The sequence below is a fragment of the Paenibacillus sp. BGI2013 genome (genome assembly GCF_002843485.1).
Classification (GTDB): Bacteria; Bacillota; Bacilli; order Paenibacillales; family Paenibacillaceae; genus Paenibacillus; species Paenibacillus amylolyticus.
This window is the reverse complement of the sequence record NZ_PJFA01000006.1, coordinates 230685-288355: the sequence shown is the minus strand read 5'-3', so window position 1 is coordinate 288355 and position 57671 is coordinate 230685. Positions and strand designations below refer to the sequence as shown.

The 57671-nt window shown below is 46.5% G+C and carries 54 protein-coding genes (2 of these 54 cut by a window edge); 51 read left to right on the top strand and 3 right to left on the bottom strand.

Annotation, left to right across the window (positions count from 1 at the left end):
• The 32 genes from CXK86_RS17240 to CXK86_RS17085 all read left to right on the top strand — a co-directional run.
• Positions 1-561, top strand: the 3' portion of a protein-coding gene (locus tag CXK86_RS17240) for a LysM peptidoglycan-binding domain-containing protein (protein ID WP_101314200.1). 72 nt of this gene lie to the left of the window's left edge; the window shows 561 of its 633 coding nt (coding positions 73-633); the start codon falls outside the window, past its left edge; its stop codon occupies positions 559-561.
• Entirely contained in the window at positions 558-1544 is a 987-nt protein-coding gene (locus CXK86_RS17235) for an XkdQ/YqbQ family protein (RefSeq protein ID WP_101314146.1), read from the top strand. The genes CXK86_RS17240 and CXK86_RS17235 overlap by 4 nt, the downstream gene beginning before the upstream one ends.
• Positions 1537-1947: a hypothetical protein gene (locus CXK86_RS17230; protein WP_036668841.1), complete on the top strand. Its 411-nt coding sequence runs from the start codon at positions 1537-1539 to the stop codon at positions 1945-1947. Before CXK86_RS17235 ends, CXK86_RS17230 begins: the two co-directional genes overlap by 8 nt.
• Complete coding sequence (locus CXK86_RS17225; protein WP_101314145.1) at positions 1940-2395, top strand: DUF2634 domain-containing protein; 456 nt, start codon at positions 1940-1942, stop codon at positions 2393-2395. The genes CXK86_RS17230 and CXK86_RS17225 overlap by 8 nt, the downstream gene beginning before the upstream one ends.
• A gap of 4 nt (positions 2396-2399) precedes the next feature.
• Positions 2400-3539, top strand: coding sequence for a baseplate J/gp47 family protein (locus CXK86_RS17220; protein WP_101314144.1), 1140 nt, complete (start codon positions 2400-2402; stop codon positions 3537-3539).
• Positions 3532-3888 carry a hypothetical protein gene (locus CXK86_RS17215; RefSeq protein ID WP_101314143.1) on the top strand — a complete coding sequence of 119 codons (357 nt, stop codon included), beginning with the start codon at positions 3532-3534 and terminating at the stop codon, positions 3886-3888. The genes CXK86_RS17220 and CXK86_RS17215 overlap by 8 nt, the downstream gene beginning before the upstream one ends.
• A complete protein-coding gene (locus tag CXK86_RS17210) occupies positions 3851-4441 on the top strand; it encodes a YmfQ family protein (protein ID WP_101314142.1) in 591 nt (196 codons plus the stop codon). Before CXK86_RS17215 ends, CXK86_RS17210 begins: the two co-directional genes overlap by 38 nt.
• Positions 4441-5589: a tail fiber protein gene (locus CXK86_RS31865; protein WP_144029803.1), complete on the top strand. Its 1149-nt coding sequence runs from the start codon at positions 4441-4443 to the stop codon at positions 5587-5589. The genes CXK86_RS17210 and CXK86_RS31865 overlap by 1 nt, the downstream gene beginning before the upstream one ends.
• Before the next feature lie 12 nt (positions 5590-5601).
• On the top strand, positions 5602-5898 hold the full coding sequence (locus tag CXK86_RS17200; RefSeq protein ID WP_101314141.1) for a hypothetical protein: 297 nt from the start codon (positions 5602-5604) through the stop codon (positions 5896-5898).
• A 387-nt stretch (positions 5899-6285) separates the two neighbouring features.
• The gene (locus CXK86_RS33030) at positions 6286-6717 is read left to right on the top strand and encodes a phage tail terminator family protein (protein ID WP_101314140.1); all 432 of its coding nucleotides are present in this window, start codon (positions 6286-6288) and stop codon (positions 6715-6717) included.
• 127 nt (positions 6718-6844) lie between these two features.
• Positions 6845-7054, top strand: a complete 210-nt coding sequence (locus tag CXK86_RS17190; protein ID WP_076251396.1) for a YqzN/YkzM domain-containing protein — start codon at positions 6845-6847, stop codon at positions 7052-7054.
• Positions 7054-8370: a phage tail sheath family protein gene (locus CXK86_RS17185; protein ID WP_076251398.1), complete on the top strand. Its 1317-nt coding sequence runs from the start codon at positions 7054-7056 to the stop codon at positions 8368-8370. The genes CXK86_RS17190 and CXK86_RS17185 overlap by 1 nt, the downstream gene beginning before the upstream one ends.
• Position 8371: 1 nt before the next feature.
• Positions 8372-8830 carry a phage tail tube protein gene (locus CXK86_RS17180; protein WP_017690162.1) on the top strand — a complete coding sequence of 153 codons (459 nt, stop codon included), beginning with the start codon at positions 8372-8374 and terminating at the stop codon, positions 8828-8830.
• Positions 8831-9000: 170 nt separating this feature from the next.
• Positions 9001-9423, top strand: a complete 423-nt coding sequence (locus CXK86_RS17175) for a phage tail assembly chaperone (RefSeq protein WP_076251400.1) — start codon at positions 9001-9003, stop codon at positions 9421-9423.
• A gap of 201 nt (positions 9424-9624) precedes the next feature.
• The gene (locus tag CXK86_RS17170; RefSeq protein WP_076251402.1) at positions 9625-11598 is read left to right on the top strand and encodes a hypothetical protein; all 1974 of its coding nucleotides are present in this window, start codon (positions 9625-9627) and stop codon (positions 11596-11598) included.
• The gene (locus CXK86_RS17165) at positions 11599-12294 is read left to right on the top strand and encodes a LysM peptidoglycan-binding domain-containing protein (protein WP_036668863.1); all 696 of its coding nucleotides are present in this window, start codon (positions 11599-11601) and stop codon (positions 12292-12294) included. It begins immediately after the preceding gene.
• Positions 12295-12307: 13 nt separating this feature from the next.
• A complete protein-coding gene (locus tag CXK86_RS17160; RefSeq protein ID WP_076251404.1) occupies positions 12308-13318 on the top strand; it encodes an XkdQ/YqbQ family protein in 1011 nt (336 codons plus the stop codon).
• Positions 13319-13324: 6 nt separating this feature from the next.
• Entirely contained in the window at positions 13325-13582 is a 258-nt protein-coding gene (locus CXK86_RS17155) for a DUF2577 family protein (RefSeq protein ID WP_017690156.1), read from the top strand.
• Positions 13579-13992 (top strand): DUF2634 domain-containing protein, encoded by a 414-nt coding sequence (locus CXK86_RS17150; RefSeq protein ID WP_076251406.1) that lies wholly within the window; start codon positions 13579-13581, stop codon positions 13990-13992. Before CXK86_RS17155 ends, CXK86_RS17150 begins: the two co-directional genes overlap by 4 nt.
• The gene (locus tag CXK86_RS17145; RefSeq protein WP_076251408.1) at positions 13985-15043 is read left to right on the top strand and encodes a baseplate J/gp47 family protein; all 1059 of its coding nucleotides are present in this window, start codon (positions 13985-13987) and stop codon (positions 15041-15043) included. Before CXK86_RS17150 ends, CXK86_RS17145 begins: the two co-directional genes overlap by 8 nt.
• Entirely contained in the window at positions 15040-15585 is a 546-nt protein-coding gene (locus CXK86_RS17140) for a putative phage tail protein (RefSeq protein WP_076251410.1), read from the top strand. Before CXK86_RS17145 ends, CXK86_RS17140 begins: the two co-directional genes overlap by 4 nt.
• Positions 15586-16623 carry a phage tail protein gene (locus CXK86_RS17135; protein WP_076251412.1) on the top strand — a complete coding sequence of 346 codons (1038 nt, stop codon included), beginning with the start codon at positions 15586-15588 and terminating at the stop codon, positions 16621-16623. It begins immediately after the preceding gene.
• A gap of 268 nt (positions 16624-16891) precedes the next feature.
• Positions 16892-17389, top strand: coding sequence for a phage holin family protein (locus tag CXK86_RS17130; RefSeq protein ID WP_076251413.1), 498 nt, complete (start codon positions 16892-16894; stop codon positions 17387-17389).
• A 251-nt stretch (positions 17390-17640) separates the two neighbouring features.
• Positions 17641-18588, top strand: coding sequence for a glycoside hydrolase family 25 protein (locus CXK86_RS17125; protein WP_101314139.1), 948 nt, complete (start codon positions 17641-17643; stop codon positions 18586-18588).
• Between the two features lie 933 nt (positions 18589-19521).
• Complete coding sequence (locus tag CXK86_RS17120; protein ID WP_076251718.1) at positions 19522-21168, top strand: ABC transporter substrate-binding protein; 1647 nt, start codon at positions 19522-19524, stop codon at positions 21166-21168.
• Between the two features lie 208 nt (positions 21169-21376).
• Complete coding sequence (locus CXK86_RS17115; protein ID WP_017690144.1) at positions 21377-22381, top strand: ABC transporter permease; 1005 nt, start codon at positions 21377-21379, stop codon at positions 22379-22381.
• Between the two features lie 230 nt (positions 22382-22611).
• On the top strand, positions 22612-23511 hold the full coding sequence (nikC, locus tag CXK86_RS17110) for a nickel transporter permease (RefSeq protein WP_076251417.1): 900 nt from the start codon (positions 22612-22614) through the stop codon (positions 23509-23511).
• A gap of 1174 nt (positions 23512-24685) precedes the next feature.
• Positions 24686-26566, top strand: coding sequence for a molecular chaperone HtpG (gene htpG, locus CXK86_RS17105; RefSeq protein ID WP_074093900.1), 1881 nt, complete (start codon positions 24686-24688; stop codon positions 26564-26566).
• A 591-nt stretch (positions 26567-27157) separates the two neighbouring features.
• Complete coding sequence (locus CXK86_RS17100) at positions 27158-28573, top strand: deoxyguanosinetriphosphate triphosphohydrolase family protein (RefSeq protein WP_076209597.1); 1416 nt, start codon at positions 27158-27160, stop codon at positions 28571-28573.
• A gap of 21 nt (positions 28574-28594) precedes the next feature.
• Positions 28595-29620 (top strand): MsnO8 family LLM class oxidoreductase, encoded by a 1026-nt coding sequence (locus tag CXK86_RS17095; RefSeq protein WP_370511426.1) that lies wholly within the window; start codon positions 28595-28597, stop codon positions 29618-29620.
• A gap of 285 nt (positions 29621-29905) precedes the next feature.
• A complete protein-coding gene (locus tag CXK86_RS17090) occupies positions 29906-31618 on the top strand; it encodes a methyl-accepting chemotaxis protein (protein ID WP_051449613.1) in 1713 nt (570 codons plus the stop codon).
• A gap of 337 nt (positions 31619-31955) precedes the next feature.
• Positions 31956-32933 (top strand): TRM11 family SAM-dependent methyltransferase, encoded by a 978-nt coding sequence (locus CXK86_RS17085; RefSeq protein WP_256720030.1) that lies wholly within the window; start codon positions 31956-31958, stop codon positions 32931-32933.
• A 123-nt stretch (positions 32934-33056) separates the two neighbouring features.
• Here CXK86_RS17085 and CXK86_RS17080 read toward each other — a convergent pair whose 3' ends face one another.
• On the bottom strand, positions 33057-34013 hold the full coding sequence (locus CXK86_RS17080; RefSeq protein WP_076251421.1) for a D-2-hydroxyacid dehydrogenase: 957 nt from the start codon (positions 34011-34013) through the stop codon (positions 33057-33059).
• 207 nt (positions 34014-34220) lie between these two features.
• Between CXK86_RS17080 and thpR the strand changes: the two genes are divergently transcribed.
• Both thpR and CXK86_RS17070 read left to right on the top strand, forming a co-directional pair.
• Positions 34221-34823 carry an RNA 2',3'-cyclic phosphodiesterase gene (gene thpR / locus CXK86_RS17075; RefSeq protein ID WP_076251423.1) on the top strand — a complete coding sequence of 201 codons (603 nt, stop codon included), beginning with the start codon at positions 34221-34223 and terminating at the stop codon, positions 34821-34823.
• A gap of 130 nt (positions 34824-34953) precedes the next feature.
• Complete coding sequence (locus CXK86_RS17070; RefSeq protein WP_101314138.1) at positions 34954-35811, top strand: cell wall hydrolase; 858 nt, start codon at positions 34954-34956, stop codon at positions 35809-35811.
• A gap of 275 nt (positions 35812-36086) precedes the next feature.
• On the opposite strand, the gene CXK86_RS17065 is transcribed toward CXK86_RS17070, so the two are convergent.
• Positions 36087-37301, bottom strand: coding sequence for a UDP-N-acetylglucosamine--LPS N-acetylglucosamine transferase (locus tag CXK86_RS17065; protein WP_047841963.1), 1215 nt, complete (start codon positions 37299-37301; stop codon positions 36087-36089).
• 382 nt (positions 37302-37683) lie between these two features.
• Between CXK86_RS17065 and CXK86_RS17060 the strand changes: the two genes are divergently transcribed.
• From CXK86_RS17060 to CXK86_RS32095, 4 genes are all read left to right on the top strand, one after another.
• Positions 37684-38265, top strand: coding sequence for a TetR/AcrR family transcriptional regulator (locus CXK86_RS17060; protein ID WP_036611349.1), 582 nt, complete (start codon positions 37684-37686; stop codon positions 38263-38265).
• 206 nt (positions 38266-38471) lie between these two features.
• The gene (locus tag CXK86_RS17055; protein ID WP_101314198.1) at positions 38472-40754 is read left to right on the top strand and encodes a YhgE/Pip domain-containing protein; all 2283 of its coding nucleotides are present in this window, start codon (positions 38472-38474) and stop codon (positions 40752-40754) included.
• A gap of 672 nt (positions 40755-41426) precedes the next feature.
• Positions 41427-46025, top strand: coding sequence for a glutamate synthase large subunit (gene gltB / locus CXK86_RS17050; protein ID WP_101314137.1), 4599 nt, complete (start codon positions 41427-41429; stop codon positions 46023-46025).
• A gap of 230 nt (positions 46026-46255) precedes the next feature.
• The gene (locus CXK86_RS32095; RefSeq protein ID WP_017690128.1) at positions 46256-46411 is read left to right on the top strand and encodes a hypothetical protein; all 156 of its coding nucleotides are present in this window, start codon (positions 46256-46258) and stop codon (positions 46409-46411) included.
• A 97-nt stretch (positions 46412-46508) separates the two neighbouring features.
• Here the strand turns inward: CXK86_RS32095 and CXK86_RS17040 are convergent, their stop codons facing one another.
• Positions 46509-46877, bottom strand: coding sequence for a helix-turn-helix domain-containing protein (locus CXK86_RS17040; protein WP_076251429.1), 369 nt, complete (start codon positions 46875-46877; stop codon positions 46509-46511).
• A gap of 378 nt (positions 46878-47255) precedes the next feature.
• Between CXK86_RS17040 and CXK86_RS17035 the strand changes: the two genes are divergently transcribed.
• The 13 genes from CXK86_RS17035 to CXK86_RS16975 all read left to right on the top strand — a co-directional run.
• Entirely contained in the window at positions 47256-47660 is a 405-nt protein-coding gene (locus CXK86_RS17035; RefSeq protein WP_127551237.1) for a hypothetical protein, read from the top strand.
• Between the two features lie 155 nt (positions 47661-47815).
• The gene (locus CXK86_RS17030; RefSeq protein WP_036611338.1) at positions 47816-48574 is read left to right on the top strand and encodes a tyrosine-protein phosphatase; all 759 of its coding nucleotides are present in this window, start codon (positions 47816-47818) and stop codon (positions 48572-48574) included.
• Positions 48575-48612: 38 nt separating this feature from the next.
• The gene (locus CXK86_RS17025) at positions 48613-49362 is read left to right on the top strand and encodes a YveK family protein (RefSeq protein ID WP_036611336.1); all 750 of its coding nucleotides are present in this window, start codon (positions 48613-48615) and stop codon (positions 49360-49362) included.
• Positions 49343-50020: a CpsD/CapB family tyrosine-protein kinase gene (locus CXK86_RS17020; protein ID WP_076251431.1), complete on the top strand. Its 678-nt coding sequence runs from the start codon at positions 49343-49345 to the stop codon at positions 50018-50020. The genes CXK86_RS17025 and CXK86_RS17020 overlap by 20 nt, the downstream gene beginning before the upstream one ends.
• Before the next feature lie 187 nt (positions 50021-50207).
• Positions 50208-51110: a UTP--glucose-1-phosphate uridylyltransferase GalU gene (galU, locus tag CXK86_RS17015; RefSeq protein ID WP_036611572.1), complete on the top strand. Its 903-nt coding sequence runs from the start codon at positions 50208-50210 to the stop codon at positions 51108-51110.
• A complete protein-coding gene (locus CXK86_RS17010; protein WP_036611331.1) occupies positions 51107-51805 on the top strand; it encodes a sugar transferase in 699 nt (232 codons plus the stop codon). The genes galU and CXK86_RS17010 overlap by 4 nt, the downstream gene beginning before the upstream one ends.
• A gap of 34 nt (positions 51806-51839) precedes the next feature.
• A complete protein-coding gene (locus CXK86_RS17005) occupies positions 51840-53216 on the top strand; it encodes an O-antigen ligase family protein (protein ID WP_101314136.1) in 1377 nt (458 codons plus the stop codon).
• Positions 53213-53671: a PssD/Cps14F family polysaccharide biosynthesis glycosyltransferase gene (gene pssD / locus CXK86_RS17000; RefSeq protein WP_036668906.1), complete on the top strand. Its 459-nt coding sequence runs from the start codon at positions 53213-53215 to the stop codon at positions 53669-53671. Before CXK86_RS17005 ends, pssD begins: the two co-directional genes overlap by 4 nt.
• Positions 53668-54147, top strand: a complete 480-nt coding sequence (gene pssE, locus CXK86_RS16995) for a PssE/Cps14G family polysaccharide biosynthesis glycosyltransferase (protein ID WP_036611327.1) — start codon at positions 53668-53670, stop codon at positions 54145-54147. The genes pssD and pssE overlap by 4 nt, the downstream gene beginning before the upstream one ends.
• A 38-nt stretch (positions 54148-54185) precedes the next feature.
• The gene (locus CXK86_RS16990; RefSeq protein ID WP_076251433.1) at positions 54186-55253 is read left to right on the top strand and encodes a glycosyltransferase family 4 protein; all 1068 of its coding nucleotides are present in this window, start codon (positions 54186-54188) and stop codon (positions 55251-55253) included.
• 21 nt (positions 55254-55274) lie between these two features.
• Entirely contained in the window at positions 55275-56219 is a 945-nt protein-coding gene (locus tag CXK86_RS16985) for a glycosyltransferase family 2 protein (RefSeq protein WP_076251435.1), read from the top strand.
• A gap of 11 nt (positions 56220-56230) precedes the next feature.
• Positions 56231-57253 (top strand): glycosyltransferase, encoded by a 1023-nt coding sequence (locus CXK86_RS16980; protein ID WP_076251437.1) that lies wholly within the window; start codon positions 56231-56233, stop codon positions 57251-57253.
• Positions 57219-57671: the 5' end (the start) of a glycosyltransferase gene (locus tag CXK86_RS16975; protein ID WP_257467889.1), read on the top strand. 531 nt of this gene lie beyond the right edge of the window; the window shows 453 of its 984 coding nt (coding positions 1-453); it begins with the start codon at positions 57219-57221; the stop codon falls past the right edge of the window. Before CXK86_RS16980 ends, CXK86_RS16975 begins: the two co-directional genes overlap by 35 nt.

Here is a 57671-nt window from a genome sequence, read left to right as displayed (position 1 = left end):
AGGTCTAAGGGATATGAAACGGTCAATATGTTGGAGCATGGCGAGTTTGATTTTGCACAAGGGGAGAAGGTGAAGGAGATCACTTTCTCTTCTTTTTTTCCCAAAAGATTTGATCCGTCCTATTGCATGGATGAAAAATCTTTTCTAGATCCACGTGTGGCGATGAATGTGCTGAACACCTTTCTGATCTCCAAAAAGCCGCTGCGTTTCATCATTTCAGAGACGGGCGTGAACGTGCCTGTTTTTATTGTTTCGCTTAATTCGAGCTTTCGTGGGGGGGAGACAGGAGATATTTACTTCGACCTGACCCTGCGCACATGGCGGGATTCCAAGGTGGAGAAGGTCGGTTCTGCGGCATCCGGGGGCAAGTCAGGTTCTCGTACCGATTTGAAAAAGAGTAGCAAGACCTACACCGTCAAATCTGGCGACTCCCTGTCCAAAATAGCAAAGCTTGAGCTGGGTAGCAGTTCCAAATGGAACGAGATCTACAAGCTCAACGCAAAGATCATCGGGAGTGATCCGAACCGGATCAAGCCCGGACAAAAGCTGGTGATGCCATGACCTACAAGGTCATTGTCGACGACAAATACGACATCACCAAGTTGGTGGAGACGATTACGCTGAAGGACTCGCTGGACCAGATTGCCTATCAGGCCAACATCCGGCTGGCGGTGTCTGCATCTTCCGGTCTGCCTTCGATCTCACCGGGCATGATAGTGCGGATTAGCGGGGTTCCTTTTGGCGAAAAATATATGGTTCATCTGCTGCATCCTGCGGTCATCTGGGAGGTGGAAAGCTCGAACAGCGGCACCAAGCGGCTGTCTCTCACGGTGTACGACCGAATGATATATCTGGAAAAATCGGAGGACGAGTTCCTGCTGCCGAAGGATCAGACGGCTACGCAGCGACTTAAAACCTACGCCAAAGAGTGGAAGATTCCATACGCTACATTGCCAGAAACCAAGACAAAGCTGGGAAAAGCCGTGTATCGGTCACAGACGATCTTCTCGATGATGTTTGCCGATCTGAAAGAAACGGCGAAGTCCGGCGGGGAAATGTACCATCCACGGATGACACCTGGTGGGCTGCAGCTATTCAAGATCGGAAGTAATGCAAAGGTGTATGAACTTGATCGACTAATTGATCTGACCCAGATGCGTACGCTCGAAGGGGCGGTTACCAAAGTTAAAGTGATGGCAGCGTCGGAGTCACCGAGTGGCAAAGAAGTTCCTTCCAAAGTGCTTGCAATTGAGCAGAATGGTGTGGAAGAACTGGGCACATTGCAAAAGCTGGTAGAGGACGATCAGGTGAAATCGACAACTGCCGCGAAAAAACTGGCGAAAAGTCATCTGACGGGTATTCAGGAGACCTTTACGATATCGGCACCGGATATCAATACGATTCGCGCCGGGGACGCAGTGTTGTTGAAAGGACTGAAGCTAATCGTCATGTCGGTCAGCCGTGATCTGTCTGCCGGACCTGGAATGATGACGTTGGAACTGGGGACAGCCGAGCTGGTGAAAAGGAGGTATTACCTTGAATAAAGATGATCCGTATGGGCATTTTGCCGACGTCATGCGGGGTGCGATGAGTACACATTCTCGTCAGGCCGTGAGCGGGCTGGGCGCGGTACTGGGTACGATGACATCGTCCGGCGTGAAGCTGGATGATTTCAAGCACGAAGTGCAGGACTATCTCGTGGCCGAGTTGCCGGGCACGCTTGGACTGCCGGAGCGCGAGGCTGCTGGCGCGATTTCCGGTATACCTGACGTGGCAAACGGCGGAACGACGGGCACGGGACGGTTTCTTTTGCAAGAAGAGGAAGTGGAAGAAACGGTGTTGTCTCTTGGCAAAGGTCTGAAAGCGGGAGATCGCGTACTGGCGATGCGGGTGAATGGCGGTAACGACATTGTGGTGCTGTGTAAGGTGGTGAGCGCTCATGCCTAGTTTGTTCCCGGAAACGGGTGTGGTATGGGGAGATGAGGAAGATCTGTCGGGGGCGGATTCGGAAGAGGTACGCTTTGGACGGAGCTGGCGATTCGATTACGATGCAGGGGATTTTGTATTGACCCCGAGTGGCAAAGTAGCTGCGGCGGGTGCGCATGAAGCCTGGGTGCAGTGGTGTATTAAGGCAGTGAAAACGCCACGGTACAGACATGTGATTTACTCCCGGAACTATGGTTCGGAGCTGGAAGATCTGGTAGGGCAGGGTGATAGCCGGGGTGTGATGGAAAGTGAGATTACCCGGATGGTGACGGAGACGTTGCTGGCTGATCCACGCACGGATTCGGTAGACCAGTTCACGTTTGATTGGAATCGGGAGCAGTGCATGTTCTCGTGTCGGGTGGCGAGTGTGCAGGAAGAGATGTTTATTCTGGAAAGTGAGGTGATCTGACGGGATGGCTGAGATTCCGCGTTATTTGGAGGACCAGACGGAGGAACAGATTATGCAGCGTATGCTGGATCGTCTGCCCGCGGATCTGGATAAGTCGGAAGGATCGTTTCTGTGGGATGCGGAGGCTCCGGTTGCGTTTATGCTGTCTGAAGCGGCATTGTGGGCGCAGGAATTACTTCGGCGAGGGTTTGCTAGTACTGCGGCGAGCAGTGATCCGAATTTTCGTTCGGAAGAGCTGGATCTGCGGGCAGGAGAGCACGGCATCACGCGGCGGGCTGCTGTGGCGGCACAAGGTGCAGTGAGGTTCATGGGTACGCCGGGGAAAGTTGTGCCTGTGGGCACGGTCGTGGCTACGCTCGCGGATGAAGTATCTGCTGAAGCTTCGCTCGAATATGAGACGGTGGGGCGTGTGGAACTGGATGCAGAGGGCTCCGGGGTGGTAGGCGTACGAGCGCTTGTTGCCGGAAAAGAAAGCAATGTGCCTGCGGGCACGGTAACTGTGCTGTCTACACCTGTAAGTGGCGTGACTTCTGTCACGAACGTTGAGGTGATCAAAGGCGGTGCGGATATTGAGGCCGATACGGCGCTGTTGGAACGCTTTTATGCCAAAGTCCGCAACCAAGGGACAAGCGGTAATAAATCGCAATATGTGCAATGGGCCAGTGAAGTACCAGGTGTTGGTGCAACGCGGGTTATTCCGTTATGGCAGGGACCAGGCACGGTAGGACTATATTTGCTGGACACGGACAAACGTGCTGCGGGTACCGATCTGGTTGCGGCGGTACAGAAGTACGTTGACCCCACGCAAGATGGACAGGGTGAAGGCGTTGCTCCGGCGGGGCCAGTGGTGTCCGTGATGCCAGCCGAGGAAGTTCCGATGAACATTCAGGTGAAGCTGACGTTGGCAAGTGATGCGACACTCGCCGATGTGCGTGCATTGATCGAACGCGGGGTGACCGCGTATCTGAAACAGTTGGCTTTTGCCGATCCACTCGTTCGTTACACCCGCATTGCTGCGATTCTGCTGGACATCCCGCCGATTATCGACTATTCGGAGCTTACCGTGAACGGTGTAAGTGACCAGAATATCGAGATGACCGCGAGTCAGGTGGCCGTGCTGGGGACGGTGGATGTGCATGAGTAGTGTTGTGCAGATGGTGAGGTGTAATGGACGGAAGAAAGATGAGGAAGATTTCCGGGAATGTAGTGGAGAAGGCAGTTTAGGAAGCAAGGAAGCCGTTCAACGGGATGTGTCATGGAAATATTCTAGTCGGTCGGGATACGCTGCTTGTACTAATTTTCCTGCTGCGGTTGAGCCTGTTGTGCCAATTCTGGAAGATTCTCAAGGTAAGCAACGTGACGAGTCTAAGGTTCGCTTATGGCGAGAAGTAAGTCAGGAAGACCCATGGAGTGAGCGAGTTCACGCGAATGTGAAAGGAAAGGAGGATGCTGGTCATGAGTGCTCCTTCTATTGTAGATGTTGGACTGACTAGTGAGAAAGGGCGAGAATTATTCTCGTATTTGCCAAGGTACTATGAGACATCACGCGTGATGCAGGCTAATATGCAGGCCAAAGGCACCGAGATGGATCTGCTATATCAGGCGCTGGATGAGACGTTGGAGCAGTTTTTTGTCCGTACAGCGACGTGGGGGCTGGACTTCTGGGAACAGGAGCTTGGCATTGAGACAGATCGTCTCAAACCTCTGGAGCAGCGGCGTGCGGTGGTGGAGTCGAAGCTGCGCGGGGCCGGGAAGTTTTCGGGCAGGCAGGTTGCGAATGTGGCCGAGGCGTATGCCGGGGGCAAGGTGGATGTAACGTTTCAGCCGGAAGCGTGGAGTTTTACGGTGAGCTTTGTGGATACGATGGGTATCCCGCCTAATATCGATGATCTCAAACGGTCAATTGAAGAACTGAAACCGGCCCATATGACCGTGGAATATGAGTATCGTTATATGATTTGGGACGATCTGGACAGCAAACAGATGACCTGGGATGAACTAGACGCCGCGTCCCTGACGTGGAATGAACTGGAGGTGTGGGCATAATGCCACTGGAAACAGATCGACTGAAATTACCTCTTCCTTTGGGGAATGAGACTGTGACCCGGGAGAGTATTAACGGGATTTTTGAGAAGATTGATGCAGGTGTTGCGACGCAGGCGGATTTGGATACACTTCGTGAAGCGGTGAGTCAGATGGATATTCCCGATGCGTCTTTGACGCAGAAGGGGAAGGTGCAGTTGTCTGATGTTACTAATAGCACTGCAAAAGACAAAGCGGCAACGCCGAGCGCTGTTAAGATAGCATTTGATGAGGCTACCTCGGCAAAGCAGCTTGGAGTTGAGCAAAAAGCGAATGTGGTTGCCGCGCTTAACTCCATAGGTGTATCGGCATCCACATCAGAGTCATGGGCACAGCTTGTCTCAAAGCTAACTACTATCGTCCGGTCTACGGGCAATGCAACAGAAGCACAAGTGTTGACAAGTGTGACATTTAGTAATGAGGCTGGCAACGGCAGAATAGGAACGATGCCTAACCGTTCAGCAGAAAATCATCACATGCCTGCCATAGATTCAACATTATGGGTTGGTGATCGGGTGTTCTTAAGACCACCAACTGGATACTACAACGGTGAGTCATGGGTGACCACACCAACACCCACCCTAATTCCAGAAAACCTACGGCGTGGTGTCTCCACAATTGGGGGTGTTGTTGGTACGTTAGACCCTAGCAATTCGGGTATGGTTCTTGCTCAATATACATCCCATAGAGATAAACCCGTTGATTCTGATCGGCCGTTTGAGTTTACAGTCGTTGAAAAACCAGCAGGGACGAAGCAACTATTCTTATTCCCCAATATCCAATCGTCAACGCCACCCGTATCTTTTTGGGCGCAATATAACGGGACGACAATTTTTACGTATGTCGCCGTTGACAAAAACGGAACTATGTGGAATTTTATGACCTTCTTTGGTTATGGTAATCAAGCAAGAACTTATTTAAACTACCAGTATTTGATCAGCAGTATCGATCGAACGATCCGTACGTTTAGTGGTTCCTATCCCTTCACAGTAGCAAATGCCCCACCAAACTTTGATATGGAGGGTATTGTGAAAATAGTTGGCCGGGCTACGGGGAATACCCCAACAACCAATTTTAATTTCGAATCCAATTATAACTATATTTACGGTTAAGGAGGGACACTTTTGAAAATAGTTTATGAAAAAACAGGTCGAGTCGTTGGTATATACTACGGAGTTAACGACACCATAAAGGGTGATTATAAAGACAGCAAATCAGCAATACCAACCCCCGAAGCGATTCCCAATATGGAGCCAGTCCTGATGTTCAACCCAGAATCGGACAAGCTTTACTACGACTATATTGCCGTAGAGAGTTTAGAAACGAGGTTGTCCAGACTTACCGAAGAAAACAATGCCAATCAATTGGCGTTGATGGAATTACACATGATAATGCTTAAAGCACTTCCTAATGCCGAATAACCTGGCTCGGTTTTTGAACCGTGTGGGTTGAAAGGAGGTAACAATATGTTAGCTGTATACGTAATGATGATTCATAAAGGATTGATCAAGTTGGAGTCTGTACCATTACAAAGCCGTGATAAAGTGGCTGAAGCTCTTGCAGCGGTAGGGATGAACTAGAGCAGAAATATAATGTAACTCGCTTCCAATTATATAACACATAACCTCATGTTCTCGTAATTAGTTTTTGTATATTAATGAAAAGAGTGTAGAAGTTTGGAATACCGATTATGTCTTTTACACAACAGTCCTGAACAGATACTTATATAATTTCAGGATGGGGTGCTATTCAAAAAAATAATTAATCTTAGACATGAATTATTTCACCAGATAAAAAGGAGGTGAACTATGACTACAACAAACCAACTAACTACAGCCATTGCAAAAATACTCTCACAGCGCTTCACGAACATCTCGATCCACCCGTCACCGGGAAATAACAACTCTAATCCAGATACTAAAGGCATCACCTACCGTTTACTATCCGCCCAACTCACCAGGGAACGAAGCGATCGCTTCGTGCAATCTCACGCCTTTGAAATCCGGTGGCTTGATCCAAACGACATCCCGGCAACTCTACCGGACGAACTATTCGAAGCTTTGGAAACCATCGACGTGGAAGGCACGCCCTATCGTGCAACGGAGATGCGTTGGGAGACGGAGAACGATACGCCGCGAATGCTGGTGTACTACACCATGCGAACCACCAAAGTGTCGGAGTCCGCCACTACCATGCAACAACTGGAACAGCGACCTACCGCACTTAAGGCCACAAGATAATAACTATATTAGTTCAACATAACGATGGTTATCCTGTCCTTGTAGTGGTCAGTATAGCTATTTTTTTATTGAACTTAACTAACTGAATGAGGGGATCAGTATGAAAGGAATAGGAGGCGCATTGGCGATGTTTACGAAAAAGGAACAGGATCTTAAAAAAACAGAAACTCCACAGAAAAACAACCACAAATACAGCAAAGCACAGTTCTCCGAATCCCAGCAACTCAGCTTTATCGAGAAAGACATTTTGGCAGCAGTTCTGCTGGAACAACAAACATACACCTTACAAGAAGCACAGCAACACATCCAACAATTTATGAATGGGGAGGCACAATAATGGCTGGAGGAACATGGACGACACAAAACAAGGTACGCCCCGGCGTATATATGAATTTTGCATCAGAGGGCTCATTGCCGGGTACGGTAGGAGAGCGAGGAACGGTGGCTTTGGCCCTTCCATTGTCGTGGGGGCAAACAGGCTCAATCCTGACGGTACAAGCAGGTGAAGATGTACAAGCCAAATTGGGCTATGACTGGACAGCACCTCAATTACTGCTGATTCGTGAAGCTTTGAAACGTGCGCAGACCTTGCTTCTTTACCGACTCAATGCAGGGACCAAAGCCAAGGCAACCTTGGACAAACTGACAGTGACAGCCCAACACGGCGGCGTACGTGGTAATGATCTGGCTGTTGTAATCTCCACCAATATCAATGAACCGGAACAATTGGATGTCTCCACTTTGCTTGCGGGTAAAGAAGTGGACAAACAAACTTCGTCCACCATCGAAGCTCTGGAATCCAACGCATACGTTACATTTACTGGTGAAGGGGCACTCACAGCTACAGCATCACTTCCACTAACAGGTGGATTGGATGGCACAGCAACGAACCAAGAGCATTCCGATTTCCTGACCAAGCTGGAAGTACTGGATTTTAACACGGTCGGTCTGATTTCAGACGATGCCACACTCAAGTCAGTCTACACAGCCTACATCAAGCGCTTACGTGATACTGAGGGTAAGAAAGTGCAACTGGTTCTGTCCGATTATCCGGCTGCAGATCATGAAGGCATTATCAGTGTCAGTAATGGTGTTGTGCTCGCAGATGGTACGGTCCTGTCACCAAAACAAACCGTAGCATGGACTGCCGGTGCAACAGCGGGTGCTAACCTGAATGAATCTCTGACGTTCCGTGCGTATGACGATGCCGTGGATGTGAACGGACGGCTGACACATACCGAGACAGAGGCGGCACTGCAGAGCGGCGAGTTTGTCTTTACCGCGAGCAGCAACCGCGCGGTGGTGGAGCAGGATGTAAATACGTTCCGTTCGGTGACACCGGATAAGGCACGTCATTTTGCCAAAAACCGTGTGGTGCGTGTACTCGATGGCATCGCTAACGATATGAAACGGATTTTCGAGTCCTATTACATCGGCAAGGTGAACAACAACGAAGATGGGCGCAGCCTGTTCCGTTCCCAATGTGTTACTTACCTCAAGCAGCTTCAGGATATTGGGGCGATTCAAAATTTTGATTCCAAAACAGATATCACTGTTGCTCCGGGCAATGAAACCGACAGTATTCTGATCGAGATTCAGGTCCAACCTGTGGATTCCGTTGAAAAAGTATATATGAAAGTGAAGGTGGTTTAAGATGGCATTTTTGAAAGCAAGTGACACGATCTCCGGCCAGGAAGGCCGCGCATACGCAACGATTAACGGACAGACGGAAGAAATGTTCTATGTGAAGACGCTGGAAGCAACGGTGGAGAAACAAAAAGCAGAGGTCAAAACCTTGGGCCGCCGCGGCGTACAGCACAAAGCAACCGGTTGGTCCGGTTCGGGTTCCATGACAATCTTTTATACCACTTCCCGTTTCCGCGAGCTGATGCTCCAGTACATGCAGAATGGTGTGGACACGTACTTCGACATTGAAGTGACCAACGAAGATCCTTCGTCTACGATTGGCAAACAGACGGTGACCCTCAAAGGCGTCAACCTCGACAGTGTAATCATGGCATCTCTGGATACCGAGGCGGAGGCATTGGAGGAAGAAGTGAGCTTTACCTTTGAAGATGTCGATATGCCTGTATCGTTCAATTTACCGAAGTAATTTATCGTGAAATCCTAATTCTTTAAGATTCATAAAGAGTATAAATTAACAGTGGGTTTGTAAAAGAAACCTGTTCAACTTGCCTGTGTTACGGGCTATTTGGCGTGTCAAAATATTGTTCTTCGCCGCTTCGTGCGGCGGGGGACCTAACTTTAGAGGAGGAACAATACATGAGTGGACTGAGTATGTTTTTTGCCCAAAATGCAGCAACAGATACAACGGAGGAGTTTACCGTATCCCCCCGATTTAAAGATGAGAAAGGTGAGCCCGTTGCCTGGAAACTGCGCAGCATGACTGAGGACGAAAACCAGGAATGCCGCAAGGCAGCTACCCGCAAAATTAAGGGCAAGAACGGTGTCTACACACCCGACATCGATGCGAATGATTACATGGCTCGTCTGATGACGGCAAGTGTCGTTTATCCCGATTTGAAAAACGCAGAACTCCAACGTTCATATGGCGTGATGGGGGCGGAATCGCTTTTGCGGAAAATGCTGTTGCCTGGGGAATTTGCTTCGCTTGGTGAACAGGTCCAGAAGCTGAACGGCTTCAATCAGGATATGAACGAACTGGTGGATGACGTAAAAAACTAATTATAGAGGGCGATTCTGAAGCCAATCTGGCTTATTACGCTCTCCATGAATTAAACATTTTGCCGCATCAGCTAATGGCCTTCTCCATGCGAGAACGAGCAGCGATCTATGCAATGATCTCCATCCGGGTGGAGGAAGAGAAGAAAGAACGGGCCAAAAATCGCACCCGGAAGAAATAAAAAGGAAAGGAGGGAGAAATGAATGTATGCCATGTTTGCAAGACTGTACCTTACTTCAACACGTATAGTAACGCAATTTCAACAATTACCTGCTGCTATAAGTACCATGTTTAATTCTGCTCGACTGAACAGTATTGCAATGGCATCCAAATTGCTACAGGGCGTATCCGAGGAACAAGCCAAAGTGAACGCCGCTTTTGCAGAAGGAGCCGGGCGTGTAAGAGCCTGGATCAGCATGATGAAATCAGCAGGACAAGCGGTTCTTGTTCCAGCAGCACAAGAAGAGGATCTGAAGCATCGCTATATGGCTGCTACGGGTGACGATGCTCAGGGGGAGATGATCTTCAATCGCTACCGTGCGGAAGCTTTCAAGAGCGGACAGAATGTTACGGATGCTTTGAAAGGCACACTATCTCTTATTCCGTATGCACAGAATACCGACCAAGTTGATCAACTGAGGGATATGACTAAACGGTTGAGCTTGCTTTCTCCAGATGGAAAAAGTATGTCAGATGCATCCAGTGCCTTGGTTGCTGCCATGAACGGAAACAATGGTGAACTCGCCAATTCTTTTAACATTCCTGTTGGAGCACTAAGCGGAGCGGGTCTGCAGCAAACTATCGATTCATCCAATTTGGATGAGTTTATACAAAAGCTTGATGTCATTTTGCAAAAGCAAGGCTATACCCAACAGGCTTTTGACACCATGCTGGATTCACCCTTGCAGAAGTGGAATGCACTGGTGAATCAGTTTAATGGGGTTCTCGGCCAGATTGGACAGGTAGCTCTTGTTGCCTTGACGCCTCTACTAGATCGATTAAATGAGGCATTTGCCAATGGTGAATTCACTGGCATTATTGAATGGCTTAGCAATGCATTTACGGTTGCGGCAAACGCGCTGACGATGCTGGTAAATGGCATTCTGTATATAGCAAGTGTGATCCAACAAAACTGGGATATTATTCAGCCGATCCTTATGGCGCTTGCGCTTGTGGCTCTGGCTTTGGTCATTATCCAAGTTTACAGTTTGGTTACAGCCTGGTTATTACTGAATTTGCCTATTCTGCTCGTCATTGCTGCCATCGCAGCTGTTATCGGTATTTTAAGCATGATGGGAATATCGGGAACTGAGATTTTGGGAGCAATTATCGGTACATTTATGCTGCTTGGAGAAATGGTAAGGGTTGTGATTGCCACGATGTGGAATCGATTTGCTATATTCGCAGAGTTCATAGCCAATGTCTTCAAAGACCCATTCTATGCATTCCAAAAATTGCTTTACGATTTGGGAATGTTCGGGATGCAGATATTTTACAATCTTATTGTAGGAATTGAGGACTTTCTGGGCAAAGCGATGGGGGCAATTGGGAAGGTAGCTTCCTTTATTAATGATATCTTTGGTACAAATTTAGCTGTCATGTCCGAAGCCGATATCAACATTGCTAGTAAAAACGTCAAGGGTTGGATGGATACATTGAAATCATTTGAGCCACAGAGTGACAAAGATGTATTCCACATGAATCGAATGGACGGAGAATTCGATCCAAAGGTTTCTGACAAGGGACAAGATGCAGCAAAAAAACTATTATCAAAAATACCTTCTCTGCCTGATCCAAATTCCAAAGAAACAAAATTACCCGGAAACTTCGGCGGCTCAACTCCAAAAACACCTTCCATGCCATCGATGCCAACTGCACCTGCTCCCACCGTTGTTCCCAACAGCAACATGAGTAACATTAACAAAATTAACAATATCGGACAGGTGGACAAGATCGGTGACGTGGAGGGCACAGTGGATGTGACCAGCGAGGACTTGAAACTGATGCGTGAGCTTGCCGAGATGCAGGCTATTCAACGATTTGTTAGTCTGACGCCAACCGTTCAGGTCACCACAGGGGATATCAACAGCGGACATGACGTGGATAGCATCATCAGCAAAATCACCGATGGACTGAACAGTCAGATCGTCTCCAGTGCGCAGGGGGTGTATGGATAAGTGGAATATTATATTCAACTAAGCTTCAATAACCGCTCTGAATACATGTTTTTCCCGGTGACACCTGAGAGCATTGAGTTTTCGGATTCGGGAGACGGTAGTACGTTTAATGTGAGCGCTTTGGGTGAAATTAACGTGATCAAATCGCCGAAGCTGCGTGAAGTCAGTTTCAGCGGGATTTTTCCGGCAGACTACAGCCCGTATCATCTGAACTACGATGCAAGACATCCGGCAATTCAGAAGCAGTTTTACCGTGATCCTTATGAATATGTGAAAAAGATCATCCGTTGGATGCAGACGGGTAGACCCGTCAGATTGTTCTTTTCCAGTGCAAGGTACACCATTAATATGGCTGTTTCCATTGAGAGCTTTGACTGGAAGGAGACTGCGGGTACGGTGGGGGATATCCAGTATGATATCAAGCTGAAGCAGTTCATTTTTTATGCCGCCAAAAAAGTAGTGCCACTCAAGGACAGCAAGGATACGGCTGCTTCGAAAACAAAAACCAAAGCCTCCCGGCCCAATGAAAAAATCCAGCCCAAGACTGTCACACTCAAAGCCGGAGACTCCTTGTGGTCTGTAGCTAAAGCCCATCTGGGAGATGGATCTCGCTGGAAAGAGTTGCAAAAGCTGAATAGCATCAAAGATGCACAACTGAAGAAGCTGCCGATTGGACTTGTGATCAAGCTTCCGTGAAAGGAGAGGGAATATGCAAGAGCAGATCAGGCTGGATGATAAGCTGGCAAACATGAAGGAACGGTTATTGCTGGATGACAAGCAGGGCAACATCTGGGACATTAGCGAAATTGCCGGTGACATTACGTACAAAACCTCCCGCATCGGCAAGCCTTCCTCTCTGGAATTCACGTTGATCAAGGGCAGTCTGTACCAAAATAAGAAATTTACCTATGAGAATGGATATGTCGTGAAATATATCAGCAACGAGGTAGGCATATTTTACGGATATATCTTCTCGGTGGATAACGGCAAGGACGAAAGTGTCAAAATCAAAGCCTACGACCAGACTCGATATCTAACCGCGAATCAGACGTACAAGTTCGTGAACGCAACCGCTACGGATGTGATCAAACGAATTGCCACCGACTTTCAGTTGAAGGTGGGCGAGCTGATCCAGCCGAAATATGTTATTCCGCGCATGTTGTTTGATAACAAAAAGCTGATCGACATGATCTGTGAGGCGCTCGACCGAACGCTGATCTATGGTGGCAAAAACTATATCTTCTACGATGATTTCGGCAAGCTGGTGCTTCGGGATGTGGAAGAGATGCCTTACGGCTTTGTCATTGGGGATAACAGTCTGCTCACAGATTACAGCTATACAAGGTCTATTGATGACCAGACGTATAACAAAATCAAGCTGTATCGGGATAACAAGGATACGGGAAAAAGAGAAACGTTTGTTCATCAGGATTCAGGCAGCATCCGTCAATGGGGGCTGCTTTTTTTGTACCAAAAAGCGGATGATGGCCTGAACGAAGGACAGATTGATGACATGCTGAAAACTCTGATGACCCTTCGCAATCGTGAGACGCAGACATTGAAAGTGGATGCACTTGGTGATTTCAAGGTGAGGGCAGGCAGTTTTGTCAACATCCAGATCGATGAACTGAAGATTAATCAATATTTTCTGGTAGACGAATGTACGCATAAGGTACAGGGAGGCGTGCACACGATGTCGCTGGATTTGAAGGTGGTGTAACGATAAATGATGCTGGACGTGATTAAAAAGGCGGCGGTGGCCGCTGTAGATGCCAAGTCTCCCGTTCAGGTAATGTACGGAAGCGTGACAAACACTCAGCCTCTGGAGATCACCGTTGAACAACGGCTGGCATTGGCTGAGCCTTTTCTGGTACTGCCGGAATCCGTAGTGAACAAAACTTGGACCGTGGGTGACCATGTTTTGTTGTTACGTGTTCAAGGTGGAGACAGCTTTGTTGTGCTGGATCGGCTGGTGAATCCATGATTCCACAGGGTGCGCAGATTAGCGCAGAAGATCAGGAAGAAGCTACTGTGCTTCCGAGTCTAACTTATGTATTTCAAGCTTCGGGACAACGAATTGGAAGATTGCAACTGGATGGAAAAGATGCGGTAAAACAGGCGGTGTATAAAGCGTTGTCCACACGCCGCTACGAGCATCTAATCTATTCCTCGGATTATGGTATGGAATGGTCCTGGGAAGGAATGGCCGGGAGATCCATGGTTGAATCGGAACTGGAACGCTGGATTCGCGAAGCGTTGCTTCCAGATGATCGCATTTCGGATGTAACCGAGTTCGATTTTGTCCACGAGGCTGACGGGGTACGAGTTTCGTTTACCGTGGAAACGGATTTTGGAAGCTTCAGGGAGGAGACGGAGGTGAACATGGATGTATGAAGAGCAGACGTTTGAAGTTATTTTAAACCGAATGCTGGATAGGGTACCAGATGGTGTGGATAAACGTGAAGGCAGCATTATCTATGATGCACTTGCGCCAGCGGCAGTGGAAATGGCTCAGATGTATATCGAGCTGGATGTGAACGCCAATCTGAAGTTTGCAGATACAGCCTCTGGAGAGTACTTGGATCGCGCGGTGGCTTGGTCTGGTATTAGTCGGAAAGCGGCCACGAAGGCACGTTGGGTTGGGAGTTTTCGGGATAACGAAGGTAAGCCTGTTGAAGTTCCTTTGGAGAGTCGTTTTTCTACGGGGGATCGGGTGTACGTTATTGTGGAGCGCATCGCGGCAGGACGATATGTGTTGGAGTGTGAAGTCGCGGGAGCGGAAGGTAATGAATATACGGGGGCGCTGCTGCCCATCGATTATATTGCTGGCCTGACGACAGCTGAATTGACACAGTTGCTGGTTCCTGGCGAAGACGAGGAAACGGATCAGGCCTTATATGATCGCTATCAGGACAAAGTTTCCCGTCCGGTCACGAGTGCGAACAAATATCAGTATGAGTTATGGGCACGGGAAAACTCCGGTGTGGGCAAAGCAAAGGCTTTTCCACTGTGGGCCGGGCCGGGTACAGTCAAAGTGGCATTGTTGAATAATGAAATGCAAACACCTGCTGAGGCGGTCATTGAGGCGGTGCAGGAATATATCGATCCAACTCAGGATGGAATGGGTGAAGGTGCTGCTCCAATCGGACCCGTGGTCACAGTAGTGGGAGCGCAAGAGATACCTATTGATGTTGAGGTGCAGGTCACGCTTGCTTCTGGTTCAACGTACGAGGGAGTGAAGACACTGATTGAAACGGGAGTTACGGCGTATCTGAAAGAACTGGCTTTTGCGGATCCGTTGGTTCGTTGGACACGTATTGCCAATGTCATTCTGGATATCCCGCCCGTGATCGATTATAGCGATCTGCTGGTGAATGGTGGTATGTCCAATCTGGAGATCGCTCCCGGCGCAGTAGCTGTTCTTGGGACGGTGAAGGTGACATGAGTAAAACAGAGGTGTTAATGACTCTTTTGCCCCCATTGTATGAAAATGTGCTTGAGATGCAGCTTCTCACGGAGACCGAAGGTGTAGAGCTGGACAAGCTTACGGTGGGTTTGGAAAGTGTGCTGGATCAATTCTACCCAGAGTCTGCGACCTGGGCACTGGAACGTTATGAGCGAGATTTGCAGATTCCGACGAATCAAGCCAAGCCAGATGACCAGCGGAGATCCGTAATCATTTCCAAAATGCGCGGTAGCGGCAAAGTCGCTGGCTCCATGCTCAAGAACGTGGCGCAGGCCTACGAAAGTGGCGGAATTGATGTATCCGTTTTGCCCGAGGAATACTTGATCCGAATTCGCTTCATCGACACATGGGGCTTGCCACCCAATCTGGATGATCTGAAGGCAGCGATTGAGGATATCAAACCGGCACATATGACCGTGGACTACCGTCTGCGGTATTTGACGATTGCGGAAGTTGAAAGCATGACGCTGGAGGAGATCGAACAGACAGGGCAGGATAAATTTGCAGGAGGTGGAGCATAGATGAATGAACCAAAAACACCAAACTTGGGATTGAATAAGATTGACCGTTCCACGCCATCGACGACCTATTTTGATCTGGATAAATATTTGGATCAGAACTGGGAGAAGGTTGATGAGGGTGTAGCGACTAAGCAAGATTTAGAGGAACTTCGTGAAGCGATAGAGGAGATAGATGTTCCTGATGCGTCTTTGACGCAGAAAGGGAAGGTTCAGTTGTCTAGTAAGACGGATGGCACGTCCGAGACGGTGGCGGCAACGGAGAAGGCGGTTAGGGATGCGAGGATTGCTACAAATTATGCAATTGATGTTCATGCCGACTCAATAGTTAATAGTTCGGAAACGCATGGCTTGCGAATCAAAGCTGGAAAGATGGAATATTATAATGGAATCATATGGACTCCAGTGGCTGCAGGTCCAACGACATCTACTGAAAACTTGACATATTATGTTAATTCTAGTACAGGATATGATGGTAATACAGGCTTATCTCCTGCCCAGGCTTTCAAAACTATAGCTAAGGCTATTTCAATCCTACCTGAAGTTATAAACCACAGAGTTTATGTAAGAGTGAATAAAGGAAACTATCCGGAGCAGATTATAATATCTGGAAAGTCAGGTATAGGTAGAATTTATTTGAACGCTTCCAACGAAGTGACAATAGGCAGCTGCTATTTAAATAATTGCTCAGTCGAAGTCGAGATATACGGATTTGATGTAATCAACACTCGAGGCACTTCTTTTCAAATTGAACTATGTAAATATGTACGGTTGAGCAATTGTAAATTTGAACAGGCAACTAGTGATACTGGTATTGGTGTTTTCATACGCAGTGCTTCTAATGTAGCCCTTATTGAAAATAAAATTAGCAACAAATATTATGCGCTATATGTGGATTTAATTAGCCATGTGTATGCTGAGAAAAACACAGGTAGTAATAACTATCTAGCTTTGTATGTCGTTGGTGGATCCGTAGTATCAAAATCAGATTCACAGCTACAAGGTTCGGAACTTACTTTTGGTGGTGGGGTAATTCGATGAAGTTTTTAAGTAGTTCAATTTCAGTTTCAATATTGGTTTCGAATTGTGACAGAGAGGAAAAACATAATTATGTATTAGGAAGTAGAAACCTTTTTTAGGGATTATTTATAAGTTAATTTTTGTATTGTAAAGTTGATAGATTATATTATACTTAACTTTTATTTTGAACAGGGAAGTACTGTTTGGGTTGTTTAATTGGAAACTTTGCTTGTTACGTTTGAGAGAAGAAGAATACTAAAGAAACTTAAAGATTAATTGAGGTGAAACCATGGAACGATGGGATACCCTATGGAAATGGGGAATTGCACTCATGAGCAGCTCGGTAACCTACTTCTTCGGAGGCTGGACAGGCGTGCTCGGTGTATTACTCGTATTCGTCATCCTCGACTACCTAACTGGTATCGCGGCGGCGGGTATGAGTGGGAAATTAGAAAGTAACGTAGGCATGTTCGGCATCGCACGAAAGGTATTTATATTTGCAATGGTATCGGTGGCTCATTTGGTGGACGGTGTTCTGGGAGACGGACATTTGTTCAGGGATGCGGTCGCCTTTTTTTATATCGCAAATGAGTTATTGTCCATTATCGAAAACGGGGGCAAGTTGGGCGCTCCGATTCCGCCTGTGATTAGACAGGCAATTGAAGTGCTCAAGGGCAAAGGGGGAACCGGGGAACTCCCCGGTAACTTCTCACCGAGGGACAAAGACTCTTTTTCACAGGTAGATCCGGACGACATCGATTCACGGACTGGAGATAGTAAGAAGTAATGCGACTATAGCAAGCTAGCACTTGAAAATACACATAACTCAACCCATCAGGGACACGCACACAAGCAACCCCTTATCCAACCGCATTAACTATAGGAGCATTTTGCATCAATCCAGAGAGTGACATCCAATCAGCAATGTATAGATCAGAATGCTCTAATCTGTCTATACTTGTACCCGGGAACGCTTGAATCGAATGATGTAAAATGCTGATACAAACGGCAATTTGCCGCATAAAGGGTGTGAGAAACATGCAAACGAGAAGTTCGGGCAACACACAGGGCATTGACGTCTCCCGATACCAGGGCAATATTGACTGGGCAAAGGTGAAGGCAAGTGGCATGACATTTGTATTCATCAAGGCAACTGAGGGACAGACATATACCGATCCAAATTATCAGAAAAATGTAACAGGCGCACTGGCGGCGGGTATGCTGGTCGGAACGTATCACTTCTTCCGCGCGACCTCTACCGATGGTGCCAAGGCAGAAGCGGCGCATTATGCCAATACACTTAACAAAGTTGGAGGGGCCAAAGCGTTACAACTTCCACCCGTCATGGACTACGAGAATAATCCCGGCAACCTGGGCAAAGCGCAGATGAATACGGTTGCCAAAGCTTTTTTAACTGAATTACAACGTCAGACAGGTGTAAAACCGATCATATACACGGGCAATTCATTTGCCGGTAATTTTGACACATCACTCAGCTCATATGATCTGTGGATCGCACGTTACAGCAACACCCGTGTACCGGACGACCAGCCGGCATGGAAGCGTTGGACGTTCTGGCAGTATACGGATTCAGGCAAGGTGAATGGCATTAGTGGCAACGTGGATATGAATGAATTCGAGGGAACAGCGGCACAGCTCAGAGCAAGATACGCAGCAGCCACTCCGAAACCACCGGAGCCATCCAATCCAACGAATCCAAGTCATCCGAATCCACCAACCGAACCACCGAAAGGGGGCGAACCGATGACAGCTGAAGAGAAAGCAGCGTTTGATGCGCTCAAATCCCAGGTCGACAAACTGCAGGCGCGTCAGCAAATGGAAGTTCCAGTATGGGCAAAGGCAGCTGTGGATGCAGCACTAGCATATGACACTAAAAATCCATTGTTCAGCATCGATAATGGGGCGAGTTATGATTTTTACCGTTTTATTACCGTGATGCATCGCAGAGGTTTGTTTAAAAAGTGAGCTGATTCTTAGCAAATTAGAATGTTGATTTTATATAAATGTGGATGGAGTGGAGAAGGAACACGAGACGCTTTTTGTCGAACCGTGTTCCTTTTTTGTGTTTTGTGTAAGTGATATTAACGCATATAATAAAGTTGAAGACTTATGTCTGTAAATCTCTTGTCTAATTGATTAATGTGATGTAAAGTAAGTTACACGAAATTGTTTTTCACCACAGTTTATTTACACAATCCTCCTCATCATGACAAAACCATAACATATGAAGTTATTGTAATGTCTCCCTGTTGTACAATCCAACATCTCAAGATGACTCGTTCATACATTTTACACATCCAATCTGCAAGAGAAAGCCACCGATTTAACAACTTACAGGATTCATCAAACAACCTAGCCTATGTTGAGTTTCTTTCATCCGTATTGCTAACGAACGATAACGATACCTAATCCGGTCTCCACACTCCATGCTCAACACGACACGCTCAAGGAACAGACTTTATTGCGTAGCCAGCAGCGTAGTATCCATATGCCCATCAGTATTTTTAATCTACCAACTTAAACCTGCTCTTATCAGTTCATACCCACTCACTGTTGCTTATTGACCTTAGTTCAAATAAAACGCAACAATTTCATTCAATTTCATAGATTCATCTCACAAGATACATTGTTGAACGGTTTCTTTTTCTATAAAAGTAATCAAACAACGTCCTCAATCCTGTGCACGATGATCTGATATTTACCTGTACTCCATACGTATCCCATGCTGTTTTTACATTTCATCCATGCCGTACTTTTCCCAGAACATTAATTCAGGTATCGCAGGCATCTAAAGCCTTTTATATGATACATAGCACCAAACCAATTGCCAACATTAGAGATCTTTCATGCCAGCATCACACACATTATGAGACAGGGAAGGGTGTTGTACGTATGCGAATGAGAAAAAAATGGATGTCCGGTGTTCTAACCATGGCCTTGAGTACCGTATTGGTGTTGTCCGGTTGTTCCAGTAACGAGAGTGGAGAGTCTACTCCTGCTCCGGCGGAAGGAACCGACCCTCCAACCGAAACGGTAGCACAGGATACGATGATTATGGGCCGTGGTGGGGATTCCGTAGCACTCGACCCGGCGATTGTAACAGATGGGGAGTCGCTGAAGATTGGGCATCAGGTGTTTGATTCGTTGCTGGACTACAAGGAAGGCGGAACAGAGGTCATTCCTGGGCTAGCGGAGAGCTGGGAGATTTCGGCAGATGGACTCAAGTATGTCTTTAAGCTGAAGTCCGGTGTGAAATTCCATGATGGAACTGACTTCAACGCAGAGGCTGTTGTGTTCAACTTCAACCGCTGGGGTGATCCGGCGAGTGAATATAAATTCGAGGGCGATTCCTTCGATTATTACGACTCCATGTTTGGTCCAGAGGACGGACGTGTGATCAAGGAAGTGAAGGCGACGGACGAAACTACGGTGGAGTTCACATTGAACCAGCCACAAGCCCCTTTCCTGCAAAATATTGCGATGACGCCATTTGGCATTGCCAGCCCAACCGCGATTCAGGAGAAAAAAGAAAACTTCAAGAGCGAGCCTGTGGGCACCGGCCCATTTGTATTCAAAGAGTGGAAGCGTAACGACTCCATCACCCTGGAGAAAAACGCGGATTACTGGAAAGAAGGACTGCCAAAGCTGAACAAAGTGATCGTGCGTTCCATTCCGGATAATACCGCTCGCTTCAATGCCCTGCAAAACGGCGAGATTGATGTCATGGAAGACCTGAACCCGGACGATCTGTCCATTCTTGAGGGCAACAGCGAGTTACAGAAGATCGAGCGTCCACCGTTCAACGTGGCGTATATCGGCTTTAACTTTAAGAAGAAACCATTTGATAATGTGAAAGTCAGACAAGCCCTTAATCATGCGGTGAACAAGCAGGCCCTTATTGATGCGTTCTTTGCTGGGCAAGCTGAACCTGCTGTGAACCCGATGCCGCCAACGCTGTGGGGATACAACGATACCATTGAGGATTACCCATATGATCTGGAAAAAGCAAAAGCTTTACTGGCCGAAGCTGGCTTCCCTGACGGATTGCCTGATCCAGTAACCTTCTATGCAATGCCGGTATCCCGCCCGTATATGCCTGATGGCAAAAAGGTGGCCGAGGCGATCCAGGCCGATTTTGAGAAAATCGGAGTGACCGTCACCATCGAATCACCGGAGTGGGCAACGTATCTCGAAGATACAAAGGCCGGGGAGAAGGACGACATTTACATGCTCGGCTGGACAGGTGACAATGGTGACCCAGATAACTTCCTGTATACACTGCTGGATAAAGATGCCATTCCAAGCAACAACCGCAGTTATTATGTAAACGAAGAGTTGCATGTGTTGCTGACGGATGCGCAGAAAGAAACAGATCAGGAGAAACGTGCGGAGCTTTACAAACAAGCGCAGGCAATTATCAAGGAAGACGCACCGTGGATTCCTCTGGTACACACGACGCCAATTCTGGCGGGTAAAGCAAACCTGAAAGGTTTCGTTCCTTCTCCACTGGGCACCGAATCCTATGCCGGTGCTTATTTCGAGTAAGCTGTAAGCTGAACTTATCCATTTCAGGATAACTGCGATCTGAAGATGGCACTACAGTTCGGAGTGATTACGTTTTAATTCTTTCTTACAAAGCGCTGGTTAGACGAAATGCTTGGCAGAACCCACATCCGGACGTAACTATCCAAAGCATGCGTTTCTGCCGGCGCTTTTTATTTTTGCACGATATGTCGAAGGCAGGTGAACAGGATTGAACAGCTATATTGTCAAACGTGTGCTTGTGTTGCTGCCCGTACTGCTGGGCATGACTCTGATTGTCTTTTCCATCATCCACGCCATTCCGGGTGACCCGGCTGAGACCATACTTGGGCAAAAAGCAACCGAACAATCCAAGCAGGCCCTTCGTGACCAGCTCGGTCTGGATAAACCTTGGTTCCAGCAATATTTCGCCTACTTGGGCGATTTGCTCAAAGGTGACCTTGGAACATCCATCCGCACCAAGGTGCCTATTGCCCAGGAAATTGTGCCTTATCTGACAGCAACCCTTGAATTAACGATGGCAAGTATGTTGTTTGCTGTCATTATTGGGGTGAATGCCGGGATTGTCAGTGCATGGAAGCACAACTCCTGGTTTGATTATTGCTGTATGGTCATTGCTTTGGTGGGTGTATCCATGCCGATCTTCTGGCTCGGTCTGATGGAACAATGGTTGTTCGCGAACAAGTTGCAGTGGCTGCCATCCATTGGACGCATGAATGCGCGTGATCCGGTGGAAGCCATTACGGGCTTGTATGTGCTGGATACGATGATTGCTGGACAATGGAATCAGTTGTGGACTGTAACGAAACATTTGATTCTGCCAAGTGTTGCACTGGGAACGATTCCAATGGCTGTTATTGCCCGGATGACCCGTTCCAGCATGCTGGAAGTGATGAGTTCCGATTACATTCGTACAGCAAAGGCGAAGGGACTGGGTCCGTTTTTTGTCGTATATGGACATGCGCTCAAAAATGCGTTTATTCCCGTCCTCACGGTTATCGGCATCCAGACTGGGTCATTGCTCGGAGGTGCGGTGTTGACCGAAACGATCTTTGCCTGGCCGGGCGTGGGACGTTATATATATGAAGCGATTAGTTCGCGGGACTATCCGGTGATCCAGAGTGGCATTCTGATCGTGGCGTTCTTTTTCGTGGTGATCAATCTGATTGTAGATTTGCTCTATGCCGTGTTTGATCCTCGTATTAGTTATAAATAGGGACTCCATAAAGAACCAAGCTGCAGAAGCGAAGCTAAAAGCTTTCTAAAAGAAAGCTACATCGGAAGCATAGGCTGCGCATGTATCACCGGATTTTCACCTTTAAATAGGTGGATCAATATAATCTGGGGATAACAGCGATCAGAAGATGGTACTGCGATTGCAGTGCTTGAGTGTAATAGAACGCGCTGATCTTTTGTTATATTCATATCCAAGAAAGGAGACACCGCATGGCCAAATTATCGACCAATACCGGATCATCCATTGACGCTGCGTCGGCTAGCACATCCGGTCCATGGCGGGAAGCGTGGAGAACGTTTCGGAGAAATCGGCTTGCGCTTGCAGGTCTGATTATTATCGTATTTTTTATCCTGTTGGCCTTCCTTGCGCCATACATCGCACCTTACGATTACAAGGAACAGGTGCTGGTGGATCGGCTTCAGGCCCCTTCGGCAGAGCATTGGTTTGGTACTGATGATCTGGGGCGTGACGTGTTTTCCAGAGTGCTGCATGGGGCGCGTATTTCCTTGTGGGTGGGCTTTTTCTCCGTCATTGGTTCCATTATCGCGGGTACGCTGCTTGGTCTCATTGCCGGATTTTATGGAAGATGGGCGGACATGCTTATCTCGCGTTTATTTGATATCTTGCTCGCCTTTCCGGGGATTTTGCTGGCCATCGCCATTGTGGCGATATTGGGCCCGTCTTTGCAAAATGCACTGCTCGCCATCGCCATCGTGAACATCCCGACCTACGGAAGATTGGTGCGTTCACGGGTACTCAGCTTGAGACAGGAGGAATTCATTACGTCGGCACGGACACTTGGAGCTGGCAATGGGCGAATCTTGTTTCGCCACATCTTGCCCAACAGCCTTACTCCGCTGATTGTGCAGGGTACACTTGGAATTGGGACTGCGATCATCGAAGCTGCTGCACTCGGATTTCTAGGCATGGGTGCACAACCACCCGACCCGGAATGGGGGAAAATGCTGTCGGACTCCCGTCAGTTTATACAAAAAGCACCGTGGACACTGATCTTCCCCGGAGTTTCCATTATGTTGACCGTTCTCGGCTTCAACCTAATGGGCGATGGCCTGCGCGACACCCTTGATCCGAAAATGGCCAAAAAGTAGAATTATCAAACTCAAACCGTAACGCCATCTTTTGCTTCAACTCTAACGAACTCGGGAGACCTTATTTTACGATTTCCAGCCAATTTCCCAGTCTAACGAATCTCAGACGCTCTATTTTGTGAAAAACCTGCCGAAAGTCTCAAAAGTTTGGCTAAAGTCGAGAAATAGCGTGATTGCGATTCATTAGCTTACGAAATCCTCCTAAAAAGGCCAATTAACGTCTCTGAGATTCGTTAGCGCGTGACTGTCATACTGCTCAAGACATTCAAGCAACCACAATACCAAGATACCAACAACCAACATACCAACAACCAACATACCAAAGTACCCATACAACATACATCAGTCTCAACACAGTAAGGCCGAGGATACTCCAAGGTACATTAGACGGGAATGTTTTGATACTAGCCGCTATATCCACAGAGACAATAAAATCTTTCCCCATGCCGGTTCGAACTTTGGTTCGAGGCGGCTTTTGTTTTACCTGCGGGATTACTGTAAAATGATTGGTGATGTGCAAAAGTTGAAGGGTTATTCGATCTTTTAGTTAAAATAACCGCCTACGTATTGACACCCAATTTTCCCATATGTTATATAAAAGGAAGGGTTTAGCACTCCGATCATCAGAGTGCTAACAGATGATGTTTTTACTATAAGCTTACATATGGAATGATTCTGTTTTTGAAAATAGATATTGAACCTGAGTAGAACATGCGAAGCCAAGGTATGCAACAGACTTGAAGCTGCATTCCACGTCTAAGAAATATCACTTCATTGATATTCTCTATCCTAAAAAATCAGTCGCTGATCAAATGCAAAAGTAGTTCAGGGGACGAAATCGATTTGGAGGAAGCAGAGCGTTCGCCTAAAAGCTTTCTGAAAGAAAGCTGCTACGGAAGCATATGCTATCACCGGATTTCTCCCTTTTAAAAAGGGAATCAAAGAAATACGGGGATAACAGCGATCCGAAAAACGATTCGTAACCGGAACGGCTACATTGCAGAACGTCGTGCACTTATTTTTACGATGAGCCAGTTAGAAGTGAATCACAATATCTGTGGACTAGAGCGATCAAAGGTTTTTGAGTCTACTAATGGCCGCAGGATTATCTCAGTTACTTTCTATTTTCAATCAAATCATTCGATATCCCAATTTGAAAGGAGTCCAACCACTCATGGCTAAAAAAGAATTCCAGGCAGAATCCAAACGTTTGCTGGATATGATGATCAACTCCATTTACACCCAAAGAGAAATCTTTTTGAGAGAATTGATCTCCAACTCCAGTGACGCCATTGATAAAATTTATTACAGAGCACTTACGGACGATTCGCTCGTTTTCAACAAAGAGGACTACTTCATCAAGCTTACGATTGACAAAGAAAACCGCACGCTCACACTGACAGATACCGGTATTGGTATGACGCAGGAAGAGCTAGAGAATAATCTGGGGGTTATCGCGAAGAGTGGTTCCCTGGCGTTCAAGAAAGAAAATGAAGCAAAAGACGGCCACAACATCATTGGACAATTCGGGGTTGGTTTCTACTCGGCATTTATGGTGGCGGACAAGCTGACCGTAACAAGTAAAACGCTGGGCAGCGACGAGGCTTGGAAATGGGAGTCCGAAGGCGCGGATGGTTACACAATCACACCAGCAGAGAAAGATTCCGTAGGTACGGAAATCGTCCTGACGATCAAAGAAAATACCGAAGAAGATTCGTATGATGAATTTTTGGAAGAGTACCGCCTGAGATCCATCATCAAGAAGTACTCCGACTTCATTCGCTACCCAATCAAGATGGATGTAACAGGTCAACGTCCGAAAGAGGGCACGGAGAACGAGTTCGAGGAATACCAAGAAGAACAAACCGTGAACAGCATGGTGCCGATCTGGCGTAAAAATAAAAGCGAACTGACCGAAGAAGACTACAATAACTTCTATATGGAAAAACGCTACGGTTTTGACAAACCGCTTAAACACTTGCATATTAGCGCAGATGGCGCTGTGGTATACAATGCAATCCTGTTCATTCCGGAAAATACGCCGTTTGATTATTATACGAAAGAGTATGAAAAAGGCCTTGAGTTATACTCCAACGGTGTATTGATCATGGATAAATGCGGGGATCTGTTGCCGGATTACTTTGGATTTGTCAAAGGTATGGTGGATTCGGAAGACCTGTCTCTGAACATTTCCCGTGAGATGTTGCAACATGACCGTCAGCTTAGCCTGATCGCGAAGAACATTAAGAACAAAATCAAGAGCCAACTGCAAAGCCTATTGAAGGACGAGCGAGAGAACTACGAGAAGTTCTACCAAGCGTTTGGTCGTCAATTGAAATATGGTGTATACAGCGACTATGGTGTGAACAAGGATACTTTGCAGGATCTGCTGTTGTTCACGTCTTCCAAAGAGAGCAAACTCGTGAGCCTGGACGAATACGTCTCCAGAATGCCGGAAGATCAGAAGTACATCTACTATGCATCTGGTGAGTCCATTAGCCGTATTGAGAAGCTGCCACAGATCGAGGGTGTTCTTGAGAAAGGGTACGAAGTATTGTACTTTACTGATGACATCGACGAGTTCGCAATCAAGATGATCACGAACTACAAGGAGAAAGAATTCAAATCCATCTCCAGTGGTGACCTGGGTATCGAAGATAGCGCAGACAAAGAAGAAACGGACGCTCAAGACAACGACAACAAAGAGTTGTTTGAAGCGATGCAAGCTCAATTAGCGGGTAAAGTCAAAGCCGTTAAAGCTTCCAAACGTCTCAGAAGTCACCCGGTATGTTTGTCCACCGAAGGTGAATTGACGATTGAAATGGAGAAAATCCTGAAAGCTATGCCGAACAGCGAAAACGTACAAGCAGACAAAGTGCTCGAAATCAACGTAAATCACGATGTCTTCAAATCGTTGAAAGACGCTTTCGCGCAGGATCAGGAAAAACTGAACCTCTACACTAGCCTGCTGTACCATCAGGCATTGCTAATTGAGGGACTGCCAATTCAAGATCCAGTAGAGTTCACCAACGATATCTGTAAGGTTATGGTGTAATACCGTTACACCCACCATCTCCACCCCGACAGGGCGTTTCAGTCCTGTCGGTTTTTTTGTTTTTTACCCACAACGGGTAGGAGTGGGGGAGGCAGACCATCATTGCAGCGATCGATGAACATCGTAATGAAATTCTTTAGCCTTTCAAAGTTTTGAAGAATTCTCCCTTTATAGAGAATAGGGAATGTAATGACTTTGGGAGTGAATCAAACAGCAAAAGTAGTGAAGGGGACGGAATCGATTCTGAAGAAGCGAAGCGCTCGCCTTTGTCTCCGGGTTTTTCCCTTAATAAAGGGAATTCAGAAAACCTGGAGACAACAGCGATCATAAGAACGATCCGTCACCGGAACGGCCACGCAAACTGTATAAGTCACTTTTTTTGTCATAAGTCACGATAGTGTGAGTTCAATATGAATCATTGTCATTTAGATGCACGGATGATAGTCTGGCAGGGTATAATAAGAGAAGATGACTGTTCATCACAAGTTGATGTAAGAAGAGATGACAATCGCAGACAGGTTTTACTTTTCGAAACCACAGATGTTGTGTATAATCACTCAAAATAGAGACAGTCGGCTAGGAGTGATCCCCATGCAATGGAACGATCTGAGAGAACATAGACAATATCCTGAATTAACCAAATTGGATGGATCTCGTGCAGCGTATGAACGAGACTATTCGAGACTCATTCATTCACCGACCTTCCGTCGGTTACAGGGCAAATCGCAGGTGTTTGGCGCAGGAACGGGTGATTATTATCGTACTCGCTTGACCCATTCACTGGAGGTGGCACAGATTGCACGAGAGGCTGCCCGAAGTTTGATTCGCCGTTTTCCCGAGGTAGACTGGGACCGCGCGGATAACCCCGGCCTTATTATTGATTCAGAAGTGGTGGAGTGCGCTGCAATCGCACATGACTTCGGTCACCCACCGTTTGGACATAAAGGTGAAGAAGTATTGGATGGTATTCTGGATGACCTCATTAACACCGAGGCTAAGAAAATCATGAAAAAAAGCCGCAGCGCCAAAGTTCCCAAGGTCGAGTCCGAAGTCCGTGCCGAGTTAAAACGGAAATACGAGCATTTTGAAGGCAATGCGCACAACTTCCGTCTCATTATGCACTTGGAGAAACGTGAAGATATCGACGGACTGAATCTGTCTGATGCGGTATTACTAGGGATAAACAAGTATCCATACCCTGGGACAGAGAGTAAAAAAGGCATGTATCATCATGAGTGGCAATATATTCGGGAGATCCGTGATCGCTGGAACGTGCCGGCAGGCAAGAAGACGCTGGAAGCACAGCTGATGGACCTTTGCGACGATATTGCGTACTCCTCACATGACCTGGAGGATGGCATCAAAGCAGGAAAAATTGAAGTACATGAGCATTTCCTGCAAGATCCGCATGTGAATCGACTGATTGTGGATAAGATTACAACGCTGGAGGATCTGTTCTGGAACGGATGGACCCGAGAAGCGATTGGGCAAAAGGTAGAAGAGGTCCTCGCTTCGTTCCTGCGCATCTGGAATGAGAAGATGCCGTTCTGCGAGCATGATTACTCGCGTACCCGTCGTGAGGTGAAGGCCTACTGGGTGAGCTTTTTTGTAGGCAGCCTGGGCGTTATTGACGACGGCGACTGGAAGAAGGTAACTTTTGTCCGTGAAGGGGCTGAAGACCTCGATATGCTGCGTACGGTGAGTGTGCTCAAGAGTTTTGCCTGGGTAACCATGATTCGTGACCTGCGTGTGCAGCGGCTACAGAAGCGCAGTGAGTGGATGATTAAGCGATTATGGGATGCATTCCTCGATCCGGAAACGTCCAAATCCATTATTCCATCCGACTGGCTGCAGCGATATGAGAAGGATCAAGCCAAAGCCCAGCCGATCTGGACTTGGGAACACATGGTGATCGATTATATCGCAGGAATGACGGATGCATTTGCCGAGAAAATATATAATGAACTCTACGGTCTGAAGGTGGGTTCGATCTACGATCTGGATTAAAATTAACCGATATAAAGGGAGATGGGACGCGTGGCTAAGCGAATGAGTGAGACGTTCAGTCTGGGCGTACTTGACCTTGTGCCAAGGTTAAACGATGCCACAGCGGAACAGGCACTTCAACAATCGGTGACACTTGCGCAACATGCCGAGGCTTGGGGATACGCCCGATACTGGACGTCAGAGCATCATGATATGGCTGAACTGGCATCGGCCTCTCCCGAAGTACTGTTATCGCACATCGGAGCAAGGACAACAACGATCCAACTTGGCTCTGGTGCGGTCTTGTTGCCGCATTATAGCCCACTCAAGGTTGCGGAGTCGTTCCGCCTGCTGGCTGCGCTCTATCCGGGGCGCATCGAGCTTGGGCTCGGACGTGCTCCTGGCGGTGGACCTCATGCCACGATGGCACTCAGTGGCAATTACTTGCAGCATGTGTCCAAGCTGCCTGAATCACTCGCAGCACTCACAGAACTGCTCGAAGACCGCTACATGTACGAGGATCATCCCGTGACAGCTCGTCCGATTCCCAAGCTTCCGTTATCACTCTGGATGCTGGGAACTAACGTGAAGAGTGCAGAATTTGCGGCACGGTTTGGCATGGGATATGTCTTTGGCCAATTCATGAGTGATGCCGATGGTACAGAGGCTGTAAGGCGATACCGAGAAGGATTTATGCCTAGTGCAACGATGAAGGAGCCTGAGGTTATGGTGGCAGTGAGCGTATTGTGTGCCAAGTCAGAGACGGATGCTTTGGACTGGAGTCGTGACATGGCGGAGAGGCGCAAGCTGGATGGGAAAGAACATTCAACTGAGCCGAATTCAAGTGGTACCGCGGTCTCTAATACAAATGATGAAGCCGTTAGTGATCAAAATGAATCGGTACGGCACTATGCAGGTACGCCTGAGCAGGTATGGGCTCGATTAAAAGAGGTGAGTCGAAGGCTGGATACGGAAAGGTTGCTTCTGATTACGGCAGGACCAGATTATGAGCGCAGGTTGGATTCATATCGATTGCTGGCTGAGCATAAGACGGCAATACTGAACTAGGCTGATCATTTTATGATGTTAGCCGTTGAAATCCGAACAAACCGAAGAGCTGCAGATCGGGACTTTACCGTATGCTGCAGCTCTTCGGTTTGGACTTTGTCAAGATTCAACAATTTTTTACAAAACCAAGCATCTTAATGACAAAATAATGTTATAATACTTTACGTCTATTTTCCTATCGATATAATATAGAGAAGTTCTTTTGACAAGAGGTCAAAAGAAGGGGAAAACAATGACATAAGCACCTGAATTCGGGATGACCGAAGAGGTCAAGGGGGAAATCATATGTTCAGCAGATTCAAGATCAAGAGTATCGGTCTGCGTATCAGCATCGCGTTCTACTTGTTAATCCTCTGTTTAATTATTTTGAGTGTCACGATTGTCACCCGGATGAATTCAATTGAAACCAACACTAATGAAATTACGAACAATTGGATGCCATCAATCCAGCAAATTAACCGGTTAAATTATACCACAGAGCATGTCCTGTCGCTGAGTTATCGTCACTTTGACGCGGATGAAACAGACAAGGCATTTTTGTCAGAAGAGCGTACCAAGTATATTCGTGAAACGACGCAGGCGATTAAAATCTATGATCAGCAGGAGAAGTCTGCGGAAGAGCTCGAACACTGGAATGCGTTCAAGAACAAATGGGAAGCGTATCTCAAGATTAATACGCAATCGATCAAGCTGAGTGATGAGGGTCAGACACAGCTGGCGAAGGAAGTAGCTGATAAAGGTGCTGATTCCTTTGACACCATGCAAGTCGATCTTGATTATCTTGTGGAATACAATCAGGAACAGTCCAATCTTGCGGCGGCCCAAACGATCAGATCGGTACAGGATGGTAGATTAATCATCATTATCGGTGTTCTTGTCATGATTGCCATTACAGCGATCAGCATTCCGATTATTCGTTCACAGGTCGTGAAACCACTGCTACGTGTCATTAGTGCGGTGAAACTGATTGCAGAAGGCCAATTGAATGTTCAGGACATACATACCAAACATGAGGATGAAGTTGGTGTTCTGGCCAAAGCGGTGAATGACATGAAAGGTAACCTGACTTCCATGGTTCTGAGCGTCAGACGAATTGCGGAAGCTGTTAATCTACAAAGTGGGGAACTGGCAATATCCTCAGAAGAGGTTAAGATTGGTAGTCGCCAGATTGCTGTGACCATGGAAGAGTCAGCCAAGGCCGCAGAGAGCCAGGCAGAGACAGCCGTGGAATCAGCTCGTACGGTTGAAGTGTTGAATGATCACATTCAGAGTCATACGGAACAAGGCAGCCAGTTGCGCGTCATGTCGGATCGTGTACTGGAACAAGGGCTGAATGGTCGCAAGGTGATGGAACAGTCGGTGCAGCAGATGCAACAGATTTCCGGCTCGGTCTCGGCTTCCATGGACAAAATGGAACGGTTGAATCGTAAAAATGAAGATATTTCCAAGCTGGTTCAGGTCATTCATGACATTGCACGCCAAACCAATCTGCTGGCATTAAATGCCTCCATTGAGGCAGCGCGTGCGGGAGAGAGTGGACGCGGATTCGCCGTAGTGGCATCAGAAGTGAGGAAGTTATCTGAGGCTGTGCAGACTTCGGTTGAAGAGATCACGGCGATTACCGAGGATATTCAGCAGGAGTCACAAGGGGTGGTTGCGGAATTACGTACGAACGTTCAGGAGACCGAACTGGGTCAGGAACATGTGCTTACTTCAGGTCAACTCTTCCGTACAATTAATGAATCGGTGGAAGGCATGGTTGGTGTCATCGGCACTATGACAGATGGTCTCGCAGGCATGCAGGAAGCAAGCGGAAGAATGAATGATTTCAGTCAGCAGATTTCCGCTGTTTCGGAACAATCGGCAGCTAGTGTGGAAGAAGTTTCTGCATCGGCGGAAGAGCAAGTAAGTTCCATGGAAACGATTAGCGGCAACATTCAAAGTCTGAAAGAATTATCCGAAGATTTGCTTACATCTATTGAAAAATTAAAAATATAATCTTCTTATAATAGAAGAAGCTGGAATCACGCAGGCGGCTAATGGTGAGAAATCAGTATGATATATGAGCTGTTGGCCTATAACGTTTACTGGCAAGAACGATTAGATTTCCAGTGTTATAATCTCAAAATAAAGTAAGGCGTTCCTCAACATGGGAACACCTTATTTTTTTTCTTCCAAATAGATACGTGCAAGGAAATGGATAGTTGTCTAGGAGCCTAACATTGTATACAATGACTACCTGAAAGCAAACGTATGAGTCATATTTGATATGTCTTCAATGAGCTTACTATTTATATAGAAGAAACATGATTAATGAAGGAAGGAGAGGGGAATTTTGCCTGAAGAAACACTTGGTATGTACGCTACTTCTGGGAAACACCTCTACACCTTTGCTTGCCACGAGAACGAGCAAGGATTATGCATGCTGGAGCTGACTACGCTGCTTGAACCGAGTTCGGAGATCCGTATGGATATGGGGTCGTATGTGTGGTCTGAACGATGTATTCCACCTGGACGCAGTCCTTTTATCCACGGCAGACTAGACGTGATCGGCGAAGGGGAGACTGTGATGGATCTGCTTCCTCTTGCCAAAAATATTCACCTGTTGCCAGATGAGACATTCAAGGTAGTTTGTCTAAAAGAAGGGGATCAAGCCCCTGATTATGCACAGTCTCGTCAACTGGAAAAAGAAGTTGGCATGTGCATTAAAGGCAAGGCACAGATGAAACAACCTAAGGTGACTTTCGGCCTAATCCGAACAGGAGAAAAATGGATCTTGGGCCAGTGGACAGAAGCGGATCGATCATGGCAGATTCATCGGCAGAAGCCGCAAAATTACTCAACTGGATTTGGCATCACGCTTGCGAGAGCGCTGGTTAACATTGCTGTTCCGAGAGTAGAAAACCATCGGTTGCTTGATCCATGCTGTGGTATGGGAACGGTTGTGATTGAGGCTTTATCCATGGGAATTGATGCAAAAGGTAACGATCTCAATCCGCTGGCTGTCCGAGGTGCGCGAATCAATCTGCCGCATTATGGATATGATTCAGATCGAATCACACTGGGGGATATGAATGAACTGCAAGATTTGTATGATGCGGCAATTCTGGACATGCCCTATAATCTCTGCTCTGTACTTCCGGATGCTGAGCAACGAGCCATGCTGGAGAGTTTGCGCAGATTGGCAAAACGGGCGGTGATTGTTTCCACAGAGTGGGTAGAAGAGCACTTGTTGGAAGCGGGATGGACTGTAAAAGAGTACCGAACAGTACACAAAGGCACGTTTATACGTCATATTTGGCTGTGTATGTAAGCGTGAAAAAACAAAAACTCTACCTCTGAGGAAATTTCCAGAGGTAGAGTTTTTTACTGTGTACATTTCAATTGATATCGTTGATCTAATTTGCACAATATTGCATGGGAACGGGTGTTTGTGTTAATATTTATGACTATAATCCACAAGGTTCACTGGCAGGGTATCGCCAGCGACGTAAGCTTCCAGATTTTTGACGAAAATATCGACTGCTCGATCCGCGTATTGCTCTGTACTTCCTGCGATATGAGGCGTAATTAACACGTTCTCCATGCCCCATAGCGGGTGGTCTGCAGGAAGAGGTTCTTCTTCGAACACATCGAGTGCGGCGAAGGCAACTTGGCCGTTTTGGAGTGCATTCAGCAAGGCTTCCGTTTTCACACTGGGGCCACGGCCTACATTGACAAAGCAGGCACCGGATCGGAACTGCTCAAATGCAGTTTGATCATATATATGTTTGGTTTCATCAGTTAGCGGTAAAATGTTAATTACATAATCGCCCTGGCTCAAGGCTTCATGTAAACCGGTCATGTCGTACATTTGGTCCACATTGGGGACATCCTTACCTGAGCGGCGAACTCCGATCGTGCGCATGCCGAGTGCTTTAAGAATACGGGCTGTTTCCGTACCGATCTCACCTACACCAACGATGACCGCTGTTTTGCCATGCAGTTCCGGCAGTGGTTTGGCAGGAGCTTTCCATTCGGCCTGCTGTTGATGCAGCATAGCTTGTCTCAGCCAGCGACTATGGGATAACATCATGCCCAGAATAATTTCGGTGATTGGAATCGCGTGAACTCCATTTGCACTGGTGACCTGAACGTTCTTTTGTTGCAAATCTGCGAAGGGGAGATTGTCCACACCAGCAGACCAGACCTGAACCCATTTCAACAGGCTGTCCTGTTTCAATGCATGTTCTGTGACGAGTGGGGACCAGCCGAGAATAATCTCAGCTTCTTTCAACTCAGCGGGGTCCAATTCCTTGGCTTTTCCGAATTTCAGGGTGTATCCCGGTGCAGCATTCTGAATGCGTTGTTGCTGTTCTTCGGATAGAGATGGAAAACATACAATTTTACCCATAATGTGTGGTCCTCCTGAGATAAATAGTTTGATGAGTTTGATGATTAAAGTGTATCAGATTTGGTGTTGGATGTGCATTAAGGTGGGAAATGCAGGAATCTAGCCTTATTTGCAAATGGTTATATTTGTGTCACTCTATACTTACCCAACTTGAAACGATATGTATAGTTATGAAATAATAGAGCGAACTTTAGAGAGGTGTAGGCAATGAATAACCAATCACATCAGGATCATTCATCCCGACGGGAAAGATTGTTTGTAGCCATTCGTCTTCCTGTTGCTGTTCAGCAGTCTCTTCAGATGGATGCGAGGCTTGTACAGAACAAGCTAGATTTTCGTAAATGGACAGATCATAGAGATTATCATATAACCTTGCAATTTCTGGGGGATACATTAGTTAGTGACATCGGGCACCTGCGAAAAGCACTGCGCTCAGCAGCAAGCGGATTTCAGCCGTTTGAACTTCAGCTTTCCGACTGGGGCACATTTGGACTTGAAGAAGCACCTAAGGTACTTTGGAAAGGTGTTAGCGGAGAGATAGAGCACTTGTTTTCATTGCAAAAACAAATCGTGCAGGCGACTTCGCCCCTGGGGTATGAAGCTGAATTAAGACCTTATGCTCCCCACATTACCATTGCCAGAAAATATCTGGGACAGCTTCCAGGTAATGAAAATAAAGGGATATCTGGAGTTCTTCCGGAACATTCCACAGGTGTTAATTCATGGATGGTGGAGGACATTGAACTTTATGTGACAAGGCTGGGACAATCGCCAATGTATGAGGTCGTGGATACGTTCACTTTTTCCTGATAATCATTTTTATGCCATAAAATCACATTGACATAACGTTTATCCCTATGTAATATTAGCCATCGTTATTCAAATTCTTTTTTTTGGGTTACTTAGTTAAGGGAATTGTTTCGACAGGAGGAATCTTCGAATGAACATTATAAGCAAAAATCGTTGGGTAGCACCGATGTTATCAGTGCTGCTTGTATGTATAGTGGGGGTAAATGTCGTTCAGGCGACGGGGAAGTGGAATGAAGCTAGTGATAGTAAACAGATGACCGAACTTACGGCTTCTGTGCAAAATAACCAAACATCTACGCAAGAAGAGAGGCGCATGATGGAAGATGGGACAAGTCTGTCCTCTACTCTGTCTGCCCAAACCGTAGCGTGGACTGAATCTCTGCCAGCGAAGAACTGGCTTACGACTGCTCAAGAAGAGCAGGAACTGCAAGAAGCCAAGGCCAAGAACAAAGCTAGAGCGGTAGCTGCGGCCAAAGCCAAAAAAGAAGCTGCACTGAAATTGGCCAAAGTGAAACGTGCCAAAGAAGTCGCTGCTGTAACAACTCCCCCCCAAAAACTATACTTTACACGGACCAAACTTCTGAACCAGGAAGACTCGAAACTTGCAACCTGGTCATACAGTGTGTCCGATAAAGAACTGCATCTGCTGCAAAAAATCGTCATGGCAGAAGCAGAAGGTGAACCGTACGAAGGCAAAGTGGCAGTTGCCAATGTTGTCTTAAACCGGCTGCGGTCAGCCAATTTTCCCGATACCATTTACAAGGTCATCCATCAGAAATCCCAGTTTAGTCCTGTAGCGAACGGACGTATGAAACGTGTGGTTCCCAACGAGGACAGCATCAAAGCAGTGAATGCTGCGTTGAACGGGAAGAAGGAAGTTGCCGATGATACGTATTATTTCTTATCATTGACGCTTGCCGACGATCTGACAGTTGCTCGCTCGCAGAAAAAAGTAAAAACGATCGGTCATCATACTTTTTACAAGTAATCGACCCGTAAATTCTGCAAACAGGCAGGGTGGTTAACTGTGTGTGCTTCACACGGCCCTTGAAAAAGCCTGAATCGTAGTTTTATTTCGTTATTTAAAAATATCGTTATACTCTAAATTACCCTTTTTTCTGCCAAATCATACGGTAGAATGAGTGAAAATAAAAGAAGGTTCCCTTCCAAAAATTCGGAAGGGAACCTTCTTTGTATATCGTGAGCAATTGTCTTGTCCCCTATAACACCTCGTGAGAGCTGTTCTATAGGTCCGTAGAGGCGTCAGAATGGTATTCTGGTACCTGACAAGGACGTGGCAGTAATTCCGGCTGTGAAGCGCTCCAAGGAGGTTGTTGTGACTTCGGCTGTTGTCGGAAACAATAAGTCATGAACAGCTTGAGCACAGCACTTCGGATCATAGACCGAATGGTTACCTGAATGATGCGCTACGTTCAGCGGGCTTTCAGTTTGAGTAGATGCCTGCTCCACTAGTTGTCTGAAACGATTGGTGATCACGTCGGCAGAGTGAATGACGTGGCCGTATCCGGCTTGTACAAAGTATTCACAGTTCTCTTCCTCTTGACCTGCAATCGGAGGAATGAACAACATCGGTAGACCCTTGGCCAACGCTTCAGTGCATGTCATGCCACCTGGCTTCGTAATCAGCACATCGGATACATCCATCAGTTTGCTTACTTCCCGTGTATATCCCAGAATACGAATATTCGGGTGCTGGAAGCAAGGCATTTCCTTCATTTTTGCGATCATTTTTTCATTGCTTCCTAGACAGAAGACCAATTGAACACGATCTGCCCAAGACGTGAGAGCTTTCATATGATCCTCATCAAACGAAAGTCCCCATCCACCACCCATAAGTAGCGCTGTAGGCATGTTCTGAAGCCCCATCTCTTCCCGGAGCTTCACCTTATCTCCAGCTTCCCAGAAGTCTGGATGCACAGGGATTCCCGTGATCTGAATATGGGAGGGATCTACACCCCGGATTTCAAGCAATGCTTTGACCTGAGGGGTAGAGACCAGATATTTGTTCACTTCCGGATTAATCCATGTTCCGTGCACGTCATAATCCGTCACGACCGTATAGAGCGGGATATTCAGACCCTGGCGTTTGAGCCGGGAGATGACAGCATTCGGAAAAGGATGGGTACAGATCACCGCATCGGGTTTCAGTTGGGATACGACCTGTGCCGTCTGTGTATAGAAAATTCGGTGCAACGCCAGCTTGGTAAAACCATTTAATGATTTATTGTACTGTGTGCGGTACAACAGGCTGACCAGTTTGGGTTGAACTGATAGTGTCTTTCGATATGCAGAGAAAATTAGTGGAGCTACCGTTGGGTTCAAAAATTTGCCTAGTTCAATGACACGACTGTGAACATGTGGACTGACTTTTTTGATGCCATGTGCCAGCGCATGAGCGGCCTGAGTGTGACCGGTACCGAAACCTTCCGATAATAAGAGCACTCTTGGTTTTCGCATGAGTTCACCTTTATTCATAAGTTTTAATTCAAAAAGAAGATATTCATTGTTTATTCTAGCTATGGAATGCGTTACTACATGAATATACATTGAAGCACAAAATCATGTTTCTTCTATAAATATTTACACCATATATCTTACAATGAGACAACTTAAACTTCATTATATACACGTATTATCTGAGTCATCTTACACTATAGACGACGACAGACGGAGTTTCCACTGCATTTAGGTTAAAAAATATTAACACAATTTTTAAAATGTTAGGGTTGCAATCTGTTTTCGAAGGTGGTATTGTAGTTTTTGACCGAATGACTGAATTGTATTTTTGGTCATTTATGTAGAGCATTTGAACAATGAATGTGATTAAAGGAGGGATTAGATGGCTCCGATTGACAGGAGACAGCAGGTTATTCATGCAGCAGCCCAGTCGTTTGCCATGTTTGGATACAAAGCAACGACGATGGATCAGGTCGCCAAGATTGCGAACGTTGGCAAAGGAACGATCTATACGTTTTTCACCAATAAGGAACAATTGTTTGATCAGATCCTGGTAGAAGTGATTCAGGAAATGAAGAACATCGCGCATCGTGAAGTACATCAGGAAAGTGCATTTTTCGATAATCTGTTTCGGGTACTGGATGCCTTGTTAGAGTTTCGTCGTGATCACGATCTGCTCGTTAAGTTATCTCAGGAGCTGAAGGACTTTGGAACACTGCAGGCCAAGGAAGGCTTGGACAAGGTGGAGAAAGTAATCTCCGACTTTCTGGCTAAGGAGCTTGAGAAAGCAAAAGACAATGGAGAGATTCGAGATTGTGATCCGCAAGTCGTCGCATTTATGATGATTCGCCTGTATATTGCACTCACCTCAGACTGGAGCAAACAACATCAACCGCTGAGCAAAGAGGAAATTAAGACTTACTTTCGCCTTTTCTTAATGGAAGGAATTGCTGCTGTAACGTAATCCAAATTTAATCTACTATAATATAAGGATTTTCACGCGTATCAAGCAGGGAGGCTTGTCGGAAGACAGGTTGTTTTTTTGTCCTAAAGTGACCGTTTGAGGAAAGTGGTCACTTCGTGTTTCAGTATGTTTTCTGGAATGCGACATTGTATTTCATTATGGTTATTCCTGCTCATGGAGCAGAGAGATTAAGGGGAGAAAATGACATGAAATCTTTATCCGTGTTTTTCAAGGATGTGGGATCGGCCGTGAGAAACCCGAAGGTGTTGATCCCTGTTATTGCAATTATGTTTATACCGATCCTGTATAGTGGCATCTATCTGGCAGCCTATTGGGACCCGTATGGTCATGTGGATGAGATGCCGGTTGCCGTTGTCAATCTGGATAAAGGTGCTGAGCTGGAGGGCAAATCCCTCCATGTAGGTAGTGATCTGGTGGATGAGCTGAAGAAAAATGCCGATTTTAAATGGGACTTTGTCAGTGCCAGTCAAGCCAAAGAAGGCATGAGTAATGACAAATATTATATGCAAATTACGATTCCGGAGAACTTCTCATCTCAGGCAACAACATTGCTGGATGACAACCCGGAGCCGGCTGATCTGATCTATGAACCGAATGGCAATTACAGTTTTGTTGGTGCACAGATCGGTAAGACCGCTATTAAGGACCTGAAAGCAAAAGTCTCAGCCAAAGTAACGGAATCCTATGCAGAAACATTGCTCGACAAGTTCTCCGAAGTATCGGATGGCTTGGCTGAAGCAGGCGATGGGGCGGGTGAACTGAATACCGGCGCAGGCAAACTGGATGATGGTGCTGTTAAGCTCAAGGATAACCTGGCGAAGCTTGCATCCGGAACGCTTGAACTTCAGGAAGGACTTTCTCCATTAAGTGATGGTGTTAACGCGCTGCACACAGGGGCAACCAAGCTTGAAAGTGGAACATCAAATCTTGTATCCGGTCTGCAACAGCTTCAGGCAGCTGCTTCGAGCCAGCTTCAGAGCGGAGCAGATCAGTTGAAGGATGGTAGCGCCAAGTTGGAAACTGGACTCCAGTCTTCACTGGATGGCACAAGTAAGTTGCAGGCTGGTCTGAAATCATCAGAACAGGGCAGTGCAAAGCTGTCGGATGGTCTGCAAAGTGCTGTTCAGGGCAGTGGCACTCTGGCAACAGGCCTGCAATCGGCTGTAGATGGCAGCTCCAAGGTTGCTGATGGTGCACAGGGTGTAGCCGCCGGATTGAAACAGCTTGCTGCATCGAACCCCGAACTGGCTGAAAATGCGGATGTACAGAAGCTGCTTGCAGCAAGTGAAGCTGTTGCTGATGGCAGTGCACAACTGCATGAGAGCGAGCAGAAGCTGGCACAAGGTGCAGATCAGCTGCATCAGGGCAACCAGCAACTGGCTGCGGGTGCAACCGAGCTTCATGGAGGTCAGGAGCAACTTCTTGCTGGTGCGAACCAGCTGGTGGATGGTCAGAAACAATTGCTGGCTGGTGCAGGGCAGCTTAGTCAAGGAGGAGCGAAACTCTCCGATGGTCTGAAGCAGTTCAGCGGCAAATTGGGTGATGCTGCAAGTGGCGGTACATTGCTTGCAGATGGTGCCAAGCAGCTGGGCTCAGGAACAACAGCTTTGCAAACGGGTGTAGGTAAACTCAGTGGTGGCGTTAGTTCACTAACCGATGGTTCCAAGCAATTGGGTGATGGCGCGGGCAAACTGGCTGACGGCCTTACTGAGCTAAAAGATGGCTCGAGTGAATTGGAAACCAAGCTGAATGATGCCGCACAGAAAACATCCGAAGTTAAGAAAACGGATGATGTAGTGAACATGTTCGCTGAACCGGTAAACTCCTCGGAGAATACAGCAGAGAACGTGAGCAATTATGGTACAGGATTGACACCGTTCTTCCTGTCAATCGGTCTGTTTGTGGGATCGTTGATTTCCACGATTGTATTGAAAATGCGGGAAACGTCCGTACCTGGTGCAACAGGCTGGAATCGTTTTGTCAGCCGGACACTGGTATTTGGGTCCGTAAGTATTTTCCAATCAGTTATCGTGGCAAGTTTCATGTTATATGGTCTTGGACTGGAGACGCACAGCGTAGGGCTGTTCTATCTGTTTACCATTATTACGGGGCTGACCTTCATGTTGATCGTTCAGGCACTTGTAACCTGGCTGGATCTGCCTGGACGTTATGTTGTCATTCTGCTTCTGGTCTTCCAGCTTGCGGCTAGTGCAGGAACCTTCCCGGTAGAACTGATTCCATCATGGCTTCAGGCATTTAGCCCTTGGTTGCCAATGACACACAGCATTATGGGCTTCAAAGCCGTAGTATCGAGTGGTAATCTGGATGTGATGTGGCATCAGGCAGGTATTCTTAGCATCTATGCAGGTGTATCCATTCTGCTGACGCTTGCCTACTTCCTCTGGAATGGCAGACGTCCGAAAAAAGAAGTCGAACAGGCTGATTCTGGTCAAGTTGTGACGGCATAAGTCGAACCTGATCTTCAGCAGGGTCATATTTTTGAAAAAAAACTTTATTTTCTTGTAGTGAAATTATGCAATATAGTAGTCAAATAGTGCAAATAGCCTGTGACCCTAAAAAGGGGTTGCAGGCTATTTTGTATACAAATGCATAGAGAAGTAAAGTTTCGCTGGCTTAAGCAGTGAAAATTTGGTGGAATTATGGATAAACGTAGGCGGCACATGGAACGATTTTCTTCTGTCAGCAATTTAATTCAGTTGTACTCTGGCTTAAAAAGTGTATAATTATTCGAAAAAGAGATGAATTTAAACGTCACTACTGTAAAGCTGTACTGCAAAACATTTCTTATCAGAGGTATTAAAAAGTTTAAATTGCGCTGATGTTAGGTCGGTGTTAAAATAATAGAACTATATCAAAAAAACGTCGCTCCATTTCAGTAGCCGTGCCAGCGGCTGCGTGTTGATTTATACAGGCTGTTTGCCGGATCGTCCGGATCAGCTCATCTCATTTAATGGCTTCTGCCCAATAGCAGGCATTATTTTTGACAGTCTCATGCTGTCACCTCTTCTATCTAGCAGGCTCTATCGCAAGCGAAAGGCCAGCTCCTCCCGTTTCATTGTTGCCTGTTGCCTATGTTCTTGATCTTTCCGAAATACTTCATTATAGAAAGGTTGCGTTCCATGAGACACATCGGATTACCTCCAAAACAGGGTCTGTATGACCCGCAGTTCGAAAAAGACGCATGCGGAATGGGTTTTGTTGCCAACATCAAAGGAGTACCTTCACACGATATCGTTAGTCAGGCACTGACCATGCTTAGTAACATGGAACACCGTGGAGGACAGGGAAGTGAGCCGAATTCCGGTGACGGAGCAGGTATCCTGATTCAGATTCCACATCGCTTCTTTGCACAGGAAGCGGAACGTCTTGGTTTTGCATTGCCTGAACAGGGATTCTATGGCGTAGGAATGTTGTTCCTTTCCCAGGACCCTGCCATTCGCAGTGCGCATGAAGAGAGCCTTAAGAAGATTATTGAAGAAGAAGGTCAGACGTTCCTGGGTTTCCGGGATGTTCCTACTTTTGATGAAATGCTTGGCCGTTCTGCGCTTGCAGCAAAACCTTATGTACGTCAGGTGTTTATTGGAAGATCCGCAGATGTGAAGGATGAGCTTGGATTCGAGCGTAAGCTGTATGTTATTCGCAGATGCGCTGAGCTGGCTATTCGTTATTCGGCAGATGAAGCAGAAGGTGGTTCGTTCTACCTTCCGAGCATGTCTTGTCGCAAAATTGTATATAAAGGCATGCTGACAACTGAACAAGTTGGCGGGTTCTATCTGGATCTGCAGGAAGAACTCGTGGAATCGGCCATTGGACTTGTGCATTCCCGTTTCAGTACCAACACCTTCCCCAGCTGGGAACGTGCCCACCCGTATCGTTTCATGATCCACAACGGTGAGATCAATACGATGCGTGGTAACGTGAACTGGATGCATGCACGGCAATCCTTGTTCGAGAGCGAGTTGTTTGGTAACGACATCGCGAAAGTAAAACCGGTTATCAATCCGGACGGTTCGGATACAGCCATGTTTGATAACACGCTGGAGTTCCTGTATCTGAGTGGTCGTTCCCTGCCACACGTGGCGATGATGATGGTTCCTGAACCTTGGAGCACAGATGAGGACATGGACCCTGCCAAAAAAGCATTTTATGAATATCACAGCACGATGATGGAGCCTTGGGATGGACCAGCAGCAATGGCCTTTACAGATGGTTTGCAAATTGGTGCAACACTTGACCGTAATGGATTGCGTCCAGCTCGTTATTATGTAACCAAGGATGACCGTATTATCCTGTCCTCCGAAGTTGGGGTACTTGATATTGCGCCGGAAGAGATCCTGTACAAAGATCGTCTGCGTCCAGGTCGGATGTTGCTTGTGGATACACAAGAAGGCCGCATCATCGCGGATGAGGAAGTAAAAGCAATCATTGCAGCCGAGAATCCGTATCAGGATTGGCTTGATGAGCATTTGATGGATCTGAGCGAGTTGCCGGACGCACCGGAACTTCCTGATCCAAAACATGATAACGTGACCCAGCTTCAGCTCGCTTATGGTTATACATTTGAAGAACTACGTAAAATCCTGGAGCCGATGGCAACAACAGGTATGGAAGCTACGGGTTCGATGGGTTATGATGCACCGCTGGCTGTGCTGTCCGATCGTCCACAGCGTCTGTACAACTACTTTAAACAGATGTTCGCCCAGGTAACCAACCCGCCAATCGATGCAATCCGTGAAGAGATTGTAACGTCTACGGCAACAACCATTGGTCCTGAGCGCAACTTGCTGAACCCTGAACCGGAGAGTTGTCGCCAGATCCGTCTGGATACACCGGTATTGTCTAATGAAGACTTTGCGAAGATTCGCCATGTGCGTCGCCCAGGCTTCCGCTCCATGACGATTCCAATCTTCTTCACCGCTGCGGAAGGGGCAGAAGGACTTCGCAAAGCGATGGATTTGCTCTTCGAAGCTGCAGATCGTGTCATCGACAAAGGTCATAACATTCTGATCCTGTCTGACCGCGGTGTGGACGCAGAGAATGCTGCCATTCCTGCATTGCTTGCTGTAGCAGGTCTGCATCACCATCTGATTCGCCAGGGAACCAGAACCAAAGTCAGCATTATGCTTGAATCGGCAGAACCGCGTGATATTCACCACTACGCGTTGCTGCTGGGTTATGGTGTAAGTGCGGTGAACCCTTATCTGGCCTTTGAAACGCTGGATGACATGATTCAGCAAGGATTGCTGCGTGGTATCTCGCATGAGAAAGCAGTGAAAAACTACATTAAAGCAGCTACCAAAGGCGTTACTAAAGTGTTGTCCAAAATGGGGATTTCTACGATTCAATCGTATCGTGGAGCTCAAATCTTCGAAGCGGTAGGTCTGAAATCAGACTTCGTTGACCGTTACTTTACCTGGACACCTTCCCGTATCGGTGGAATTGGGTTGGAAGAAGTGGCAGCCGAAGCGTTGACACATCATAACCGTGCCTTTACGGAAAAAGACGGTAACGATAAAGTATTGGATTCCGGTGGGGATTATCAATGGCGTAACGACGGAGAAGAGCATCTGTTCAATCCGCAAACCATTCATACCCTGCAACATGCGGTACGCACTGGGGATTACAAGCTGTATAAAAAATATTCCAAACTTGTGCAAGGTGAGAATGATCAATTGTTGACCATTCGCTCCATGCTGAAGCTGAAACCGGTAGGAGCTTCCATTCCACTCGAAGAAGTTGAATCCGTAGAAGATATCATGCGTCGATTCAAAACAGGTGCAATGTCCTTCGGTTCGATCAGTAAAGAGGCGCATGAAGATCTTGCCATCGCTATGAACCGTGTTGGAGGTAAATCCAATACCGGTGAAGGTGGAGAAGACCCGGCTCGCTTCATTAAAGATAGCAACGGGGATTCCCGTCGTAGTGCGATTAAACAGGTAGCATCCGGACGTTTTGGTGTTACATCCAACTACTTGGTTAATGCCGACGAGATTCAGATTAAAATGGCTCAGGGAGCTAAACCAGGTGAAGGCGGACAGCTGCCAGGACGTAAAGTGTATCCTTGGGTTGCTGAAGTTCGTGGATCTACACCGGGTGTAGGTCTGATCTCGCCACCACCGCATCACGATATCTACTCAATCGAAGATCTGGCAGAGTTGATCTATGACTTGAAAAATGCCAATCCGCGTGCTGAGATTAACGTGAAGCTGGTATCGGAAGTGGGTGTGGGTACCATCGCAGCTGGTGTAGCCAAAGGCCGTGCCGATATTATCCTTGTCAGCGGTTATGACGGTGGTACAGGTGCATCGCCGCAAGGTTCGATTCGCCACGCAGGTATGCCTTGGGAACTAGGTCTTGCAGAGACACATCAAACGTTGATGTTGAACAATCTGCGTGACCGTGTTGTCCTCGAAACAGATGGCAAAATGCTTAACGGCCGTGACCTGGCGATTGCTGCCTTGCTAGGAGCAGAAGAGTATGGATTCTCTACGGCACCGCTCGTTGCACTTGGCTGTATCATGATGCGTGTCTGTCAGATGGATACCTGTCCGGTTGGTGTAGCGACACAGAATCCGGAATTGCGTAAAAATTATATGGGTGATCCAGCTCATGTGGTTAACTTCATGCGATTTGTTGCTGAAGATGTGCGTGAGATCATGGCTGATCTTGGTTTCCGTACTATTCAGGAGATGGTCGGACGTACAGATTGCCTCGAAACGGTAGAAGCCGTAGATCACTGGAAGAAAAAAGGTGTGGATCTGTCTGTATTGCTGCACGTGCCTGAAATGCCGGAAGGTTCTGCACGTTACCGTACACAGCATCAGAATCACCAATTGGAAGAAACGCTGGATATGCAACAATTGTTGCCACTGGCACAGGCTGCTATTGAATCCAGTCAACCGGTTGAAGCGGTGCTTCCAATTACAAACGTTAACCGTGCAGTAGGTACCATTTTGGGTAGTGAGATCACACGCAAATATGGACTCGCAGGATTGCCTGAAGATACGGTTAAATTTAAGTTTGTCGGCTCTGCCGGACAAAGCTTTGGGGCCTTTGTACCTAAAGGTATGACCTTGACCGTTGAAGGGGATTCCAATGACTACGTAGGTAAAGGACTGTCCGGAGGTAAACTGATCGTGATGCCTTCTCCGAAAGCAACGTTTGAGGCGGAAGATAACATCATTATTGGTAATACGGCTCTCTACGGAGCAACAAGCGGTGAAGCGTATATCCGTGGTATTGCGGGTGAGCGATTTGCTGTACGTAACTCGGGCGCCAAAGTAGTTGTTGAAGGTGTAGGCGACCATGGTTGTGAGTATATGACAGGTGGACGTGTCGTTGTACTGGGCGATACAGGTCGTAACTTTGCAGCAGGGATGTCCGGAGGTATTGCCTATGTGTATGATCCGGAAGGCACATTCCTGAAACGTTGTAATCTGGAAATGGTTCTTTTGGAGCGTATCGAAGATGTGGCAGAAAGTGCAGATCTGCGAGGCATGATTCAACGTCATGTTGCCAACACAGGAAGTGCTGTCGGTCAGCGCGTTCTGGATAACTGGCAAGATGCGCTGAATCAGTTCGTTCGGGTTATTCCGAAGGACTTCAAACGTATGACAGAACAGATCGAACGGATTCAGGCAACAGGTTTGACTGGAGAAGCAGCGCTGCTTGCAGCGTTTGAAGCGAATATGCGTGAACTTGCACGTGCTGGAGGTTAATAACTTCCTTGTTCAAAGTTATAAGTGCATGAACAGGTTGTATTAAGAATAATAGGAGCAATATGGTTGCCATTCCGGCACCATATTGCTCCTATTTTGCTTTCGACAAAATTAGAACCCCATCAAAAAACGTTATCGCCATGAGACGACAACATCGAGGAACTTTCTCAAGTATAATAAGGCTAGTTTTGGAGGGCAGGGAAAGTATAAAGATAAGAGAGGTTAGCGGAATGAATATGAAGCATCCAAACAGGGACGATCGTAGGCCGACAGGTAAACAAGTCGAAGCAACCCAGATGGACATCATGAAGGTGTTACTGCAATGCGGAATCGACCCGGAGCGTTGGAACCATTTCGTATCCTCCGTCAACAACAAGCGTCCTTGACACAATAGACAAGCATGGAATGAAAGGGAATTAAGACACAAAAAAAGCCCAGAAGCCAGAGAGGTTATCTCTCGGGAACTGGGTCCTCTTTTCGGGTTTAGTCCATGCTGCGTTCCATTCGGACAAATGCAATAAAACGACGTGCCTCTTCTTCTGTTAAAGACTTCCCATCAATCATCAGATCGAAGCGTTCTAACACTTCTTTGTCCGATAACTCCAAGGTATCCACGAAATCACGTACGTCTTCATCCATCACGACATCACTTTGCTTTGTACGTCCTATAAGATAATCGATAGACACCTCAAAGATGTCAGCAAGTCTCGTTAACACTTCGAAATCCGGTTTACGTCGATTCTTCTCGTAGTGGGAGAGAGCAGCTCTTGTAATATGAATGGAGCTCGCAAGTTCTTCTTGAGTAAGTCCCCGCTGTTCCCGTAATTCTGCAATGCGATTTCCGTAGCTCATAAGCTATTTCCCCCTGAACGACATCAAATATATATTGAAACAATCCTGAGCCAAGTGTTTGATCAGGGCAGCTTTCCTGCAAAAGAGTAACTCCTCATGTGTTTCCTTTAACCCATTTCCATTTGTAAATAGGTCTGTCTAAGGACATCTCAAATTGTCGTAAATCAAAAGAACCATGTCCAAATACCGCTTGACATGATACGTATTGTATCGTAAATTGGACGTATGGAGTTACAAAATGTATCATTTGGAATATTTTAAGTATCTCCTTGTTGCCTGGACCATATACCTGTGAGAAGGAAGTGGAGGCAGTCCATGTAGGCTAATCCATTCTAAAGGAATGAAACCATGTATTCAATAATTCAGGAATGGGCTGATATGAAATTAAATGTCCATATGTACATTCAGGAGTTTCATGGGAAAATGGTAGACCGCAAAAGACGCCCTGTTCTGTTACTTGGAATGGACACTCAAGCAATCACCTTCCTGAGCGACCTGAACTTGCCGGTATCATCAGAAATGCTCATTGGTTTGGATGTTGAAGATCAACATGTATGTGTACGACTTCACGCAAGGTTGCAATGGAAACAGCCCTTCGGAGAGCTCACAATGTATCATTCAAACTTGCATATTCAGCACGAACAGAAACTATATATAACTGGACAGTTAAACACAATGCTTACTGAAGTTCAGTTTCCCGCGGTTTCCCGTTTTCAGTATGAAAAGGCAACAGAACAAAAGGCTCTGCAGGAACCCTATCATTACATTGATTTCACCATATAATTCCAAGTCGATTCTTAACAATTTCTGAACAAAACATGTACTTAACGCCATTTTACTATATTTCATAGCGTTATGCATTAGTTCTTTAACACCAAAAGCATTTGCGCAATGAATAAAGGGGCGAGGGGGCTCATACTATTTCAGGAAGTTTGGATATGGTTGAAATGCACTGCCACATATTATCCGGCCTAGATGATGGTCCTGTTCGAATGGAGCAGTCCGTTGCGATGGCTGAGAAGGCGGCAGCCTCAGGAATTACCTCCATTATTGCTACTCCGCATCACCTGAACGGGCAATACAACAATGAACCGATGGTGGTCAATCAGGCCGTGAACCTGCTCCATGCAGAACTTCGCAAACGTAACATTCGCCTGGAGATCCGTCCCGGACAGGAGATCAGGGTGCATGACAACCTGATTGGAGACTTATATGCAGGAAAGTGCTGCACACTCGCCGGAAGTCGTTACATGTTGCTGGAACTGCCCTTTGGTCATATTCCCTCACAGTTCCCCAGGATACTGCATGAATTACGAATAGCGGGAATTACCCCTATTATTGCTCATCCGGAACGTAATCGTGTCATTTTGAAGAAGCCAAAGTTGTTGGCTGATTACTTGAGTCAAGGCGGACTATGTCAGCTCACAGCTCAATCTTTCACTGGGCTTTTCGGACGGAAAGTTCGGCAGTGGTGTTTTCATTTTTGCAAAGAAAACGGGTTTCATTTCATTTCATCAGATGCACATGATACGTGCAAAAGGACATTTGCCATAAGTGAAGGAGAGCGGGCCATCGAGCGTCGATTTGGAGCTGAAGCCGTTAAGCGGCTGGCAGAGAATGCGTCGCACATTCTATCAAATTCGTGTCTGGTCACAGAACGCTGGAAACCTCGCAAATGGCTACTGTCCATCTGGTAGTTACATAGGATAGATCACAACGTATAGGAGGAATGAAAGTGGAACTGAAAGGATATTTTCGACTCTTACAAAAGAAACTGTGGTTGATTGTTGCAATTGCTTTGATAGCCGGTGTGGGTGCAGGGGTTAAAAGCATTTTCTTCACCCAGCCCATCTATGAGGCAAGTTCCAAACTGATCGTGAACCAGACCTCTAACGTTCAAGGCCAGGCGATGATGGACTTCAGCATGATTCAAACCAATATCAAACTCATTAACTCATACAGAGAAATCATTAAATCTTCCGCCATTATGGATAAAGTCGCTACCACGTATCCGGACCTAGGCTTAACCTCTGCTCAGCTCATGAATAGCACTTCCGTCTCTACAGCCAGCGAATCCCAAGTGATGAGCATAACTGTACAAGGGACTACCTACGAAAAAGCCGCAAAAACGGTCAATGCCATCTCCAACGTGTTCCAATCTCAAATCCCCCTAATCATGAAAATCGATAATGTGGCTATCCTCAGTGAAGCAAAAGTGGATAGTAACGCATCTCCAATCAATATGAAAACCACATTAAGCATCATTGTCAGTCTGTTCGCAGGTCTTGTGCTCGCCATTGCACTTGTATTCCTGATGGATTATCTGGATGACACATTCAAATCCGAAACTGAGCTTGAAAAAGAGCTGGGCCTACCTGTGCTTACAGTGATATCCAAAATGAAAAAAGACGATCTGAAAAATACGAAAAATTACGTATCTCAACAGAAAGTGGGGGATGGCAAATATGTCGCGGCTAACCAATGAAAATAACAGTCTGGTGACCTATTTTAACTCCAAATCTCAGATCTCGGAGGGATACCGTAAATTACGGACGAACATCCAGTTCTCCTCAATCGACAGTCATATCAAAAAAATCATGGTGGCTTCCGCTGAATCCGGCGAAGGCAAGACCACAACGATTAGCAACCTGGCGGTAACCTATGCCCAGGAAGGCAAAAAAGTTCTGCTGATCGATGCGGATCTGCGTAATCCTTCTTTGCACCAGGTGTTTTCTGTACCGAATCATATCGGTCTGAGTAGTGTGCTGTCTAATCAGTACAGTGTGGAAGACGTGCTTAGAGAGAGTTATATCGACAATCTCCAATTGTTCACTTCTGGCCCAATTCCGCCGAACCCTTCCGAGATGATCGGTTCCAACCGGATGAAAAGGCTGATTGAGAAGTTAGAGGATCATTATGATGTCATCATGTTTGATACACCGCCGGTGCTTGCAGTAACGGATGCACTCATTGTGAGTTCGCTGTGTGATGGTGTGCTGCTGGTCGTGAACTCGGGCAAGGTCAAGAAGGAACTGGTGAAGAAGACCAAGGCTGCTCTGGAGCATGTGAATGCACGAATCCTGGGCGCAATCCTGAACAATATCAAAAACGCTGCAGTTCCGGTGGGCTACGGAGAGAAGTAAACCTTCCATCCAATGCTCCCAAGTAAACAGGTAATGTCTACTGCACCTTTATCACTGTAGGCACTCGGTCATGCTGTGGGTTCAATGAACCTTAGACGTTAATCGTCGAAGGTATGACGTGAGGACGGGTTAGATGCCCTGGTTCAACTTTTATCAAACTAAAAAAAAAGAGGATAGGGTGGTATTTATGAAAAAAGTGAGAAAAGCAATCATTCCTGCAGCTGGACTAGGTACACGATTTTTGCCAGCCACAAAAGCGATGCCCAAAGAAATGCTCCCTATTGTGGACAAACCAACTATACAGTATATCGTTGAGGAAGCCATTGCCTCTGGAATCGAAGACATCATCATCGTAACGGGTAAAGGGAAGCGGGCAATTGAAGATCATTTCGACAACGCTTTTGAACTGGAGCACAACTTGCTGGAAAAAGGGAAACTGGGCTTGCTTGAAGAGGTCCGCAAATCCTCTAACGTGGATATCCACTACATAAGACAAAAAGAGGCCAAAGGACTTGGTCATGCTGTCTGGTGTGCACGTAACTTTATCGGTGACGAACCTTTTGCCGTGTTGCTCGGAGATGACATCGTCGTATCGGAAGTTCCGTGCACCAAACAATTGATCGATCAATATGATCAGGTTCAACATTCCATTGTTGGCGTACAAACCGTACTGGCTGAACAAACAGACAGATACGGCATTGTGGACCCGCTTCAATCGGATGGCCGTTTGACAGAGGTTCTCAGATTCGTAGAGAAACCTGCCCAAGGCACAGCGCCATCCAACCTGGCGATTATGGGGAGATACGTACTGAGTCCAGAGATTTTCGAACATCTGGAGCAACAAGAGATTGGTCAAGGGGGAGAGATTCAATTAACAGATGCGATTCAGCGCTTAAATGAGACACAAGGAGTGTATGCTTACGATTTCGAGGGAGTACGTTATGACGTGGGCGAGAAACTGGGATTCATTTTGACAACCATCGACTTCGCTCTGCAAAAACAGGAACTTAGAATTCCAATGCTGCAAGCTCTGCAACAGATTCTGGAAAAAGAGTCGGTAGAACATGTAGCCGGGGGGGAGTTTGAATGAGTCCATCTCCCCAATCGAAGGAAGCGGAGATTGTTATGGACCCAAGTCTGGGGTACAATGCATCAACGATGTCAGGACAAAATGCGGATAAAGTGTATCTATTTATGAAAAGAATGCTCGATTTGCTGGGTTCTTTCATAGGTTTGATCATTTTGTGCCCCTTGTTTGCGGTCATCGGATTACTGATCAAAATCGAGGCCCCGCAGGGGTCTGTTTTTTTTCGTCAGGTACGAGTAGGACAGAATGGGAAAGAGTTTCATATGTACAAATTCAGGTCGATGGTTGCGAATGCAGAAGATCTGCTGGAACAGCTGATTGATCAGAATGAAGTGAACGGGAATATGTTCAAAATGAAAAATGATCCCCGCATTACCCGGATTGGCAAGTTCATTCGGAAAACCAGTCTGGATGAGCTGCCTCAGTTGTGGAACGTGTTCAGAGGAGAGATGAGTCTCGTTGGACCCAGACCGGCTCTGCCCAGAGAAGTGAAGAACTACACTTCCTATGACAGACAACGTCTTCAGATGATCCCGGGATGTACGGGATTATGGCAAGTCAGCGGACGAAATAGTGTTGGTTTTGAGGAAATGGTGGAGCTGGATCTGACGTATGCCCGTGAGCGCAGCATGATGGTGGATATCAAAATTATCTTCAGAACGTTCAAGGTGCTGGTAGGTTCGAAGGATGCGTTTTGAAACACGATTCTGGCTTTGAGGTGGCATAGCAGATATGCAAAAGACCGGTATACTTGCTGCATTAAATATGAAGTCGTTTAATATCATTCTTTTTTCGCTGGTAATTGTCTTCGCAGCAATCTATCTTCCGCTAGTCTCGGTTGTTGCACTCATAGCTGTGATTCTGCTGGGCGTTTATATTAAACAGCCCAGCTGGATTTTTATGATTCTCATCGTAAGTTTTTCATTATCCATTGATAAAATATTTAGCATTCATCTGGCAGGACTGGATTCGCTGTCCTTCTACAAGCTGGCGATTCTGGGTTTTGTCGTCTCTCTTTTTCTACGCTTTGGTATTCGCAAAGAGTTGATATATCCTGCACTGGCGATTGGTTTTTTATTTGTGGAGAGTTATTTTCTATCTGATCTGCCCAGTAAGGTTAGTCCGCTCGATCCATTCAAGGCCTTTCTAGGAGTCATTGTTCCTTTTTTGTTGCTGATGCCCCATTTTTCAAGAGAGATCAGTCAACGAATTATACGTGTACTCGCATGGTTGCCGCTGTTCAGTCTGGCTGGTGGTTATATTCTGCAACTCGCCGGCATATTGTCCATTACTAACCTGGAGATGTCGGGTGTAACCCGGTTACAGGGAGCTAACATCGCCGCGCATCTGGCCATGTTGTGTTTTATCTCCATCTGCGTCTGTCTGATTCAGATCAAGCAAGGGCATCAGGTTGTTCTGTATTACATGCTTACCTTGACACATCTGGTCATTCTGGTCCAGACGGGAACAAGGGGGCCGCTTATTGCGCTTATTCCGATTATTCTGGTCTACCTCTTTGATCAACTGAAAGCCTTCATCAAAGGCAGAGTCAGTGCCATTATTCCTCTCATTCTGTTTGTTGTCGCTGTGGCCTATATGGTGATTGCGCAGTGGGACAATTATGAGATGAGGTCAGAGAGCAAAGGCTTGTCGGGAAGGGATGTAGCCTGGAATTATTTTGTTGGCAAAGCAAATGAGTATCCGATATTTGGACGTGGACTCGGCTCAACTCTTGTAGCGAATGATGGAAGTATCTTTTCCGGCTTCGTTGTTCCACATAATGAATACATTCGTTTTTATTATGATGGCGGGTTAGTTGGAGCCATCCTGTTGTTTCTATCGCTGCTGCTGGTGTTTCGGGCTGTTTACTTCCGATTGGGCGGCATGATCCGGTTGTATTTTGCCGGTATGATTATCGGTTTCCTGACCTATTCCTTTTTTGACAATACCCTGTCCACGGTTCATCTGATTGCTCCATTCTGTATCTTCCTGAACGCGTTATATGCTACGGGAAAAGGAGTTCATTCCAAGTCAGGGGCTGAAGCAGAAGTGGATATACAGATACAGCGAGCCAAGGACGTATCCTTTTCAAAGGAGATTAGAACATGAAGGTCTGTTTGATCAGTTCTACAGGCGGTCATTTTGATGAATTAACCAAAATTATTCCTGCGGTTGAAGAACATGATTATTTCCTGATTACCGAGAAGAATAAAAGCAGAAAAGTAGAATCGTCTCAGGGCAAAGTATACTTCTTAATGCAGCAAGAGCGTAAAAATGCGATGTTCTTGCTAATCTTTGTGGCTAATATTATCAAATCGTTCTTTCTATATCTGCGTGAGCGTCCAAAGGTGATCATTACAACAGGGGCGGGAGCCACATATCCTTTTTGCCTTATCGGTAAAATCTTCGGCGCCAAGCTGATCTACATCGAAAGTTATGCCAAAATCTATTCCTCTAGCGCAACCGGGAGATTGATGTACAAAATCTCGGATGAGTTCTTCATCCAATGGGAAACGTTGCAGGATAGCTATCCCAATGCGAAGTACAGGGGGGCTTTATTTTGATATTTGCAATCGTTGGAACCCAGCGTTTTCCCTTCAATCGGATGTTTGAGCTTATTGATGAGGCGATTGAAGCAGGAATTATTGAAGAAGAGGTTGTTGCCCAATCCGGATATACCGAGTATCAGCCGCGGAATTTCACTGTGATTCCTTTCCTCACGCAGGAAGAGATGAATGAATATGTGGAGCGCAGCAGATGCATTATTTCTCATGCGGGTGTTGGCTCCATTACAAATTGTCTTGAACGCGGCAAGCCCGTTATTGTCATTCCACGCCGGAAAGAATGGGGCGAACATGTGGATGACCATCAGCTTGAGATTTCCAAGGTTTTTCAGGATAACGGCTATGTGGCCGTCGCGGAGAGTCAGGCTGAATTACAAAAACTGGTTCCTTGCATAGAAGAGCTGACGTTCCAGCCTTATGTGAGAAAACAGTCTGATCTGATTTCATCCATCAAAAATTACGTGAATAGTCTGTAAGAGGTATGAAGATTAACCATGAAAAAAAGGAGTCTATCATGAAACCAAAAGTATTGGTTGTTGGATCATCCTTGAAGGATATGGGCGGAATTGTGAGTGTCATCAAAAACATTGAGGATTCCTCCATCTCGGAAATGTATGCCATGCAGCGGGTCGAAACGTATATCACGGGCAGCGTGTTCTCACGGCTGCTTATTTTTATACGGGGATTCATGCAATTCTGGATGAAGTTGTACACGTTCAAGCCGGATATCGTGCATATTCATATGGCAAACAACGGGAGCTTTTATCGGAAGTCTCTATTTCTGCTAACCGCACGAAAGTTGTTTCGAAAGTCAGTTATTCTGCATATTCATGCGGCCAGCTTTGATGATTTCTACAATCAATTTGCTCTGCAGCGCAAGTATTGTCACTACATTCTGAATCAGGCAGACAAGTTGATTGTCTTGTCCCAGACGTGGAAAGAATACTTTGCTACGATTGTGCCGGAGACAGCCATTGAGGTTCTTTATAACGGGGTCTTTGTCAAAGAACCGTTTGTAAGAGAACAACAAACAGCCGTTAATGCTCTCTTCATGGGCAGACTGGGTGAGCGAAAAGGAGTCTACGATCTGCTTCAGTCCATTCAGCAATTGAAGGCTTTAGGCGTTACAGCCACCTTTAATCTGGCAGGGGATGGCGAAATCGAAGAAGTCAAAGCAATCGTGCAGAAGTATGGAATAGAGGATCGTGTCAATGTACTCGGCTGGATTAACGGAGAGCAAAAGGAAAAACTGATGCGGGAAGCGGATATACTGGTCCTGCCATCTTATCATGAGGGATTACCTATGGCCATACTTGAAGCAATGAATTGTGGCTTGCCCATTATATCGACCACCGTCGGAGGCATCCCCGAAGTGATTACATCCGGTCATAATGGGCTGTTAATCGAGCCGGGAGATGTGCACGGGCTGACATCAGCGCTGGAATATCTCATCACGGATGAAGAGGTTAGAGCAAGAATGGGTTCACATAACAGAGAGATTATATCGGATAAGTTCGATATGAATCTTCTCGTAGGCAGATTATCAGGAATATATGATGCACTTCAAGTGAAGGTATCCTAGTGAACAGGAAAAGGTGATGAAATGAACCCCTTGGTATCTTGCATCATTACGACCCATAACCGGGCCGAGTTATTGAAAAATGCGTTGAGAAGTGTACGTGAGCAAACACATCCGTATCTGGAGATTTTCATTGTGGATGATGGTTCAGAAGATCAGACGCCAGAGATCTGTCAGGCTTGGACCCGGGAAGATTCACGGATTCGGTACATTAGGGTTCCATATCCCAAAGGAGCCAACCATGCACGGAATGTAGGGATATCCCAAGCCAATGGCAAGTACATTGCCTTCCTGGATGATGATGATGAATGGATGCCTGACAAAATAAAAACCCAGGCGGAAGTGCTGGAACGAACAAAGGAATCATTCACCTTTTGCAGCAAGTATCTCGCATACACGAATGAGCAGCATCAGGTGGTCAAACGGAAATTGTCGGTGGAACCTCGCGATGTTATTCGGTATGAGGATCTGCTTACATTCAACTGGATTGGGGAAACGTCCAAAATCATGGTACTCACCTCACTGGCCCGTGAAGTTCGATTCGATGAGAATCTGACATCCGCTCAGGATTATGACTTTTATCTGCGCATATTGAAACGAGGCTACATCGCCGTGAATGTGAAAGAACCGCTGGTGGATATCAACATCCATAGTGGTCCACGAATTTCAACCTCTACAACGGCCAAGTACAAGGGCCAACGCAAGATTATTTTGAAATACTACAATGACATGTCCAAGGAACAGAAGCGCCGTCAGTTACACCATTATCGAATGCTTGAATGGTCGAGAAATACACTTCGCAATAATGTTTATTTGAAAAAAGCACTGTCGCTGTACCCTTGGTGGAAAGATTGGGTGCTGCTCAAGCGTAATACCAAAATTATGATGCAAGGATTTTTAATGAGATTTCATGCAAGGCGCGCAGTTGGAACGTATACAGAGGAACCTGTGCGAATGAAACTAAAGTAAGAGGTGCCTGGATGGAAAATCCGACGGTGTATATGCTGCCCAAGATGATTGAAAACAATAAATTCAATGAACTGTTATCCGATTCCATTGAGAACAAGGGATGGGAAGTGAAACAGTTTACCAAAAGAGATCTAATCAAACTGAAAAAAAATGATGTGTTGCATTTTCATTGGCCCAGCTTCTATTACAGGGGTTCTTCCGTGCTGACAACAGTGATCAAGTCCATTCTATATGTATTGATGATTTGTTTTGCACGCTTGCGCGGGGCCAAATTGTTCTGGACGGTGCACAACATCTGGCCACACAACAGCGGCAAGACGCGATTCGATTATTGGATGAGAAAAATACTGGTCCAAAATTGCTCCAAGCTGATTGTCATGGGTAAACCCTTGATCTCGGAAATCTGTTCGACGTTTGGGATTGATTCCAGCCGGATCGAGGTTATACCACATGGACATTATAAGGGAGTGTATCAGGGAAAAGGCGTGAATATCCGCTCCCGGTTTGGCATCCCGGAGGAGAGTTATGTGTATGCGTTCTTCGGTCAGGTGTCGCCGTACAAGGGAGTGGATGATTTGCTGGAGGCATTCAAGGATCTGGATTCCGAACAAGCCCATCTGTTGATTGCTGGTAAAAAGGTAAAGGATTATGACCTTGGAGATGAATTTCTCAAGAGTGGACATATTCATACTCATTTTCATTTCATCGAAGATGATGAATATTCGGATTATTTTGATGCAGTCGATTCAATCATTCTTCCATACAAGCAAATTGCGACTTCTGGCAGTGCAATTCTGGCATTGACCTTCTGTAAACCGGTGGTGGCACCACGGATTGGCTTGTTGGAGGAATATCTGCCTGAAGATTGTGCCGTGCTCTACGAACCTTCGGATCCGGATGGATTGCTCAAGGCAATGAATATGATCCGGTTAAAACAATCGGAGTTTCAGGAAGGCAGTGGTTTTGTCAAAGCGTTGGAGCGGCTGGATTGGCCAGTGATTGCCCAAAGGACACTTACTCTGTACTCCAGTTAGTGCAGATGAACGGGTGGACCTAATTGAAAAATATGGGGATGAAATGATGAAGGTAACCGTCGCGATCTGTACGTATAACCGTGCTCATGATGCGGTAGAGGCTATACGAAGTGCAATACAACAGAATTACGCAAGCAGCGACTATGAGATCATACTCATTGATAACAATTCAAAAGACAACACACGGGAAGTCGTGCTTCAAACCATCTTGCATCATGAGAACCATTCGATCCGTTATGTGTTGGAAGAAAAGCAAGGCTTGTCTGTCGCCCGTAACCGGGCCATTCACGAGGCGCGCGGCCAGTATATCCTTTTCCTTGACGATGATGCCTTTGCTTGCAGGGACTGGATTCACCAGATCGTTAGTGTGTTTGAGATGAATGAAAATATCGGTTGTGTTGGTGGCAAGATTGATCCG

Excerpts from the sequence above, each read along its gene's own strand:
- CXK86_RS17235 (WP_101314146.1), top strand. The coding sequence starts at position 558 with ATGACCTACAAGGTCATTGTCGACGACAAATACGACATCACCAAGTTG.
- CXK86_RS17225 (WP_101314145.1), top strand. The coding sequence starts at position 1,940 with ATGCCTAGTTTGTTCCCGGAAACGGGTGTGGTATGGGGAGATGAGGAA.
- CXK86_RS17220 (WP_101314144.1), top strand. The coding sequence starts at position 2,400 with ATGGCTGAGATTCCGCGTTATTTGGAGGACCAGACGGAGGAACAGATT.
- CXK86_RS17215 (WP_101314143.1), top strand. The coding sequence starts at position 3,532 with ATGAGTAGTGTTGTGCAGATGGTGAGGTGTAATGGACGGAAGAAAGAT.
- CXK86_RS17210 (WP_101314142.1), top strand. The coding sequence starts at position 3,851 with ATGAGTGCTCCTTCTATTGTAGATGTTGGACTGACTAGTGAGAAAGGG.
- CXK86_RS31865 (WP_144029803.1), top strand. The coding sequence starts at position 4,441 with ATGCCACTGGAAACAGATCGACTGAAATTACCTCTTCCTTTGGGGAAT.
- CXK86_RS33030 (WP_101314140.1), top strand. The coding sequence starts at position 6,286 with ATGACTACAACAAACCAACTAACTACAGCCATTGCAAAAATACTCTCA.
- CXK86_RS17190 (WP_076251396.1), top strand. The coding sequence starts at position 6,845 with ATGTTTACGAAAAAGGAACAGGATCTTAAAAAAACAGAAACTCCACAG.
- CXK86_RS17185 (WP_076251398.1), top strand. The coding sequence starts at position 7,054 with ATGGCTGGAGGAACATGGACGACACAAAACAAGGTACGCCCCGGCGTA.
- CXK86_RS17180 (WP_017690162.1), top strand. The coding sequence starts at position 8,372 with ATGGCATTTTTGAAAGCAAGTGACACGATCTCCGGCCAGGAAGGCCGC.
- CXK86_RS17175 (WP_076251400.1), top strand. The coding sequence starts at position 9,001 with ATGAGTGGACTGAGTATGTTTTTTGCCCAAAATGCAGCAACAGATACA.
- CXK86_RS17170 (WP_076251402.1), top strand. The coding sequence starts at position 9,625 with ATGTATGCCATGTTTGCAAGACTGTACCTTACTTCAACACGTATAGTA.
- CXK86_RS17160 (WP_076251404.1), top strand. The coding sequence starts at position 12,308 with ATGCAAGAGCAGATCAGGCTGGATGATAAGCTGGCAAACATGAAGGAA.
- CXK86_RS17155 (WP_017690156.1), top strand. The coding sequence starts at position 13,325 with ATGATGCTGGACGTGATTAAAAAGGCGGCGGTGGCCGCTGTAGATGCC.
- CXK86_RS17150 (WP_076251406.1), top strand. The coding sequence starts at position 13,579 with ATGATTCCACAGGGTGCGCAGATTAGCGCAGAAGATCAGGAAGAAGCT.
- CXK86_RS17145 (WP_076251408.1), top strand. The coding sequence starts at position 13,985 with ATGTATGAAGAGCAGACGTTTGAAGTTATTTTAAACCGAATGCTGGAT.
- CXK86_RS17140 (WP_076251410.1), top strand. The coding sequence starts at position 15,040 with ATGAGTAAAACAGAGGTGTTAATGACTCTTTTGCCCCCATTGTATGAA.
- CXK86_RS17135 (WP_076251412.1), top strand. The coding sequence starts at position 15,586 with ATGAATGAACCAAAAACACCAAACTTGGGATTGAATAAGATTGACCGT.
- CXK86_RS17130 (WP_076251413.1), top strand. The coding sequence starts at position 16,892 with ATGGAACGATGGGATACCCTATGGAAATGGGGAATTGCACTCATGAGC.
- CXK86_RS17125 (WP_101314139.1), top strand. The coding sequence starts at position 17,641 with ATGCAAACGAGAAGTTCGGGCAACACACAGGGCATTGACGTCTCCCGA.
- CXK86_RS17120 (WP_076251718.1), top strand. The coding sequence starts at position 19,522 with ATGAGAAAAAAATGGATGTCCGGTGTTCTAACCATGGCCTTGAGTACC.
- nikC (WP_076251417.1), top strand. The coding sequence starts at position 22,612 with ATGGCCAAATTATCGACCAATACCGGATCATCCATTGACGCTGCGTCG.
- htpG (WP_074093900.1), top strand. The coding sequence starts at position 24,686 with ATGGCTAAAAAAGAATTCCAGGCAGAATCCAAACGTTTGCTGGATATG.
- CXK86_RS17100 (WP_076209597.1), top strand. The coding sequence starts at position 27,158 with ATGCAATGGAACGATCTGAGAGAACATAGACAATATCCTGAATTAACC.
- CXK86_RS17095 (WP_370511426.1), top strand. The coding sequence starts at position 28,595 with ATGGGACGCGTGGCTAAGCGAATGAGTGAGACGTTCAGTCTGGGCGTA.
- CXK86_RS17090 (WP_051449613.1), top strand. The coding sequence starts at position 29,906 with ATGTTCAGCAGATTCAAGATCAAGAGTATCGGTCTGCGTATCAGCATC.
- CXK86_RS17080 (WP_076251421.1), bottom strand. The coding sequence starts at position 34,013 with ATGGGTAAAATTGTATGTTTTCCATCTCTATCCGAAGAACAGCAACAA.
- thpR (WP_076251423.1), top strand. The coding sequence starts at position 34,221 with ATGAATAACCAATCACATCAGGATCATTCATCCCGACGGGAAAGATTG.
- CXK86_RS17070 (WP_101314138.1), top strand. The coding sequence starts at position 34,954 with ATGAACATTATAAGCAAAAATCGTTGGGTAGCACCGATGTTATCAGTG.
- CXK86_RS17065 (WP_047841963.1), bottom strand. The coding sequence starts at position 37,301 with ATGCGAAAACCAAGAGTGCTCTTATTATCGGAAGGTTTCGGTACCGGT.
- CXK86_RS17060 (WP_036611349.1), top strand. The coding sequence starts at position 37,684 with ATGGCTCCGATTGACAGGAGACAGCAGGTTATTCATGCAGCAGCCCAG.
- CXK86_RS17055 (WP_101314198.1), top strand. The coding sequence starts at position 38,472 with ATGAAATCTTTATCCGTGTTTTTCAAGGATGTGGGATCGGCCGTGAGA.
- gltB (WP_101314137.1), top strand. The coding sequence starts at position 41,427 with ATGAGACACATCGGATTACCTCCAAAACAGGGTCTGTATGACCCGCAG.
- CXK86_RS32095 (WP_017690128.1), top strand. The coding sequence starts at position 46,256 with ATGAATATGAAGCATCCAAACAGGGACGATCGTAGGCCGACAGGTAAA.
- CXK86_RS17040 (WP_076251429.1), bottom strand. The coding sequence starts at position 46,877 with ATGAGCTACGGAAATCGCATTGCAGAATTACGGGAACAGCGGGGACTT.
- CXK86_RS17035 (WP_127551237.1), top strand. The coding sequence starts at position 47,256 with ATGAAATTAAATGTCCATATGTACATTCAGGAGTTTCATGGGAAAATG.
- CXK86_RS17030 (WP_036611338.1), top strand. The coding sequence starts at position 47,816 with ATGGTTGAAATGCACTGCCACATATTATCCGGCCTAGATGATGGTCCT.
- CXK86_RS17020 (WP_076251431.1), top strand. The coding sequence starts at position 49,343 with ATGTCGCGGCTAACCAATGAAAATAACAGTCTGGTGACCTATTTTAAC.
- galU (WP_036611572.1), top strand. The coding sequence starts at position 50,208 with ATGAAAAAAGTGAGAAAAGCAATCATTCCTGCAGCTGGACTAGGTACA.
- CXK86_RS17010 (WP_036611331.1), top strand. The coding sequence starts at position 51,107 with ATGAGTCCATCTCCCCAATCGAAGGAAGCGGAGATTGTTATGGACCCA.
- CXK86_RS17005 (WP_101314136.1), top strand. The coding sequence starts at position 51,840 with ATGCAAAAGACCGGTATACTTGCTGCATTAAATATGAAGTCGTTTAAT.
- pssD (WP_036668906.1), top strand. The coding sequence starts at position 53,213 with ATGAAGGTCTGTTTGATCAGTTCTACAGGCGGTCATTTTGATGAATTA.
- CXK86_RS16990 (WP_076251433.1), top strand. The coding sequence starts at position 54,186 with ATGAAACCAAAAGTATTGGTTGTTGGATCATCCTTGAAGGATATGGGC.
- CXK86_RS16985 (WP_076251435.1), top strand. The coding sequence starts at position 55,275 with ATGAACCCCTTGGTATCTTGCATCATTACGACCCATAACCGGGCCGAG.
- CXK86_RS16980 (WP_076251437.1), top strand. The coding sequence starts at position 56,231 with ATGGAAAATCCGACGGTGTATATGCTGCCCAAGATGATTGAAAACAAT.